This is a genomic window from Pseudomonas sp. GW821-FHT10B02, from assembly GCF_059415665.1.
Map to the genome: position 1 here is coordinate 56,041 of NZ_JBWKNR010000003.1, position 57,216 is coordinate 113,256.

Genomic DNA, 57,216 nt, shown 5'->3' on the forward strand with positions numbered 1-57,216 from the left:
TTGGCATAGGTTGCTTACATGTTCGAAGACCTGTTGCAGTTTCTGGGACTCTCGGCCTTCAGCCTGAAGGGCTTCGGCCCTTTGCTGCTGCAGGGCACCTGGATGACCATCAAGTTATCCTTCATGTCGCTATTGGTCAGCGTTGGCCTGGGCCTGCTCGGCGCCAGCGCCAAGCTCTCGCCGATGCGCCCGCTGCGCCTGATCGCCCAGGCCTACACCACGTTGATTCGTGGGGTACCCGACCTGGTGCTGATGCTGCTGATCTTCTACAGCCTGCAAACCTGGCTGACGACGCTCACCGACTACCTGGAATGGGAATACATCGAGATCGACCCGTTCGCGGCGGGCGTGATCACCCTGGGTTTCATCTACGGCGCCTACTTCACCGAGACCTTCCGCGGCGCGATCCTTGCCGTGCCCCGCGGCCAGGTCGAGGCCGCCACCGCCTATGGCCTCAAGCGTATGCAGCGCTTTCGCTTCGTGGTCTTCCCGCAAATGATGCGCTTCGCCCTGCCCGGCATCGGCAACAACTGGATGGTCATGCTCAAGGCCACCGCCCTGGTCTCGATCATCGGCCTGGCTGACTTGGTCAAGGCCGCCCAGGATGCCGGCAAGAGCAGCTACCAGCTGTTCTACTTCCTGATGGTCGCAGCCTTTATCTACCTGCTGATCACCAGCGCCTCGAACATCGCCCTGCGCTGGCTGGAACGGCGCTACAACGTTGGCACTCGGGAGGCCATCCGATGATCGAATTGCTGCAGCAATACTGGCGCGATTTTCTTTATACCGATGGCACGCACATCACCGGCCTGGCCATGACCATGTGGCTGCTGACCGCCTCGCTGGCAATCGGCTTCGTGGCCTCGATACCGTTGTCCATCGCCCGCGTCTCGCCGCGTTTCTGGATCCGCTGGCCAGTGCAGTTCTACACCTACCTGTTCCGCGGCACACCGCTGTATATCCAGCTGTTGATCTGCTACACCGGGATCTACAGCCTGGCCGCGGTGCGCGAGCAGCCACTGCTCGACAGCTTCTTTCGTGACGCGATGAACTGCACCATCCTCGCCTTCGCCCTCAATACCTGCGCCTACACCACCGAGATCTTCGCCGGCGCGATCCGCAGCATGAACCATGGCGAGGTGGAAGCAGCCAAGGCTTATGGCCTGCGCGGCTGGAAACTTTATGCTTATATCATCATGCCGTCGGCGCTACGCCGCTCGTTGCCCTACTACAGCAACGAAGTGATCCTGATGCTGCACTCCACCACGGTTGCCTTCACCGCGACCGTGCCGGATGTGCTCAAGGTCGCCCGCGACGCCAACTCGGCCACGTTTCTGACCTTCCAGTCGTTCGGTATCGCCGCACTGATCTACCTGTGCGTGACCTTCGCTCTGGTTGGCCTGTTCCGCCTCGCCGAACGGCGCTGGCTGGCTTTTCTAGGACCGACTCACTAGGACTGATATGCATCACTCGACCCACGATATTCTGGCACCGGTTCCAGGGATCGCCCGCCAGATCCACAGCTTCCATTTCGGCCCGCGGGACGCCGGCAAAATCTACATCCAGGCCTCGCTGCACGCCGACGAACTGCCCGGCATGCTGGTGGCCTGGCACCTCAAGAAACGCTTGGGCGAGCTCGAAGCCCAGGGCTTGCTGCGCCGCGAAATCGTACTGGTGCCGATCGCCAACCCGGTCGGCCTGGAACAGGTGCTGATGGATATGCCGCTGGGCCGCTTCGAGCTGCAGAGTGGCGAGAATTTCAATCGTAACTTCGTCGACCTGAGCGACAAGATCGGCGATCAGATCGAAGCGCACCTGAGCCAGGATCCGGCGCACAACGTTGCCCTGATCCGCGAATGCCTGCGCCGTGCCCTGGATGCCCACCCGGTCCATACACCGCTGCAGTCACAGCGCCTGACCCTGCAGCGACTGGCCTGCGATGCCGAAATGGTTCTGGACCTGCATTGCGACTTCGAAGCCGTCGCCCACCTGTACACCACCCCCGAGGCCTGGCCGCAGGTCGAGCCGCTGTCGCGCTACCTCGGCGCCCAGGCCAGCCTGCTGGCCACCGATTCGGGCGGGCAGTCCTTCGACGAGTGTTTCACCCTGGTCTGGTGGCAGCTGCAGCAGCGTTTCGGCAAACAGTTCCCGATCCCGCAAGGCAGTTTCTCGGTCACCGTCGAGTTGCGCGGCCAGGGTGATGTCAGTCACCCGCTGGCGGAGCAGGATTGCGCGGCGATTCTCGATTATCTGACGCAATACGGCGCCATCGAAGGCCAAGCGAGCGCCCTTCCGCCACTGTCGTATCCGGCAACCCCGTTGGCGGGTGTGGAACCGGTGGCCACGCCGTTGGGCGGCTTGCTGGTATTCCACGCCAAGCCGGGCCAGTACCTGGAGGCTGACCAGTTGATCGCCGAAGTCATCGACCCGCTCAGCGACCGGGTGACCGCGGTACGCAACGTCCAGCCCGGCCTCATGTATGCCCGCTCGCTACGGCGCATGGCTACCGCCGGCATGGTCATTGCGCATGTGGCCGGCCGCCAGCCCTACCGCAGCGGTTACCTGTTATCGCCTTGAGCCATAGTCACCTTTGAGAGCCTGCGCATGTACAAACTGACCATCGAAGACCTGCACAAGCGCTACGGCGAACACCATGTGCTCAAGGGTGTCTCGCTGAAGGCGAAGACCGGTGACGTGATCTGCCTGATCGGCGCCAGCGGCTCGGGCAAGAGCACCTTCCTGCGCTGTATCAACTTTCTCGAGCAACCCAACGAGGGCAGCATGACCCTCGATGGCAAACCGGTGCACATGAGCCATGACCACCTCGGTCTGCGGGTCAGCGATCCGGACGAACTGCAGCGCCTGCGCACGCGTCTGGCCATGGTTTTCCAGCACTTCAACCTGTGGAGCCACCTGAGCGTGCTGGACAACATCAGCCTGGCGCCAAGACGGGTTCTGGGCGTCAGCAAGCAGGAAGCCGAAGCCCGCGCCCGGCGTTACCTGGACAAGGTCGGCCTGGCCGCGCGCGTGGCCGAGCAGTACCCGGCGTTTCTCTCCGGGGGGCAGCAACAGCGCGTGGCGATTGCCCGGGCACTGGCCATGGAGCCGGAGGTCATGCTGTTCGATGAGCCAACCTCGGCGCTGGACCCGGAGCTGGTCGGCGAAGTGCTGCGGGTGATCCAGGGCCTGGCCGAAGAAGGCCGGACCATGATCATGGTGACTCACGAAATGGCCTTTGCGCGCAAAGTGGCGACCCAGGTGATGTTCTTGCATCAGGGCCTGGTCGAAGAGCAAGGGCCGCCCGCCGAGGTACTCGGAAATCCGAAAAGCGAACGCCTGCGTCAGTTCTTGAGCGGTAACCTGAAGTAAGCCTCAGGCGACGGGCGCGGGTGGTGGTTCGTCAGGCAAGGTCGGCTCACCCGGTTCCATCGGATGATTTTCGTCAGGTGACGGCTGGTCGGGGGTGTCCGGGTCGGGCTGACCGGGTACCCCGCCTGCATGAGCGAAATGCGGATGCGGATGGGCCAGCAGCGACCAGGCCATCACTCCGACCTGATTAGGCTGTAAAACAGCCAGCTTGGCACTGATGGCCGGATCGAGTTTCATGAGCGGCTCCTCGGCGAAGTCCGCCAGGCCTGCTGCCTGGCGGAACAGTTCATCTCATTAGAGTTTGCCAGCCGCCGGGAATTCCCGCGTTTTTTCGGATCAGGTGCGTGGCAGGGTGACGCCGCGCTGGCCCTGGTATTTACCACCACGGTCCTTGTAGGACACTTCGCACTCTTCATCGGACTCCAGGAAGAGCATCTGCGCCACGCCTTCATTGGCGTAGATTTTCGCCGGCAAGGTAGTGGTGTTGGAGAACTCCAGGGTCACGTGGCCTTCCCACTCAGGTTCCAGCGGGGTGACGTTGACGATGATGCCGCAACGGGCGTAGGTGCTTTTGCCCAGGCAGATGGTCAGCACGTTACGCGGAATCCGGAAGTACTCCACGGTGCGGGCCAGGGCGAAAGAGTTCGGCGGGATGATGCAAACGTCGCTCTTGACGTCGACAAAGCTGCCGGCATCGAAGTTTTTCGGATCGACGGTCGCCGAATTGATGTTGGTAAACACCTTGAACTCGTCGGCGCAGCGTACGTCGTAGCCGTAGCTGGAGACACCGAAGGAGATCAGCCGGTTGTCGCTCTCACCGCGCACCTGGCGCTCGACGAACGGCTCGATCATGCCGTGTTCCTGCGCCATGCGGCGAATCCACTTGTCCGATTTGATGCTCATGGCGGGTGTCCTGAAGTAACGAGGTGAAGAAATTCTGTGGCGCATCTTACCGGGCCCGGCGCCCGGTTCAAAGTTTCATCCACCGCCAAGCGTCGAATCCCCGTGTACCGGGGCCTTCAGGCAGGCTTGCAGGACCGTCAGTCATGATTTGCGCGAAAGCTGAACAAGACCATTGGCACGTTCTGGAAAAAGGGTTATGGTGACGCCACTGTGCTGCACGTGTCACTGAGAATATCTACCTGATGCAAGATTTCGATCAACCCATCTTCATGAATTTTCTGCCTCTTTGCACTCAGTCTCGGCCAGGGCGTTTCCTGAGTCGTAGTTAACTTTGTCCAAGGAGACAGACCATGTCCAATCGCCAAACCGGTACCGTTAAGTGGTTCAACGATGAAAAAGGCTTCGGCTTCATCACCCCACAATCCGGTGACGACCTGTTCGTACACTTCAAAGCCATCAAGGCTGACGGCTTCAAGAGCCTGAAAGAAGGCCAAGCGGTCTCTTTCATCGCTACCCGCGGTCAGAAAGGCATGCAGGCTGAAGAAGTAGAAGTTATCTAACTTCCGCTTTACAGCTTGAAAAAAGCCCCGCCCTCAACAGGCGGGGCTTTTTTTATGCCTGGCGTTCCAATCCAGGGCTGCTTCGCAGCCCATCGCCAGCAAGGCACACTCAATCTTCGCTAATGGTGATATTCGGCATCGCAGGCGCCGCTGCCTCCTGCAGCACGATCCGCGCACCCACCTGACGGGCCAGCTCCTGGTAAACCATGGCAATCTGGCTCTCAGGCTCGGCAATCGCAGTCGGCTTGCCACTGTCGGCCTGCTCGCGAATCAGCATCGACAGCGGCAGCGAGGCCAGCAGTTCGACGCCATACTGGCTGGCCAGCTTCTCACCGCCGCCTTCACCAAACAGATGCTCGGCGTGGCCACAGTTCGAGCAGATATGCACAGCCATGTTCTCGACCACACCCAACACCGGGATATTGACCTTGCGGAACATTTCCACGCCTTTCTTGGCGTCGATCAGGGCCAGATCCTGCGGCGTGGTGACGATCACCGAACCTGCCACCGGGACTTTCTGCGCCAGGGTCAGCTGGATGTCGCCGGTGCCTGGCGGCATGTCGATCACCAGGTAGTCGAGATTGTCCCAGGCAGTCTGGGTCACCAGTTGCAGCAAGGCCCCGGAAACCATCGGCCCGCGCCAGACCATCGGTGTGTTGTCGTCAGTCAGAAAAGCCATGGACATGACTTCGACGCCGTGCGCCTTGAGCGGCACGAACCACTTCTGATCGCGCACCTGCGGACGGGTGCGCTCCGGGATACCAAACATCACGCCCTGGCTCGGGCCATAGATGTCGGCATCGAGAATACCCACGCGCGCGCCTTCACGGGCCAGGGCCAGGGCTAGGTTGGCGGCGGTCGTGGACTTGCCCACGCCGCCTTTGCCCGAGGCCACCGCAATGATGTTCTTGACGTTGGCCAGCCCAGGGATCTGCGCCTGGGACTTGTGCGCAGTGATCACGCAATTGATTTCAACCTGCGCCGAAGCGACACCCTCGATACCTTCAATGGCAGTTTGCAGGACCTGGGCCCAGCCATTCTTGAACAGGCCGGCGGCGTACCCCAGCTGCAACCGGACACTGACCCGCTCGCCCTGGATATCGATGGCCTGGACACAGCCGGCGCTGACCGGGTCCTGGTTCAGGTAAGGGTCGGTATACTGGCGAAGAACGGCTTCGACGGCTGCGCGAGTGACGGCACTCATGGAGACTCCCGTTAAAAAGACTGAGTAAAACAGACCACTATGCTAACCCGCGAAACATCCACAGACGTCCATGGGGTGAAATAAATTTCCCGGCGTTTTATAGTGGCCGATCATTGTTTCATCTCAAGTAGCCGAAAAAAGTAGCCGAGCCCCCATGTCCGAGCCACGTCAGATTCTCGTCACCAGCGCCCTGCCCTATGCCAATGGTTCCATTCACCTTGGCCATATGCTCGAGTACATCCAGACAGACATGTGGGTGCGCTTCCAGAAACATCGCGGCAATCAGTGCGTGTATGTCTGCGCGGACGACGCCCACGGTTCGGCCATCATGCTGCGCGCCGAAAAGGAAGGCATCACCCCCGAGCAACTGATTGCCGCCGTCCAGGCCGAGCACAGTGGCGACTTCGCCGACTTCCTGGTGGACTTCGACAACTTCCACTCGACCCACGCCGAAGAAAACCGCGAGCTGTCGAGCCAGATCTACCTCAAGCTGCGTGACGCCGGGCACATTGCCACCCGTTCGATCACCCAGTATTTCGACCCGGACAAGAAAATGTTCCTGGCCGACCGTTTCATCAAGGGCACCTGCCCCAAGTGTGCCGCCGAAGACCAGTACGGCGACAACTGTGAAAAATGCGGCGCCACCTATGCCCCGACCGAGCTGAAGAATCCCAAGTCGGCGATTTCCGGCGCTACCCCGGTGCTCAAGGACTCCCAGCATTTCTTCTTCAAGCTGCCCGACTTCCAGGCCATGCTCCAGCAGTGGACCCGTAGCGGCACCTTGCAGGACGCCGTAGCCAACAAGATCGCCGAGTGGCTGGATGCCGGCCTGCAGGAATGGGACATCTCCCGTGACGCGCCGTATTTCGGTTTCGAAATCCCCGACGAACCCGGCAAGTACTTCTATGTCTGGCTGGACGCGCCGATCGGCTACATGGCCAGTTTCAAGAACCTCTGCGCCCGTCGTCCCGAGCTGGACTTCGACGCGTTCTGGAACAAGGACTCCAAGGCCGAGCTGTACCACTTCATCGGCAAGGACATCGTCAACTTCCACGCCCTGTTCTGGCCTGCCATGCTCGAAGGCGCCGGCTACCGCAAGCCGACCGGCATCAACGTGCACGGTTACCTGACCGTCAACGGCTCGAAGATGTCCAAGTCGCGCGGCACCTTTATCAAGGCCCGTACCTACCTGGACCACCTGGCGCCGGAATACCTGCGCTACTACTACGCCTCCAAGCTCAGCCGCGGCGTCGATGACCTCGACCTGAACCTGGAAGACTTCGTGCAGAAGGTCAACTCCGACCTGGTCGGCAAGGTGGTCAACATTGCCAGCCGTTGCGCCGGATTCATTCAGAAGGGCAACGACGGCGTGATGGTTGCCGGCGACGCCGCGCCCGAGCTGACCGAAGCCTTCCTGGCCGCTGCGCCAAGCATCGCCGAAGCCTATGAAGCGCGCGACTTCGCTCGTGCCATGCGTGAAATCATGGCCCTGGCCGACCGCGCCAACGCCTGGATCGCCGACAAGGCACCGTGGTCCCTGGCCAAGCAGGAAGGCAAACAGGATGAAGTCCAGGCCATCTGCGCCCAGGGCGTCAACCTGTTCCGCCAGCTGGTGATCTTCCTCAAGCCGGTACTGCCTTTGCTGGCTGCCGACGCCGAGGCGTTCCTCAATGTTGCCCCACTGACCTGGGACGACCACCAGACCCGCCTGAGCAATCACCAACTGAACCCGTTCAAGGCGCTGATGAGCCGCATCGACCCGGCCAAGGTCGAGGCCATGACCGCCGCCAGCAAGGAAGACCTGGCCGCCAGCCAGACTTCCGTAGTCACCGGCAATGGCGAACTGAGCAAAGACCCGCTGTCCGCCGAGATCGACTTCGATACCTTTGCTGCCGTCGACCTGCGCGTGGCCCTGATTCTCAAGGCCGAAGCGGTGGAAGGTGCCGACAAGCTGCTGCGCCTGACCCTCGACATCGGTGACGAGCAGCGCAACGTGTTCTCCGGCATCAAGTCGGCGTACCCGGACCCGGCCAAGCTCGAAGGTCGCCTGACCATGATGATCGCCAACCTCAAGCCGCGCAAAATGCGCTTCGGTATCTCCGAAGGCATGGTCATGGCTGCCGGCCCCGGCGGTGAAGAAATCTACCTGCTCAGCCCTGACAGCGGCGCCAAACCCGGTCAGCGCATCAAGTAAGGCCTCACGCCCCGGACGATTGCGTCCGGGGCGTTCTCATCCTCGCGTCATTGCCGGATAATGGCGAACAGCCCTGGCAATGTGCACCCCCATGAGCGAATTCATCCTGGCCCTGATCAGCGCCGCGCTGGTCAACAACCTGGTCCTGCATCAAGGGCTGGCCATCGACCCGGCCTTGCAACCTTCTGCTGGCCAGGACCGCCGTCGACTGCACGCCCTGGGGCTGGCAACACTGGCGTTACTGGTGCTGGCCGTCACGCTGGGGCAACTGCTGTATCACTACCTCCTGCAACCCTTGCAGCTTGACTACCTACGCCTGTTCGTCCTGCTACCCCTGTGCGTACTGTTGATCGAGCCGCTGCTCGGCCTGTTGTCTCGAGCGATACCAAGCCTGCCCTTCGACGGGCTGATGCCGTTACTGCTGGGCAATGTGGCACTGCTAGGCTTGAGCCTGCAGGTCATTGAAGGCGCCTACGGCCCCCTGCAGACCCTGGCCTGGAGCCTGGGCGGCGGTCTGGGATTCTGGCTGGCTTTGAGCCTGTTCGCCGACCTGCGTCAACGCAGTGACAACGAGGCGATGCCCGAGAGCGTTCGCGGCCTGCCTGCAGAGTTGATCGGCGCGGGAGTGATGGCCTTGGCGTTTCTCGGCTTCAACGGATTATTTACATCATGAGTCTGATTCAACGCATCGACGCCCTGTTGCCGCAGACCCAATGCGGCAAATGTGGTCACCCTGGCTGCAAGCCCTATGCAGAGGGCCTGGCCAAGGGCGAAGCGATCAATAAATGTCCGCCAGGCGGCAACGAAACCATCACCGCCCTGGCCAACCTGCTGCAGGTGCCGATCATAGCCCTGGACCCTGAGCGCGGTAGCGCGCCGCCCCAGGTCGCCTATATCCGCGAAGCCGAATGCATTGGCTGCACCAAATGCATCCAGGCCTGCCCGGTGGATGCCATAGTTGGTGCAGCCAAATTGATGCACACCGTGATCAGTGCTGAATGCACAGGCTGCGACCTGTGCGTGGCGCCCTGCCCGGTAGATTGCATCGACCTGCTGCCACTGAGCGCAACCAGCAACATCATCCCGATTGTCGGTGGCATGGCCCAGGACGCCGAGGCCCTGGCCGCCCGCAGCGCCAAACGCAATCATGCCCGTCGTCGTTTTGAATTGCGCAACAGCCGCCTGCAGCGCGAAGAAGCGCGCAAGCAAGCCGAACGTGCCGCCCGCAGTCAACGCAGCGCCGCCAGTAACACCCCGGAGCATGCCGTAACCAGCGATGACCCGATCAAAGCCGCCATCGAGCGGGTCAAGGCACAGAAAGCCGCCGCGGCCGATGCCGCACTGAAAAAAGCCAAGATTGCCGCCGCCATGAGCCGGGCACAGCTGAACAAAGCCAGAAGCGCCTTCGGTGCGACACCGAACGCTACTCAGCTGGCACAGTTGGCCGAACTGGAACAAGAGGCCGAACAGGCCCAGGCACAACTGCTGGCCTTGCAACCGGCCACCGCCCATGCCGGCCGTTGATAACAGCGAGCGCCTGCGCAGCACCATGCTGCTGGTGCTGCTGGCGTGCCTGCCCGGGGTGCTGACGCTGCTCTGGCAGCATGGCTGGGGGATGCTCTTCAATCTGTTGTTGTGCGCAGGCTCAGCCCTGGCGAGCGAAGGGCTTCTACTGAAGCTGCAGCAACGCCCGGTCCTGCCTTCACTCAATGATGGCAGCGCCCTGGTCAGCGCCACCCTGCTTGCCGCTGCCTTGCCTGCCTACGCCCCCTGGTGGGTACCGGTTATCGCCACGGTCAGTGCCATCGGCCTTGGCAAGCAACTGTATGGCGGCGTCGGCAAGAACCCGTTCAACCCGGCCATGCTCGGCTATGCCGTGGTTTTGCTGGCCTTCCCGCTGCACATGACCCAGTGGCCCGGCGCGCAATTGCTGGATCTGGGCAGCAGCTTGCAACACGTGTTGGCTTTCAGTACCGGCGAGCAACCAGATGCCTGGGCCCAGGCAACCCTTCTGGATGGACTGCGCAACAACCGCAGCCTGACCCTCGACGAGTTGTTCAGCACTCATCCAGGCTTCGGGCATTTCGGCGGCGCAGGCAGCGAAACGGTCAACCTGGCCTTCCTGCTTGGTGGCTTACTGCTGTTGCAACGCAAGGTCTTCAGCTGGCATGCCCCTGTCGGCTTGCTGGCGAGTCTGTTCGTGATCAGCCTGTTGTTCTGGAATGGATCCGGCTCGGATTCCAACGGCTCACCGTTACTGCATCTGTTCAGCGGCTCGACCATGCTGGCCGCATTCTTTATTGCCACAGAACCGGTTTCCGGCCCCAGGTCGCCACAGGCCCGCTTGCTGTTTGGCATAGGCATGGGCTTGTTGATCTACCTGATCCGCACATGGGGCAACTACCCTGATGGCACCGCTTTTGCGGTGCTGCTGATGAACCTGTGCGTACCGGCGCTGGAGCGCTGGGCCGAACGTCGTCAAGCGGTGTCATCATGAACCGCTCATCGATACGCAGCGCCATGCTGCTGTTGCTCATTGCCTTGTTGAGCCTGGGCAGCAGCATGATCTGGCAGCACTTCAGTGCCCGGGATATCTCCCTGGCCGAGCAGAAACTCAAGGCGCAGACCTGGCTCAGCGTCCTGCCAGAAAAAACCTATGACAACCAGCCATTGCAGACACCCCTGGTGCTAAGCGCCCCCACCCTCGCCCACAGCCGGCTGCTGGCAGGCTATCGTGCCACCCTTGCCGGTCGCCCCAGCGCGGTAGTGCTGCACAGTCAGACTCCGGGTTACGCAGGCCAGATCGAGCTGCTGATCGCCATCGACACGCAAGGCCGCCTGATCGCCAGCAAGGTACTACGTCAGCAGGAAACACCTGGCCTGGGGGCCAGGCTAGTCGAACCGGGTAACCAGTGGCTACAAGGCTTCATCGGTATCAGCCGGCAGACCACACCTGATGCCGCCTGGGCTCTGAAGCGTGACAGCGGTCAGTTTGATCAACTGGCAGGCGCCACGGTGACTTCGCGTGCAGTGATCCATGCTGTGCATGACGCCCTGCGCTACTTCGACGAACATCGTCAGCACTTACTTGAGGCAGGCAGTGATGAGTAGGCAATGGCTGGCCGCCGTGAGCCTGGCCCCGTTGCTGGGTATCACCCAGACGCTGCTTGACGCGTGCGCCATCGCCGGTTTCAGCGTGTTACTGATTACCCTGCATCACTTGGCAATGGGTTCTTTGCACCGCTGGCTCGCGGCCCGCGGCAGAATGCTCGCCAGCGTGCTGCTGGCCGCAGCGCTGACCACTTGCCTGGAGTTGAGTCTGCGCGCCTGGGCCCTGCCCCTACATCAGGCGCTGAGCCCCTACCCGACACTGATCGCCGTACAATGCCTGATGTTCGAATACGCTCAAGGCGAGAACCGTCACTGGCGCGACACCGCCCAGTTGCTAGGCGCATTCGCCGCCCTGTGTATCGCCTTGGGGCTTTGCCGCGAGTTGTTGTCTGGCTGGGCAGGACTACGCCTGGCTGCCCTGCTGCCTGGGGCATTTTTTCTGTTGGGCCTGCTGCTGGCCCTGTACAACAGGGTTTGCCTGCGGCGAGCCCCCTCACGTCGTCAAGGAAAGTGTTGACCCCATGAATGCCGCCAAACGCCTGGAGATATTTCGCAGGCTGCACGAAGACAATCCCGAGCCCAAGACAGAACTGGCTTACACCTCCCCCTTCGAGTTGCTGATTTCGGTCATTCTTTCGGCGCAAGCCACCGATGTCAGCGTGAACAAGGCGACCGCCAAGTTGTACCCGGTCGCCAATACTCCCGAAGCCATCTACGCCCTTGGCGTCGATGGACTGTCGCAATACATCAAGACCATCGGCCTGTACAACAGCAAAGCCCGCAACGTAATCGAAACCTGCCGCTTGCTGATCGAACAGCATGGCAGCCAGGTACCGGAAACTCGCGAGGCACTTGAAGCATTGCCTGGTGTGGGTCGCAAGACCGCCAACGTGGTCCTCAACACCGCCTTCCGGCAACTGGCAATGGCGGTGGACACGCATATTTTCAGGGTCAGCAACCGCACCGGAATTGCTCCGGGCAAGACAGTCCTGGAGGTTGAGAAAGCATTGATGAAGTTCGTGCCCAAGGCTTACCTGCTCGACGCCCACCACTGGTTGATCCTGCACGGGCGCTATGTGTGCCTGGCACGTAAACCCCGTTGCGGAAGTTGCCGGATCGAAGACCTGTGTGAATACAAGCACAAAACCTCAGACGATTGAGCAGATAGTGAAAACTGTGCCGGGCCGATTGAAAAAATCTTTTGTACCGGCTCGAAAATTCTCGCTATAAGGTGCGCCAATGGCCCTCTTGGCTTGGAGTGACTTATGAGCACCGATAAAGAAGACCTGGTTGTTGATGACGACATCGCCACTGAAGACGCAGAGGACGATGTTCCGGCCGAAGTGGCAAAGACCAACTTGAGCAAGCGCCGCACCATCGATAACCTGCTGGAAGAACGTCGCCTGCAAAAACAATTGGCCGATTACGATTTCGACCTCTGACGCCTCGACTGCGCAAGCCAGGAACCCCTTGGCTGCTGAGTACCGGCCTCACCAGCAAAGCCTCCCGAGTGGAGGCTTTGTTGCTTCTGGCGATATCAAACCAGGCCGTTGCGCTGGGCCAGCTCGATCAGATCAACCAATGAGCGGGCATTGAGCTTGAGTAGCAGCCGGGTCTTGTAGGTACTGACGGTCTTGTTGCTCAGAAACATACCGTCGGCAATTTCCTTGTTGGTTCTGCCGCGCGCCAGTTGCTGCAGGACCATCATCTCCCGCCCCGACAGACGCTCGACCATGTCGGCCTCGCTGGTGCCGCCCAGGTTGCTACGCACCGAATGCAGTGCTTGATTGGGGAAGTAACTGTAGCCGGACAGCACAGCCTTGATTGCACTGAGCAGTTCCGTGAGGTCCTGCTGCTTGCAGACATAGCCAGCGGCACCTGCCTGCATACAACGCATCGAAAAGTGCCCAGGTGCCTGGGAAGTCAGCACCAGCACCTTGGCACCCGGGCAGGTGGTCGTAAGCCGGGCAATAACTTCAAGACCATCGAGCTTGGGGATGCCGATGTCCAGAATGACGATATCCGGATCATGCTCTCGTGCCAGTTGTAACGCGTCCACGCCATTATCCGTCTCTGCGATGACTTCATAGCCATGCCGCTCCATCAGCATACGTACAGCCAGGCGGATGACCGGGTGATCATCCACGATCAGCACTTTATTCATGGGCAGATCCAATTGTTCGCTGTTCGATTTTTTTTGAGCCCGCACAATAGCCTAGTTACACGACATATTGTATTGCGGCACCCGCGAGCAAAAGCACACAAAGATAAAACCTACACACATAGAGGATCGGTCCTACAAAAAACCTTAACCTGCACATTCTCACACTTACACCAGTATCCTTGAACGAAACAGAGTTAACCTCTAAAACTAAAAATAGCACCAGAACACCTAAACAGCCCAGCCAGCAGTACCTTAATACTTGAAGGAAAAGTCCTATATTCCTGATACACATTTACCGACATCTATAAACTTCGATACAAGATGCGAGGCAATAGCTCCCCGACCAGAAATCCCGCCCGGTGCCAACCCGGCGTGTTATCCAGACTAATAGCCACTCGACCGGGTGAAAGCGAGGACACGGCGATGAGCAACGCAGAGCCGAAAAGCCCATTGACCATCATTGCAATATTCGCCGGAATCATCGAAGCCTCGGCACTGGCTTCGTTGCCATTTCTAAGTGAAGACAGCCAGACCACCTACACATGGTTTCTTGTAGGCTTTCCGTTTTTTCTGACAGTCTTGTTCTTCCTTACACTCAACTTCAACTACAAATCTTTGTACTCACTGCCAGTACAGGAATCCACCGACGCCTCCGCTCCTGCTACTTCAGCGCAACTATCCGCCGCGGTAGAAACGATGATTAGCGACGTAATACAGGCACCCACTGAATTACCGATAAACAATGAAGCTATCAGCCTCGCAGCGGACAACGGCACTGCTCATACGTTTGGTAATCCGCCACAGATTGCACAAGCATCAGTGACCATTACCATAAGCGGAACATGTGCAACTCAATTGCTCGAACACTTTGCCATGCTGGCATTGGACCAGACCCACCCACTGTGCAACACCTGGACGCTAATCAACCTGGAGACAGGCATCCAGACCACCCTGGCAACCCAGTCGATCAACAACTAAAAAAAAACCCCGGACCAGGCCGGGGTTTTCTTTCAAGGCGCCGTTCAGATCAGCGAACGACCCTTGTTTGCAGCAATGCGCATACGCAGGGCGTTGAGCTTGATGAAGCCCGCTGCGTCGGCCTGATTGTACGCACCGCCATCTTCTTCGAAGGTTGCGATGTTGGCGTCGAACAGCGAGTCATCGGACTTACGGCCAGTGACGATCACGTTGCCCTTGTACAGTTTCAGGCGCACTACACCATTCACATTGACCTGGGAGGCGTCGATCATCTGTTGCAGCATCAGACGCTCCGGGCTCCACCAGTAGCCGGTGTAGATCAGGCTGGCGTATTTGACCATCAGCTCGTCTTTCAGGTGAGCGACTTCACGATCCAGGGTGATCGACTCGATCGCCCGGTGAGCGCGCAGCATGATGGTGCCGCCAGGGGTCTCGTAGCAGCCACGGGACTTCATGCCGACATAGCGGTTCTCGACGATGTCCAGACGACCGATGCCGTTCTCGCCGCCAATGCGGTTGAGAGTGGCCAATACGGTGGCCGGCGACATTTCAACGCCGTCCAGGGCGACGATGTCACCGTTACGGTAGGTCAGTTCCAGGTAGGTAGGGACGTCAGGCGCGGTTTCCGGCGACTTGGTCCACTTCCACATGTCTTCTTCGTGTTCGGTCCAGGTATCCTCCAGCACGCCACCTTCATAGGAGATGTGCAGCAGGTTGGCGTCCATCGAATAAGGCGATTTTTTCTTGCCGTGACGCTCGATCGGGATACCGTGCTTCTCGGCATAGTCCATGAGTTTTTCACGGGACAGCAGGTCCCATTCACGCCATGGAGCGATAACCTTGACGCCCGGCTTGAGTGCATAGGCACCCAGTTCGAAGCGCACCTGGTCGTTACCCTTGCCGGTAGCACCATGGGAAATGGCGTCGGCGCCGGTTTCATTGGCGATTTCGATCAGACGCTTGGCGATCAGCGGACGAGCGATGGAAGTACCCAGCAGGTACTCGCCTTCGTAAACGGTGTTGGCGCGGAACATCGGGAAAACGAAGTCGCGCACGAACTCTTCGCGCAGGTCATCGATGTAGATTTCTTTCACGCCCATGGCCTGAGCCTTGGCGCGGGCCGGTTCGACCTCTTCGCCCTGCCCCAGATCGGCAGTGAAAGTCACCACTTCACAGTTGTAGGTATCCTGCAGCCACTTGAGAATCACCGAAGTATCAAGGCCGCCGGAATACGCCAGTACGACCTTTTTTACGTCCGCCATGCCATCACTCCACGGGGTTGTACGGAAAGCCGTCGATTCTACCGGCCTTGCCGCAAAAATTACAGTGGGGCGACAGCTTGTGACGACAAAGCGACAGGAACTGTCGATAGCGCGACGGACGGTCGCACCTCAGGACTTGATCAACGGCTTGCCAGTATCCGTTTGCGCCGCAGGGGCTGCTGGTGTTTCCGGGGCTTTTTCTGACGCCGTTTCAACCGGAGTTACCCGATCGAGCTGAATATTTACCCGGCGATTGCGCGCGCGGTTGGCCGCCGAGTTGTTGGCGGCCAGTGGATAGCGCTCACCGTGGAAACGAACGCGGATCTGATTTTCAGCAATACCATGCGCCTTGAAGTACTCCATCACCGCCAGCGCCCGGCGTCGGGACAGATCACGATTGGTCAGGCGATTGCCACTGTTGTCGGAGTGACCATCAAGCTCGATGCGATTGACCGTAGGATCGGCCTTGAGAAATTCCAGGATCACGTCCAGACGCGCCTTGGCATTGGCGTCCAGTTCAATCCCGCTCCCAGGGAAATCGACCCGTGTCTGGCGCACCTGGTCGTAGTTCATTGGCAACAGCTTCGCGGCGCAGACCTGATAATCGCTATAGGCCTTGCTGAATTTCACCGGCAACAGGCGCACTTCCATCGCTCGCCCGGCTTCGCCGGCATAGTTGCGGACCACCGTACTGCGGCCGTCGAGCAGACCATTGATCAGACGACTGGCCTGCCCTTGGGAGCTGGTAAACAGCACGCCGCCACGCGCCATGCGCACCGAGCCCAGGTTGATATCGCCACGGCCTGGCTGCCAGGGCGCTGCTGCAGCCAGCAGGGTTGCAGAACCTGTACCCAGGACATTGCTGCTCGAACGCAATTGAAACGTCGCCTGTTCACCGGCACGGCGCACGAACTCACCGCTGCCGAAATCGGCAACCGGCTGGACCAGGCGGCATTCGAACTGATCGCCTTCGACCTTCCACTCAATATTCTCCAGACGGGTCTGGAAAGTGAGTGCCGTCGCCGGCAAGCAGGCAAACACGCTGAGTAGGGCTAGATAACGCTGGCGCACGGGCGGCTCCACAGATTTTCACGGTATACCCGCAGGCTATCGGTCAGGCGTGGCAAAACTTGATAGCGAGTGCTCGGACCCGGCTTTTCCGGTAGCATTCACCTTGAGTTCGACCCGCCTGGAATCCCCAATGTCCGACCGCCTGACCCTCCTGCGTCCCGATGACTGGCACATCCATCTTCGTGATGGCGCCGTCTTGCCCCACACCGTTGGCGACGTTGCGCGCACCTTTGCTCGCGCAATCATCATGCCCAACCTGGTACCGCCAGTACGCAATGCCGCCGAAGCCGGCGCCTATCGCGAGCGCATCCTGGCCGCACGTCCGGCCGCTAGCCGCTTCGAGCCGCTGATGGTGCTGTACCTCACTGACCGTACCCAGCCCGAAGAAATCCGCGCAGCCAAGGCTACAGGTTTCGTGCATGCCGCCAAGCTGTATCCGGCTGGCGCGACGACCAACTCCGATTCCGGCGTTACCAGCATCGACAACATTTTCCCGGCACTCGAAGCCATGGCCGAAATCGGCATGCCGCTGCTGGTGCACGGTGAAGTGACCCGTAGCGAGATCGACGTGTTCGACCGCGAGAAGCTGTTCATCGACGAGCACCTGCGCCGTGTCGTCGAACGCTTCCCGACCCTGAAAGTGGTCTTCGAGCACATCACCACCAGCGATGCCGTGCAGTTCGTCAACGAGGCTCCGGCCAACGTCGGCGCGACCATCACCGCCCAGCACCTGCTGTACAACCGCAACCACATGCTGGTTGGCGGTATTCGACCGCACTTCTATTGCCTGCCGATCCTCAAGCGCAACACCCACCAGGTGGCCTTGCTGGACGCCGCCACCAGCGGCAGCAGCAAGTTCTTCCTCGGCACCGACTCGGCCCCTCACGCCCGTCACGCCAAAGAAGCGGCCTGTGGCTGCGCCGGCTGCTACACCGCCTACGCCGCCATCGAGATGTACGCCGAAGCGTTCGAACAGCGCAACGCGCTGGACAAGCTTGAAGGTTTTGCCAGCAAGCACGGCCCGGACTTCTACGGCCTGCCGCGCAACACCGAGACCATTACCCTGGTTCGTGAAGACTGGACCGCCCCAAGCAGCTTGCCGTTCGGCGAGCAGACCGTTATCCCGCTGCGCGCCGGTGAACAACTGCGCTGGCGCCTGCTGGAGGAAACTGCGTGAGTGAAGATCTGTACGACGACCAGGAAGGTCCAAGCGGTGGCCCACGCCACCCGATGGCGGAACGTTTTCGTGGTTACCTGCCGGTTGTAGTGGATGTCGAGACCGGTGGTTTCAACAGCGCTACCGATGCCCTGCTGGAAATCGCTGCCGTCACCATCGGCATGGATGAAAAAGGCTTCCTGTTCCCGGAGCACACCTACTTCTTCCGTGTCGAACCGTTCGAAGGTGCCAACATCGAACAGGCCGCCCTGGAATTCACCGGGATCAAGCTGGACCACCCACTGCGCATGGCCGTCAGCGAAGAGTCGGCCCTGACCGATATCTTCCGTGGCGTGCGCAAGGCGCTGAAGGCCAATGGCTGCAAGCGGGCGATCCTGGTTGGCCACAACAGCAGCTTTGACCTGGGCTTCCTCAACGCGGCGGTGGCGCGCCACGATATGAAACGCAACCCGTTTCATCCGTTCTCCAGCTTCGACACCGCGACCCTGGCCGGTCTTGCCTACGGCCAGACCGTGCTGGCCCGTGCCTGCCAGAGTGCCGACATCGATTTCGACGGTCGTGAGGCCCACTCGGCCCGTTACGACACCGAGAAGACTGCCGAACTGTTCTGCGGCATCGTCAACCGCTGGAAGGAAATGGGCGGCTGGCAGGACTTCAACGACTGAAGCCTTGCTGAACCCATAAAAAAACCGGCCATCAAGGCCGGTTTTTTTTGTCGCTCGCTATTACAGCTTGCCAGCGTTCTCGCTCAGGTAAGCAGCAACGCCTTCAGGCGAAGCGGTCATGCCCTTGTCGCCTTTTTTCCAGTTGGCAGGGCAGACTTCGCCGTGCTCTTCGTGGAATTGCAGGGCGTCGACCAGACGCAGCAGCTCGTCCATGTTGCGGCCCAGTGGCAGGTCGTTGACGATCTGCGAACGGACAACGCCTTTGTCGTCGATCAGGAACGCGCCACGGAAAGCAACGCCGCCTTCGGACTCAACGTCGTAGGCCTTGGCGATTTCGTGCTTCATGTCAGCAGCCATGATGTACTGCACCTGACCGATGCCACCGGCATTGATCGGGGTGTTGCGCCAGGCGTTGTGGGTGAAGTGCGAGTCGATCGACACCGCGATCACTTCAACGTTACGGTCGCGGAACTCAGCCATGCGGTGATCCAGAGCGATCAGCTCGGACGGGCAGACGAAGGTGAAGTCCAGCGGGTAGAAGAACACCAGGCCGTACTTGCCTTTGATGGCCGAGGCCAGGTTGAAGCTGTCGACGATTTCGCCATTGCCCAGTACGGCTGGAACAGTGAAGTCCGGGGCAGTTTTGCCAACGAGTACGCTCATTCGATATCTCCTGATGGTTGAAACAGCTGTGCAGGCTGGCATAAGCCAGCTGACAGAGCAAAGGTCGGCCATGATACACCGCCTGACGCTGCTCGCCGAATTTCAGGCCCTGCACCTTCGAAAGCTGCCGCTGGTCGCTCTGGCCCAAAGTCCGGCACATTGTGCTTTGACAAGCATTCTCATTAACATTAAGCTTCTTCGCATTGAGCCTTTACCAGCGATGGTCTGCCCTATGTATGTGTGTCTTTGTGTTGGTGTAACCGACGGACAGATCCGCGATGCGATCTATGAAGGATGCTGCAGCTACAAGGAAGTCAGAAGCGCCACCAACGTGGCGAGCCAGTGTGGCAAATGTGCCTGCCTGGCCAAGCAGGTTGTGCGTGAAACCCTGACCGAACTGCAGGTCAGCCAGGCTATCTTGCCCTACCCTGTGGAATTTACTGCAGCGTAAAAACAGCCCATTCCAAGAACCGGACCCTGTGTCCGGTTTTTTTATGCCTGTAATTCAACAAGTTAGGGGTATAACGCGGAACACAAACATTCTTATTCCGATTAATTTTCATTTATTATTCAATAACTTAGGTTTGACAGTCGAAGTTACGGGGCTCAAACTCTTACTTATAGGCACACTTATAGGGCAGGACCCCATCATGAAAGGCGACGTTAGCGTCATCCAGCATCTCAACAAGATCCTCGGAAACGAGCTGGTCGCAATCAACCAATACTTCCTGCATGCGCGCATGTATGAAGACTGGGGTCTGGATAAGCTCGGCAAGCACGAGTACAAGGAATCCATCGATGAAATGAAGCACGCTGACAAACTGATCAAGCGTATTCTGTTTCTCGAAGGCATTCCCAACGTCCAGGACCTGGGCAAGCTGCTGATTGGTGAACACACCAAAGAAATGCTCGAATGCGACCTGAAAATCGAGCAGAAAGGTCTGGCCGACCTCAAGGCCGCTATCGCCCACTGTGAAACCGTTGGCGACTTCGGCAGCCGCGAGCTGCTTGAAGACATCCTCGAGTCCGAGGAAGAGCATATCGACTGGCTGGAAACCCAGCTGAGCCTGATCGACAAAGTCGGTCTGGAAAACTACCTGCAGTCGCAGATGGGCGAGTAACTTCGTCATGTGGGAGCTGGCCTTGCCAGCGATGAGGCCCGTAAGAGTGACGACCGCGTTGCGGTCGATCGCCGGCAAGGCCGGCTCCCACAACAGACACAAAAAAGCCCCGCATTGCGGGGCTTTTTTTTGACCAAACCTGTGATCAGGCCTTGGCCGCCTCAGCCTTGGCTGCAGCTTCCTTGATCAGGGTCTGCAGTTCGCCGTTGGCAAACATTTCAGCCATGATGTCGGAACCGCCAACCAGCTCACCGGCAACCCACAGCTGTGGGAAAGTCGGCCAGTTGGCATATTTTGGCAGGTTGGCGCGGATTTCCGGGTTCTGCAGGATATCCACGTAAGCGAATTTCTCGCCACAACCCATCACGGCTTGCGCCGCCTTGGCCGAAAAGCCGCACTGCGGGGCATTCGGCGAGCCTTTCATGTAAAGCAGAATGGTGTTGTTAGCAATCTGCTCTTTGATTGTTTCAATGATATCCATGAAGCACCTCGCGGCTGAACTTTCCGACCTGGTTGTCGGCACGGTGACGCATTGTATCGGAAAGCCGAGCTTGACGCTCGGCCTTGCCGATATCAGGCGGCAACCACCTGCACCGGCACGCCATTGAGCGCTGCATTGCCTGAAACCGCATCCACTTGGCGTTCGTCGGTCAGGTCATTGGCACTGGCGCCTGGCTGACTGCAGGCGATGTCCATGCGCACGCCTGCACGGGCATGACCAAAGCCATGAGGCAGGCTGACCACCCCGGGCATCAGGTCGCTGCAGGACTGTACCTCGACCTCAATGCTGCCGACCCGCGAACTGACCCTGACCCGCTGCCCGTCCTGCAACTGCCGCCCTGCCAGGTCATCCGGGTGCATCAGTAGTTGATGACGCGGTTTACCCTTCACCAGACGGTGATAGTTGTGCATCCAGGAATTGTTACTGCGTACATGTCGGCGACCGATCAACAGCAACTGCTCAGGCTCGGCCGGCTGCTGAGCGGCAAATCGCTGCAAATCGCCAAGAATCTGCGCAGGTGCCGCCTGGATGCGCTGGTTGGCAGTTTTCAGACGGCCAGCGAGGTTCGGTTGCAGCGGCCCCAGATCAATACCGTGAGGGTACTCAGCCAAGGTCTCTATCGATAGATTGAAGGACGAACTCTCGCCATAAGGTCCAAGGCGCAAGCCGCTGTCGATCATCTGCGCCGGAGGTACAGTGGGTTTCAGAGGTTTGTCGCTGAGTGCGGCGTAGGCCTTGGCCAGGCCCACGAAGATCTCCCAGTCATGCAGCGCGCCTTCAGGTTTGGGCAGTATCGCCCGGTTGAAGCGGCTGACATTGCGCACCGCCAACAGGTTGAAGGTGGTGTCGTAGTGATCGTTCTCCAGCGCCGAGGTGGACGGCAGGATCAGGTCGGCGTAACGCGTGGTTTCGTTGATGTAGAGATCGATGCTGAGCATGAACTCAAGCCCGTCCAGCGCACGCTCCAACTGCCGGCCGTTGGGCGTGGACAACACCGGGTTGCCGGCCACGGTCACCAGGGCGCGTACCTGCCCCTCCCCTTCGCACAGCATCTCTTCGGCCAGCGCCACCACCGGCAGCTCACCGCCGTACTCCGGCAAGCCGGAGACCCGGCTCTGCCAGGCGTTGAAATGGCCACCCGCGGTGTTCGCGACCAGATCCACCGCCGGCTGCGTGCACAAGGCACCACCAACCCGGTCAAGGTTGCCGCTGACCAGGTTGATCAGTTGCACCAGCCAATGGCAAAGCGTGCCGAAAGCCTGGGTCGATACCCCCATCCGGCCGTAACACACCGCTTTGTCGGCAGCTGCAAAGTCACGCGCCAGTTGCCGGATGACCAGCGCATCGACGCCGCACAGGGGTGCCATCAACTCGGCAGTGAACGGCGCCATGGCCATACGCACTTCGTCCAGACCATCGACCGGCAATGCCGACGCACGCTCCAGGCCTTCGGCAAACAAGGTGTTGAGCATGGCGCACAGCAACGCGGCATCTGCTCCAGGCCGGATAAACACATGCTGGTCAGCCATGGCTGCGGTTTCACTGCGCCGCGGATCGACGACAACCAGTTTGCCACCCCGGGCCTGGATCGCCTTGAGGCGCTTTTCGACATCCGGCACGGTCATGATGCTGCCGTTGGACGCCAAGGGGTTGCCGCCGAGGATCAGCATGAAATCGGTATGGTCAATATCCGGAATCGGCAGCAACAGGCCATGGCCATACATCAGGTAGCTAGTCAGGTGGTGCGGCAACTGGTCGACCGAGGTGGCGGAAAATCGATTGCGGGTCTTGAGCAGACCGAGGAAGTAGTTGCTGTGGGTCATCAGCCCGTAGTTGTGCACGCTGGGGTTGCCCTGGTAAACCGCCACGGCGTTCTGCCCATGGGCCTGCTGGACGGTCCAGAGCTTTTGCGCGGCCAGCGCGAAGGCTTCGTCCCAGCCAATCGCCTGCCAGCTGTCGCCTGTCCGCTTGTGCGGCGCGCGCAGCCGGTCAGGGTCGTTCTGGATGTCTTGCAGGGCCACGGCTTTGGGGCAGATGTGGCCGCGGCTGAAGCTGTCCAGGGGATCACCCTTGATCGAATTGATGCGTGGCTCTGCACCAGGCTCCTGAGTGATTTCAATGGTCAAGCCACAGATGGCTTCACACAGGTGACAGGCACGGTGATGCAAGGTCTTGTTCATGGCCACCTCTTGCGGGTGTCTGGTAATCCACCAGACTATGAGCCTGAGCGTGCATCGCGACCAGCGAGTTTCGCCGTGTGAATCTACCGGCATCAGGCGCAGCGATTCGCGCGGGTGTTTGCCAAGGCCTCAGCGGGCAGTGTAAAACCCTTGTGTAGCAAACAAAAAAAACGGCCCGCCAATGGGTTACGACACTGCCAGCAATACACACAGTGCACGCCCCACTTGGTATGACGCGACATTTAATTATAGTATTGCGTCTTCCCTTATTTCGTCGCCCCGTGCGGCTTTCGCCGCAGGTCACTTCCGTTGTTTCTGAAAACCGGCATTGTTGATCTGCGGTCTGTTGCAAAAAGGTAGTCAAACATGAGCGCTAGGCACTTTCTCTCCCTGATGGATTTCACACCCGACGAACTGCTCAGTGTGATCCGTCGAGGCATCGAGCTGAAGGACCTGCGTAACCGCGGCGTACTGTTCGAACCCCTGAAAAACCGCGTACTGGGGATGATCTTCGAGAAATCCTCGACCCGTACCCGGCTGTCGTTCGAAGCCGGCATGATCCAGCTCGGCGGCCAGGCCATCTTCCTGTCCCCGCGCGACACCCAACTGGGCCGTGGCGAGCCGATCGGCGACTGCGCCATCGTCATGTCACGCATGCTCGATGCGGTGATGATCCGTACCTTTGCCCACAGCACCCTGACCGAGTTCGCCGCCAATTCCCGCGTGCCGGTAATCAATGGCCTGTCGGACGACCTGCACCCGTGCCAGCTGCTGGCCGACATGCAGACTTTCCTCGAGCATCGCGGCGCAATCCAGGGCAAGACCGTGGCCTGGATCGGCGATGGCAACAACATGTGCAACAGCTATATAGAAGCGGCGATCCAGTTCGACTTCCAGCTGCGCATCGCCTGCCCGGCCGAATACGAGCCCAACCCGGAGTTTCTGGCCAAGGCCGGTGACCGCGTGCAGATCTTCCGTGAACCCAAGGATGCCGTGCAGGGTGCGCACCTGGTGAGCACCGATGTCTGGACTTCCATGGGTCAGGAAGAGGAAACTGCACGGCGTCTGGCCTTGTTCGCGCCTTACCAGGTAACCCGCGAACTGCTCGACCTGGCAGCACCCGATGCCCTGTTCATGCACTGCTTGCCCGCCCACCGTGGCGAGGAAATCAGCCTTGACCTGCTCGACGACCCACGCTCGGTCGCTTGGGATCAGGCTGAAAACCGTCTGCATGCACAGAAGGCGCTTCTCGAATTTCTTGTTGAACCGGCCTATCACCACGCATGAGTCAACCTTTACTGCTTAACCTGCGCAACCTCGCCTGTGGCTATGGCGAGCAACGCATCGTCCAGAACCTCAACCTGCACCTCAACGCTGGCGACATCGGTTGCCTGCTGGGCTCGTCGGGGTGCGGCAAGACCACCACCTTGCGCGCCATCGCCGGCTTCGAGCCGGTGCATGAGGGTGAGATCCAGCTGGCGGGCGAGGTCATCTCCAAGGCCGGCTTTACCCTGGCACCGGAGAAACGCAGGATCGGCATGGTGTTCCAGGACTATGCGCTGTTCCCGCACCTGACGGTCGCCGAGAACATCGCATTCGGCATCGGCAAGCACCCGCAGCAGCAACAGGTCGTGGCCGAAATGCTCGAACTGGTCAAGCTTGGCGGGCTCGGCAAACGCTACCCGCACGAGCTGTCCGGCGGCCAGCAACAGCGTGTGGCCCTGGCCCGCGCACTGGCCCCCGAGCCGCAACTGCTGTTGCTCGACGAGCCATTCTCCAACCTCGACGTGGAGCTGCGCCGGCGCCTCAGCCATGAGGTCCGCGACATTCTCAAGAGCCGTGGCACCAGTGCCATTCTGGTCACACACGACCAGGAAGAGGCCTTTGCCGTCAGCGATCACGTCGGCGTGTTCAAGGAAGGTCGCCTGGAGCAGTGGGACACCCCCTACAATCTCTATCACGAACCCCTCACGCCCTTCGTCGCCAGCTTCATTGGCCAGGGCTACTTCATTCGTGGCCAGCTGACCAGCCCGGAGTCGGTGCAAACCGAACTGGGCGAACTGCGTGGCAACCGTGCCTATACCTTCACCCCTGGCTGCGCCGTTGATGTGCTGCTGCGTCCAGACGACATCATTCATGCCCCGCACAGCGCTCTCAAGGCGCTGATCACCGGCAAGAGCTTCCTCGGCGCCTCGACCCTCTATCGCCTGCAACTGCCGACCGGCAGCCAGCTTGAAGCGATTTTCCCTAGCCATATCGACCATCAGGTCGGGGCCGAGGTAGGCATTGAAGTGGCCGCAGATCACCTGGTGCTGTTTGCCGTACCGGGCAGTGTGGCGGCGCAGCTGCCGGTGCCGGAGAACGGTGTTCGGCGCTATAGCTCGGCGGTCTGATATCCGCAATCGCGGGGCAAGCCCATTCCCACGGTTATGACACCTGTGGGAGCGGGCTTGCCCCGCGATGCTTTTTACAGACTCAAGGTCCCGCTAGCTACCCGCCGGGCATAACCGCCAATTTTCACCCGCTCGCCCTCCAACCGACAGAACAGCTCCCCGCCGCGGCTGGAACACTGAAAGGCGTGCAGTTCAGTCTTACCCAGGCGCTCAGCCCAATAGGGAATCAGACAGCAGTGGGTCGAACCGGTCACCGGATCTTCGGGAATACCAATCCCCGGAGCAAAGTAACGCGACACAAAGTCATACTTCTCGCCCCGCGCCGTGACGATCACGCCCAATCCAGGCAATTGCACCAGCGCCGCCATGTCCGGTGTGCAGTCGCGTACCGCCTGTTCAGACTCAAGTACCACCAGCAATTCCTTGGTCTGCAGCACCTCCAGCACCGGACAGCCTAAAGCCTCGGCAACCGGCAATGGCCGACTTACCGGTTGCGGATCGATACGTGGAAAGTCCAGCAGCAATCGCCCGTGCTCACGGCTCACGCTCAAGGGCCCGGACTGGCTCTGGAACAGCAGGCGCTCGCTCGGTACCTGGTAGACCTCCAGCAGCACATGGGCACTGGCCAGGGTCGCGTGACCACACAAGGGAACTTCAGTGGTAGGGGTAAACCAGCGAATCTGCCACTGCGCGCCATCCGCCACCACAAAGGCGGTTTCGGCAAGGTTGTGTTCAGCGGCGATCTGCTGCATCAGCTCATCGCTGAGCCAATGGTCGAGGCGGTAGACCATGGCCGGATTGCCGGCAAAGGGACGCTCACTGAAGGCGTCGACCTGATGAAATTCCAGCTGCATGCGACGACTCTCTCTGTTCTGGGACACTGAGCATGCCCGTAACCAGGCAGCGGCTAACAGAGACAGAGTCGTCGGATTTTCAGCATACAGTTGTCAGTCGCGGGCAATGGCGGCGAACGCTGCCTGCGTGTGTTCTGCCAGCACCGCCGCCGCCAGCTCCACTTCCAGCCCGCGCCGCCCGGCACTGACAAAAATCGTTTCAAAAGATTGAGCTGACTGATCAATAAAGGTGCGTAGGCGCTTCTTCTGGCCCAGCGGACTGATCCCGCCCAGCAGGTAGCCTGTGGAACGCTGGGCCGCTGCCGGATCGGCCATCTCGCATTTCTTCACCCCGGCCGCGTGGGCAAGTCCCTTCAGATCGAGACTACCGATCACCGGGACCACCGCTACCAGCAATTCACCCTTTTCACTGCTAGCCAGCAAAGTCTTGAACACCCGCACCGGCTCAAGATTGAGCTTCTCCGCGGCTTCGAGCCCGTAGGACGCCGCTTTAGGATCATGTTCATAACTGTGAATGTGGTGTTCGGCGCGAAGCTTTTTCAGCAGATCCAGGGCGGGGGTCATGCGGGACTCCAAACAGAAAGTGAATAGCATTTCGCCGGTTACTTTAGGACAAAACGACCTCCTCGAACCACTAAGCCTCACCCTCAACCAGCCAATCAGGCGCCGGAACGATTCAGCATCAGCACGTTGCCAATAGTCAGTTTGTGAACACCAGTTCACTTTCGACCTTTGACATAAGCGTTTCTTGTCTATATTTTTTCGAATCTGAATATAGCAATGCACCGAACAGGTGCATTTTTTGCCGCCTGCCTGACCGAAATGGGGATTTCTGTCGGGCTTTTGTCGAGCGCTCACTGCGCCTCACAACAACAAAAACCGAGGTAACGAATGACGACAGCTCTGCGACAACCCACCTTATCCAGCCAATGCATGGCCGAATTCCTCGGCACCGCCCTGCTGATTTTTTTCGGCACCGGCTGCGTGGCTGCGCTCAAAGTCGCGGGTGCCAGCTTCGGCCTGTGGGAAATCAGCATCATCTGGGGCGTCGGCGTAAGCATGGCGATCTACCTGACCGCCGGGGTCTCCGGCGCTCACCTCAACCCTGCAGTGAGCATCGCCTTGTGGCTGTTCGCCGGGTTCGAGAAGCACAAACTACCGTTCTACATCGTCGCCCAGATCGCCGGGGCCTTCTGCGGCGCCGCGCTGGTCTATACGCTGTACAGCAACCTGTTCTTCGATTACGAACAAACCCATGCCATGGTTCGTGGCAGCCAGGCCAGCCTTGAGCTGGCTTCAGTGTTTTCCACCTACCCACACCCGGCGCTGTCCACCGGCCAGGCATTTCTGGTCGAGGTGATCATCACTGCCGTACTGATGGCGGTGATCATGGCCCTGGCCGACGACAACAATGGTCTGCCCCGCGGTGCCATGGCACCGTTGTTGATTGGCTTGCTGATTGCCGTGATCGGCAGCGCCATGGGGCCACTGACCGGCTTTGCGATGAACCCGGCCCGTGATCTGGGGCCCAAGCTGATGACATTCCTCGCCGGATGGGGCGAAGTCGCCTTTACTGGCGGTCGCGACATTCCCTATTTCCTGATTCCGATTTTTGCGCCGATCATAGGGGCGAGCCTTGGTGCCGCCCTGTACCGCGGTGTGATCGCCCGCAACCTGCCGGTTGCCGAGAGCGAGAGCGCCCAGACCGACGCCAACCCTCAGGGCAAGACCCAGGCATCCTGATGCCGAACGGGCGAGCCGGGCTCGCCCTGCCCTGACAACCACCCTATTTAAGTGCAAGGCCAACGACATGACAGACACCCAGAACAAGAACTACATCATTGCCCTTGACCAGGGCACGACCAGTTCGCGGGCTATCATTTTCGACCGCGATGCCAACGTGGTAGGCACCTCGCAGCGTGAATTCGCACAACATTACCCGCAAGCAGGCTGGGTCGAACACGACCCCATGGAAATCTTCGCCACCCAGAGCGCGACCATGGTCGAAGCCCTGGCCCAGGCCGGCCTGAGCCATGACCAGGTGGCCGCCATCGGCATCACCAACCAGCGTGAAACCACCGTAGTCTGGGACAAGGAAACCGGCCGCCCGGTGTACAACGCCATCGTCTGGCAATGCCGACGCAGCACCGAGATCTGCGAACAGCTCAAGCGTGATGGCCTGCAGGAGTACATCCGCGAAACCACCGGTCTGGTCACCGACCCGTACTTCTCCGGCACCAAGCTCAAGTGGATCCTCGACAATGTCGAAGGCGCCCGTGAACGCGCCGAGCGCGGCGATCTGCTGTTCGGTACCGTCGACAGCTGGCTGATCTGGAAATTCTCCGGCGGCAAGGTACACGTCACCGACTACACCAACGCCTCGCGGACCATGCTCTTCAACATTCATACCCTGGAGTGGGATGAGAAGATGCTTGAGGTGTTGAACATTCCTCGGCAGATGCTGCCCGAGGTGCGCAGCTCCTCCGAAGTCTACGGCCGCACCAAGAGCGGTATCGCCATCGCCGGTATCGCTGGCGACCAGCAGGCGGCGTTGTTCGGTCAGATGTGCGTGGAACCGGGCCAGGCCAAGAACACCTACGGCACCGGATGCTTCTTGCTGATGAACACCGGCGACAAGGCGGTGAAATCCTCCCACGGCCTGCTCACCACCATCGCCTGCGGCCCTCGTGGCGAAGTGGCCTACGCCCTGGAAGGTGCCGTGTTCAACGGTGGCTCCACCGTACAATGGCTGCGTGACGAACTGAAAATCGTCAATGACGCCCATGACACCGAATACTTCGCCAGCAAGGTCAAGGACAGCAACGGTGTTTACCTGGTGCCGGCCTTCACCGGACTCGGCGCACCGTACTGGGACCCTTACGCCCGTGGCGCACTGTTCGGCCTGACCCGCGGGGTCAAAGTCGATCACATCATCCGCGCCGCGCTGGAATCGATCGCCTACCAGACCCGTGATGTCCTCGATGCCATGCAGCAGGACTGCGGCCAGCGTCTGAGCGAGCTGCGCGTGGACGGAGGTGCGGTGGCCAACAATTTCCTCATGCAGTTCCAGGCCGACATCCTCGGCACCTGTGTAGAGCGCCCGCAAATGCGCGAAACCACCGCCCTCGGCGCCGCCTACCTGGCGGGTCTGGCGTGCGGCTTCTGGAGCGGTCTGGATGAATTGCGCGGCAAGGCGATCATCGAGCGCGAGTTCAGCCCGCAGCTGGATGAAGCAGCCAAAGAAAAGCTGTATGCCGGCTGGTTGAAGGCAGTGGATCGCACGCGGGATTGGGAACCGCACGAAGAGTAAAGATCAGCACGATCTCCTGTAGGAGCGGATTTATCCGCGAGGGGCGGCAACGCCGTCCCATCAACACAGCAGGGGCGCTGACGCACCCCTTCGCGGATAAATCCGCTCCTACAGGTAGGCTGTCGCCCTGCTGGCCGCCAGCCAATTCCTCCGGCATCATGGCGCAATTTGCCTGGCAGCCCAAAAGGACCGCCCATGAATCTGCCCCCTCGCCAACAACAAATCCTCGAACTGGTCCGCGAACGCGGCTATGTCAGTATCGAAGAAATGGCGCAGTTGTTCGTCGTCACCCCACAAACCATCCGCCGAGATATCAACCAGCTCGCCGAAGTCAATTTGCTGCGCCGCTACCACGGTGGTGCCGCCTATGATTCCAGCATCGAAAACACCGCCTACGCCATGCGCGCCGATCAGATGCGCGACGAGAAGCAGCGGATCGCCGAAGCCATCGCCGCACAGATTCCTGACCACGCCTCGTTGTTCATCAACATCGGCACCACCACCGAATCCATCGCCCGCGCCCTGCTCAATCACAACCACCTGAAAATCATCACCAACAACCTGCACGTGGCCTCGATCCTCAGCGCCAAGGATGACTTCGAAGTGCTGCTGGCTGGTGGCAATGTACGCCGAGACGGTGGTGTGGTGGGCCAGGCCAGTGTCGACTTCATCAACCAGTTCAAGGTCGATTTCGCCCTGGTCGGTATCAGCGGCATCGACGAAGACGGCAGTCTGCTGGATTTCGACTACCAGGAAGTACGGGTTTCCCAGGCGATCATTGCCAATGCCCGCCAGGTGATCCTCGCCGCCGACTCCAGCAAGTTCGGGCGCAACGCAATGGTGCGCCTGGGCTCGATCAGCCTGATCGATTGCCTGGTCACTGACCAGGCGCCGGTGCCCGCCCTCACCCAGTTGCTCAACCAGTACAAGATTCGCCTGGAAGTGGTCTGAGTCCGTAACAGCTGCCACCGCAACGGTGGCAGCGCAAATGTTCGTTATTTTTCATTTAATTATCATCCGATCAGTATTTTCTATGGAAAGCGACTGGCAGGTAGCATTCTGTTGCGCTAGTATTTTCGAAAATGAACATCAATGTTCAAATTCGATGTTAGAAAGTCTTTGAGGAAGCCTCCCGTGCCGCAATCCAGCTTGTCATCGCCTGCCCTTGCCGATATCTATGACCTCGCCGTTATCGGCGGTGGCATCAACGGCGTGGGCATTGCCGCCGATGCGGCGGGACGCGGCCTGTCGGTGTTCCTCTGCGAAAAGGACGACCTCGCCAGCCACACCTCGTCGGCCAGCAGCAAGCTGATCCACGGCGGCCTGCGCTACCTGGAGCACTACGAATTCCGCCTGGTGCGCGAAGCCCTGGCCGAGCGTGAAGTCCTGCTGGCCAAGGCCCCGCATATCGTCAAGCCGATGCGTTTCGTCCTCCCGCACCGCCCACACCTGCGTCCGGCCTGGATGATCCGTGCCGGCCTGTTCCTTTACGATCACCTGGGCAAACGCAAACAGCTCGGTGCCTCACGCGGCCTGCGTTTCGGTCCGGGCAACCCGCTCAAACCGGTGATTACCCGCGGTTTCGAATACGCCGATTGCGCCGTGGACGACGCCCGCCTGGTGGTACTCAACGCCATGGCCGCCCGTGAGCACGGGGCAGACATCCGTACCCGTACGCGTTGTGTCAGCGCACAGCGTGTCGATGGCGTATGGAATGTGCTGCTGGAACACGCTGACGGCAGTCAGCAGTCGATCAAAGCCCGTGCCCTGGTCAATGCGGCCGGCCCCTGGGTGGCCAAATTCATCCAGGATGACCTCAAGCTCGACGCGCCATACGGCATTCGCCTGATTCAAGGCAGCCACCTGATCGTGCCGAAACTGTACGACGGCGAACATGCCTACATCCTGCAGAACGAAGACCAGCGGATCGTGTTCGCCATTCCATATCTGGAACGCTTCACCCTGATCGGCACCACTGACCGCGAATACACCGGCGACCCGGCCAAAGTGGCAATCACTGAAGGCGAGACCGATTACCTGCTCAAAGTGGTCAATGAGCACTTCAACCATCAACTCAGCCGCACCGACATCCTCCACACCTACGCCGGTGTGCGCCCGCTGTGCAATGACGAATCCGACAACCCGTCGGCGGTGACCCGCGACTACACCCTGGCACTCTCCTCCAGCACCGGCGAAGCGCCTTTGCTGTCGGTGTTCGGTGGCAAGCTGACCACCTACCGCAAACTGGCCGAATCGGCCATGGCCCAGCTCGCGCCGTTCTTCACCCAGATGCGCGGCAGCTGGACGGCCAGCGCAACATTGCCGGGTGGCGAAGACATGACCACCCCGCAAGCGTTGACCGACGCCATCCTGGCCCGTTGTGGCTGGCTGCCGGCAGAAATCGCCAAGCGCTGGGCCCTCACTTATGGCAGCCGTGTCTGGCGCCTGCTCGAAGGCGTACAAGGCCCGGCAGACCTGGGCGACGCCATTGGCGGCGGCTTGTTCACCCGCGAGGTGGACTATCTGTGCAGCGAAGAGTGGGCCGTCAGCGCCGATGACATCCTCTGGCGCCGCAGCAAGCTGGGCCTGTTCACTACAGCAGCGGAGCAACAGGCTCTGCGGGAATATCTCCAGCGCCTGGAATTGAACCGGGCACGCGTTCAGGCGGCCTGAAGTCCGCGTGACAGGGTCGGGCCGCTGCGGCGGCCCGGCTTATCCCTACTGGATCGGCCAGCGCACATAGGCTTCCCGGGTCAACTCCAGGAACAGCTCCCGCTCAGCTGCGTTGAGTTCATGCATCAAGGCCCTGCTTTGCTCCAGGTAGGCCTGCTCGCTGAGCACTCCAGCCTCAACTTGGACTAAATAATCCGCCAAAGGCACCTGGTATGTATCAACCAGCGCCGTAAAGCGGTTGGGGTAAGTGTTGCGCAGGTGTTGCTGCCAAAATTCACGACCGGTCAAGGCCTCTGCCAGGCTATCGTTGGTCTCAGCCAGCAATACCGCCACCCTGGCGTTATTCAGATCTGCAGCCGTCACGCCACTGTAAGCCTCGTAATGCATGCTGCTCGGCTGCCCTGGCAATCCAAGCGTACGAGCCAGCCTGAGCCGATAGGTGAGGTAGACCTCAATGTCGTCAACTTCACCACCGCCGCTCAGCCCTCCACTGGCCCGCAACTCGCGAATCCGTTGGGCGGCAATCGAGTCAACCTGATCAAGGCGAAACAGCGAGCGCCCCACCTGCATCAATGGCACTACACTCTGCGCCAGGGACAAGCCTGCGGTCTGTTGATGGATAATCACCCGGACCTGCATCTGGCTGAGGATCATCAGTAATTGGTCTTCGCAGGCACGCCCGCCGCCTGCCAGGAGGAACAGTTGATCACGCACCTCACTGTTCTCGTAACAAGCATCCATGACCTGCCACATGCGCATCCTGTAGTAGAGCGGGTGCCGCTGAAAATCAGGGGATTGCGCAAAGTCGCGAAGAAAACGGAAGAACCCCTCCGAGCCTGGCTCCTCTTTCAGGGACAGCCATCGGGCATCTCGCTGTGTTCGCCGAGCACCGGTTGATCCGACTAGCCAGCGCTCCCGCTCGGCTTCCTGCACGAGTTGATGACGGAACGAGAGGTTATGACTGACACCAGGATTCGATGCGCCGGATGAAGTCGACGCCTCGCCGAGAAACTGCTCACTGGCTGCATCCAGCGGATTGTCGTGCAACGACACACGCTCTACCCGCATCCGCAGACCATGAAGCTCCTGATTCAACTGTCGCAACTGGTTGTTGCGCATGTCGGTAAGCCCTCGCCAGGGCAACTGCTGGACCCTTGCCGGAAACTCGCTCAGACCGGTGGCGCGCAGGCTCAGATCCCGCAGGTGCACCAGCGCGCTTACATCGGGTGCCACACCCAGTGGATTGTGCCCAAGGTCAAGCTGCTGCAGGTTGGTCAATGCCCGCAGACGCAGATTTGCCGCATTACTCATGACGATCTGGTTGTTGCTCAGACGCAACCACCTCAATGCACTGAGTTGCTCAATGCCTGCCGGGAGGGTCGAAAGCTGGTTGTCACGCAGATCAAGTGACACCAGCTTTGGAAAACGCGGCAGGAAGTCGGCATCAAGCGCCGAAAGATTCATATTGCGCAGCTTAAGACGGGTCACATGGCCGAAGTCCACATCTTCCGGGAGCGAGGGCAACCGACCGACACGTTCGCCTTCGATTTCCAGCGAATAGCTGCCATCCTCGAGCGTTTCCCCCTTGCGTCGCCAGCAACGACGCAATTTATCGGACACCCGCTGGCGCCTGAGTAAATCCAGAGCACCGCCGTGCTCTTCGCGCCACTGCCGTAGCACTACGCGCAGGCGTGCCAGCTGACTGTGTAGCTGATGAGTGTGCTCCCAAAGGGCGACCTCGCGTTGCTCCAGCGCCAACAGATAATGGTGCAACTGGTAATCGTCGAGCGTCGGGAACACCTGGCGGATGGCACGCCTGATCGCCACACGGCTGCCTGTACCACGACCGCTGAGCGGATAGCCAAGACGTCCGTCGCCAAAACGCAGCGGCGGTCGTACGCCTCCTGCGATCGGCGCCTGGCCGATCAGTCGCGAGGCCAGTTCGCGCTCGCTACTGGCCTGCTTCACCAGTGCATCGCTCAAGCTTTCTTTGCCAAGCAGCGGGCCGCCGAGCGCCACCTTCTGCCCTTCGTCCAGGCTCAGCAACAGAGCTTGTGCCAGGCTGTCTGTCTCCGCTGCCATAGGCAGCAGCCGTCCTGATGCGTCATGGATGCCGTAGCCCTTGTCGCCCCTGACAACGCACATGAGCTGCTCAGCCTCTTGCGTACCTGCTTGCGCCTGCAATGCGCCAGCGGGATGGTCAACGCGCACTTCGATCCTCACCGAATCGGGCCAGGGTGCCAGGTGGTCGATTAGCCCCAACGCCAGCTTTTCAGTGTCGGCATTGGCCGCTTGGGGTTGGCGCAAACCAGCACAGGCGCGGTCAAGGCGACTGTCGCGTATGTACCAGCGTGCTCTTTCGGCCAGGGCCAACGGAACCCGTCTGGTGCTGAGCATCTGCTCGACCTGATGACTATCGATTTGCTCGACGATTTCCTCTGCGCCGCGTATCGACAGGCCCGCAAAGTCACGCCGTAGTACGGCAACTGAGGCCTGCTCCAGCATCTGCCGGGATGCCACCAGCGTTTCAAATGCCTCGCCCCGTACCTCAGGAAACTGTTTATGCAACCGGTAACGCTCCAGCGCGTCCTGCAAACGCGCAGGCGCAGGTGCATTCTCCAGATGCAGACGGCGCAATCGAGCCTCGTCGAAGCCGGTGCTTTCCAGCACGGTCTGGGCCTCATCGTCCGTCATATCAGCCAGGCTTGAGCCCAGCCGTTGCAACAGATGGGTGGCTCCAGCCCATTCCTGTGGCAGTTCCAGCACATGTCGCCAGCCACCAGCACCGTTATGCTCAAGCAAGGGACCAGACACATCGCGGTGCTGTGGATGGCGAATTCGTAGTGTCCCACTGAGCTCACTGCCCTGTACCTGGTACGTCCCTTCATGCAGGCGTAAATGCTGTTGACCTTTACGCTGCGTGTGCTGGCCGACTTTCAACCCGATATTCTTGACCTGATAGGTCGCCATCTCACCCGTACTGAGTTTCAAGTGGCCGGCATCGGTGTAAAGCGGTGAAAGGCCGTCGACGAAGGCCACCCGCTCAAGCAGCTTGCCCGCAGCAGAGGCGCCCGCCCCTACCGCAGCGCCGAGCACCACATTTTCGGCAACACCGAACATATGCGCCAATGCCGCCTGGCGATCCCCCAGCTGCCAATCCTGATAGCCCTCATACACTTCATTGGCGACCTGCAGGACCGCGACTCCGAGCATCACCTCTCCCAACCCCGGGACCAGCAACCCCGCCAGGTTCAATAAGGTCAGGCCAAGATTCTCGTACCCTTCCAGCCTTTTACGCCGCGACTCGGCGTCTTCATCGCCGGTTGGCACGGCCATTATGCGAGCGTCGTCGAGGATCTTTTCTATTCGCAATCGGCGCAGATAGGCAAACAAGGGTTCTTCGATGGCGAAATCACGCCCATCGAGTTCAAGCGGCAATTTGCCGTCGCTGGAATCAAGCAACCCGTTCAACGTGGTGGAAAAGGCAACGCGATCCCGCTCGCTGATGAAGCGGGCGAAAAAAGCCGCATAGTCCGGGGTACGAAGACGTAGGCCCAACACCTGGTAGAAGGTCCGCCATGATGCGTGTTCCTGCAGCGGTTGCTGCGGATCGTCCGGGATCCACACGATGAGACCTTGCAGAGGCGCATCACCGGTCGGTTCGCGAATCTCCACCACAACAACGCCGTTGATGCGCACGCCCAATAAAAACAACTGGCGATACGCCAATACTGCGGAATCGGCCGGAACCACAGGTTTGGGAGCAATGACCGGCAGCATCTGCAGGTAGCTGCGGGAGCCGATATGCCCTTTTAGCGCAGCCAGCCGAACCGTGACTTCCAGCTGCGCATGTTGCGCTTCTTCCAACAGGTCCTCGATGCGTCGTCGGGCCTGACCGGGCACGCTACCGGGTAAGTCCGCCGGCAACAGATGCTCACGCAAGACTGCCTGGTATTTGCCACCTACATCCAGTTGCCGGCACAGCCGGGCAAAATCTTCGAACGCAATGGATAACGGCGTTCCTGAAGCGTCGAGCAGCGTCGCTTGAGTGAACGCCCGGGGCCGGGTTTCCTCATCCGTATAATTGTGCAATGCCGCAGCCAGCACCCGCTGCGACGATATACGGGCGTATTTTGGCGCAGGTGTACTGATGACAACCGGAGGCAGGAACACCTCTTGCGTCACCCGCACTCGGCTGGTGCGCACATCGGTGCTCAGCCGATGGCTACTGCGCAGGGCCGCTTCCAGCAGTGGCGCGGCAAAGTCGTCCAGCGCCGGAATAGAGCCAAGCAGCTGGTGCAGTTGTTGCTCACTGGCTTGCTGCTTGCCCAAGGCACGATGAAGGGCATGCAACTGATCGCTCGTGGCGCTGCTCAGCCAGGCAGGCAGGCGCTTGGCGATCAGGGCATCAATGGAATCTGCAGGGATCAGCTTTGAGGTCATGGCGTGTGCTCATTATTGAGAAAGCGCCAGAACACCACGCCGAACCCCACCCGAAGTGGTAATTACGTCAATCCCTGAAGACACCTGTCGAGTAGCCGGGTTCCCGAACGCAAAACATCCGTTCATTCGGATTTCCGTACGCACCTGTCGCAACTGCAAGCGTCAAAAAAGTTTAATCCCCAGTCTTTTCACGGCGTTATGATCAAAGTCAGGGCTTGGCACGACTCATGCTCTACACTCAGTACCCGAATGCGCAACGCTTCATTGCAGTGTTCGCTGAACGAAAGAGCCCGCCAACGGCTCCATAAAAAAAACAACGTCGAGGAAATTTTGATGCGTATCGTTCCCCACCTGTTGGGCGCAGCCATCACGGCCGCTTTGATCAGCATGCCAGTCACTGCCGCAGAGCTGACCGGCACTCTGAAGAAAATCAACGACTCGGGCACCATTACTCTGGGGCACCGCGACGCTTCTATCCCGTTCTCCTACATCGCCGACGCTTCGGGTAAACCCGTCGGTTATTCCCATGACATCCAGCTGGCCATCGTCGAGTCCCTGAAAAAGGACCTGAACAAGCCGGACCTGAACGTCAAATACAACCTGGTCACCTCACAGACCCGTATTCCGCTGGTACAGAACGGCACCGTTGACGTCGAATGCGGTTCGACCACCAACAACGTCGAGCGCCAGCAGCAAGTGGCCTTCTCGGTCGGTATCTTTGAAGTCGGCACCCGTCTGCTGACCAAAGCACAAGACGGCAAGCCTGAAAACGCCAAGTACAAGGACTTCCCTGACCTGGCAGGCAAGAACGTGGTAACCACCGCCGGTACCACCTCCGAGCGCATCCTCAAGTCGATGAACGCCGACAAGCAGATGAAGATGAACGTCATCTCGGCCAAGGACCACGGCGAATCCTTCCAGATGCTCGAGTCCGGTCGCGCCGTGGCCTTCATGATGGACGACGCGCTGCTCGCCGGCGAAATGGCCAAGGCCAAGGATCCGAAAGGCTGGGCAATCGTCGGCACGCCGCAGTCCTATGAAATCTACGGCTGCATGGTCCGTAAAGATGACCCTGCATTCAAGGCAGCAGTCGACAAGGCCATCGTTGACCTCTACAAATCGGGCCAGATCAACAAGATCTACGACAAGTGGTTCAATCAGCCAGTCCCGCCTAAGGGCCTGAACCTGAACTTCCCGATGAGCGACGAGCTCAAGGCGCTGATCGCCAATCCTACCGACAAAGCTGCAGACGAAAAGAAGTCCTGATCCCCAGCTAGTTAGTGTCTAACCTTTCATCCGAGGGTGCCTTGCGCCCTCGGATGCTCGAAGGTGCCCGTGAAATAACTGATCTGAGGGGAGATCCCGATGAATTACAACTGGGACTGGGGCGTATTCTTCAAGTCCACTGGCGTGGGCAGCGAAACCTATCTGGACTGGTACGTCACCGGTCTGGGCTGGACCATCGCCATTGCTATCGCCGCCTGGATCATCGCGTTGCTGCTGGGTTCGGTACTCGGCGTCATGCGTACTGTCCCGAACCGTCTGGTATCGGGTATCGCCACGTGCTACGTGGAATTGTTTCGTAATGTGCCGCTGCTGGTGCAGCTGTTCATCTGGTACTTCCTGGTGCCCGACCTGCTGCCTGAGGGCCTGCAGGAATGGTTCAAACAGGACCTGAATCCAACCACCTCGGCGCTGATCAGTGTGGTCATCTGCCTGGGTCTGTTCACCGCTGCGCGTGTCTGCGAACAAGTGCGCACCGGCATCCAGGCGCTGCCGCGCGGCCAGGAAGCCGCCGCTCGCGCCATGGGCTTCAGCCTGCCGCAGATCTACTGGAACGTGCTGCTGCCGCAAGCCTACCGGATCATCATTCCGCCCCTTACCTCGGAATTTTTGAACGTGTTCAAGAACTCCTCGGTGGCCTCGCTGATCGGCCTGATGGAACTGCTGGCGCAAACCAAGCAGACCGCCGAATTTTCGGCCAACCTGTTTGAAGCCTTCACCCTGGCGACGCTGATCTACTTCACCTTGAACATGGGCCTGATGTTGCTGATGCGTATGGTCGAGAAGAAAGTCGCCGTTCCCGGCCTGATCTCCGTGGGGGGCAAATAATGGACTTCAGTGGAATCATTCCCGCCCTGCCGGGCCTGTGGAACGGCATGCTGATGACCCTGCAACTGATGGTCATGGGGGTTGTCGGCGGTATCGTGCTGGGCACCATCCTGGCCTTGATGCGGCTGTCGTCGAACAAGTTGCTGGCAAACATCGCCGGTATTTACGTCAACTACTTCCGCTCCATCCCGCTGCTGCTGGTAATCACCTGGTTCTACCTGGCGGTACCGTTCGTGCTGCGCTGGATCACCGGCGAAGATACCCCGATCGGGGCCTTCACCTCCTGCGTCGTGGCCTTCATGATGTTCGAGGCGGCCTACTTCTGCGAAATCGTCCGTGCTGGCGTGCAGTCGATCTCCAAGGGCCAGATGGGTGCTGCCCAGGCGCTGGGCATGACCTACGGTCAGACCATGCGCCTGATCATCCTGCCCCAGGCGTTTCGCAAGATGACCCCGCTGCTGCTGCAGCAGAGCATCATCCTGTTCCAGGACACCTCGCTGGTGTACACCGTCGGCCTGGTCGACTTCCTCAACTCGGCACGTGCCAGTGGCGACATCATCGGACGCTCCAACGAGTTCCTGGTGTTCGCTGGTGCTGTGTACTTCGTCGTCAGCTTCTCCGCTTCGTGGCTGGTCAAGCGTCTGCAGAAAAGGATAACCGTATGATTTCCATCAAGAACGTCAACAAGTGGTACGGCGACTTCCAGGTTCTGACCGACTGCAACACCGAGGTCAAGAAAGGCGAAGTGGTTGTCGTCTGCGGCCCGTCCGGGTCGGGCAAGTCGACCCTGATCAAATGCGTCAACGCCCTGGAGCCGTTCCAGAAAGGTGACATCGTCGTTGATGGCACTTCGATCGCCGATCCGAAAACCAACCTGCCCAAGCTGCGTTCGCGGGTCGGCATGGTGTTCCAGCACTTCGAGCTGTTCCCGCACCTGACCATCACCGAGAACCTGACCATTGCCCAGCGCAAGGTACTCGGTCGCAGCGAAGCCGAAGCCACCAAGAAGGGCCTGGCCCTGCTCGACCGCGTAGGCCTCAGCGCCCACGCCAAGAAGCACCCGGGACAGCTCTCCGGCGGCCAGCAGCAGCGTGTAGCCATCGCCCGCGCCCTGTCGATGGACCCGATCGTCATGCTGTTCGACGAACCGACCTCGGCACTCGACCCGGAGATGGTCAACGAAGTACTGGATGTAATGGTCGAATTGGCTCACGAAGGCATGACCATGATGTGCGTAACCCACGAAATGGGTTTTGCCCGCAAAGTCGCCAACCGGGTCATTTTCATGGACCAGGGCAAGATCATCGAGGACTGCCAGAAGGAAGCCTTCTTCGGCGACCCGAGCGCGCGCCATGAGCGCACCCAGCACTTCCTCAGCAAAATCCTGCAACACTGAGGTGATGATCAGCACCCTCTGTCCTGCATACGCCGGGCAGAGGATGCTGGTCGTACCAAGGCCACTGTGATGAAATGCGATCCCACGCTCTTTCGCCCAGCCAAGCCTGCCCTTGCCGTGAAACCCCGTTTGATCCGCCAACTGCTGATGCCACCCTTGATCATCCTGCTGATGATCGGCCTGGGTGTGGCCGGCTTCATGATCAGCGAGCACAACGGCATCCGCACCTTGAGCGAATCCGGCGAGCGCCAGCTTGAGCTGCACGCGCGTGGCGTCGAAAGTGAAATCAGCAAGTACACCTACCTGCCCAGCCTGCTGGAACTGGAAAACAGTGTCTCCAGCCTGCTGACCGAACCCGATGGCGAACATCGCCAGACGGTCAACGAGTACCTTGAAGGCCTGAACCGGCGCAGCCGCAGCCGGGCGATCTTTGTCCTCGATACCACTGGCCGGGTCCAGGCCACCAGCAACTGGCGCGATGTCGACAGTTTCCTCGGTGAAGACCTGTCGTTCCGTGCCTATTTCCAGCACGCCGTACGCGGCCAGCCGGGTCGCTTCTATGGTATCGGCAGCACCACCGGCGAGCCGGGCTACTACCTGGCCCATGGCCTGGAAGAACACGGCAAGATCATTGGCGTGGCAGTGATCAAGGTGCGCCTGGAAAACATGGAGGAACGCTGGCAACGGGCACGCCTGGAAGCCTTCGTCAGCGACGAGAATGGCATCATCATCCTCTCCAGCGATCCGGCGCGGCGTCTCAAGTCGGTGCGCCCGCTGACCCCGGAAATCAAGGAACGCCTGGCCCGCAGCCTGCAGTACTACTGGTGGCCGCTCAACGAGCTGCAGCCCTTGTCGCGGGAAAAACTCGCCGACGGCGTCGAAAAACTCAGTTTCCCGGCCAATGCCGAACTGGGCGACGGTCGCCGCGAGGTCGCCTACCTGGCCCAGACCCGGCGCCTGAGCGACACGCCTTGGCATTTCACCCTGCTCACGCCACTGCAGGACCTGCGCCGCGAGTCGATCATCCAGGGCGTGCTGGTCGCCGTAGCCTTCGCCCTGCTGACCATTGTGCTGATCGCCTGGAACGAGCGGCGCAAGGTCATCGCCACGCGCCTGGCCGCCCGTGAGGCACTCGAAGAAGCCAACAGTCAGCTGGAGCGCAAGATCACCGAGCGCACCGCCGATTTGCGTGCCAGCAACGATCGCCTCAAGGGTCAGATCCGTGAACGCCGGCAAGCCGAGCAAACCCTGCGCCACGCCCAGGACGAACTGGTTCAGGCCGGAAAACTTGCGGCCATCGGTCAGATGTCCACCAGCATTGCCCATGAACTGAACCAACCGCTGGCGGCGTTGCGTACGCTGTCGGGTAATACCGTGCGCTTTCTCGAGCGCGGTGCCCTGGAAACCGCCAGCACCAACCTGCGCACCATGAACGACCTGATCGACCGCATGGGCCGGATCACCGCGAGCTTGCGCTCCTTTGCCCGACGCGGTGACGACAGCGGCCAGGCCTCGCTGGCCAAAGCGGTGGATGCCAGCCTGCAAGTACTGAGCAACCGTATCGCCGGCTGCCACCTGAAACTCAACAACCAGTTCGACGACCAGCAACTGGCGATCGATCAGACCCGCCTGGAACAGATCCTGGTCAACCTGATCGGCAACGCCCTCGACGCCATGGCCGCACAACCACTGCCCGAGCTGTGGCTCGAAGGCGAGCGGCAAGGCGACAAGTATCGCCTGCGGGTGCGCGACAATGGCCATGGCATCGATGATGAAGCCCGCAAACACCTGTTCGAACCGTTTTTCACCACCAAGCCGGGAGAGCATGGCCTGGGCCTGGGCCTGACCCTGTCCGCCAGCCTCGCCGCCGCTGCCAAGGGCAGCCTGAGTGTTGAACACCCTGCCAGTGGCGGCACGGCGTTCGTCCTCGCCCTGCCCCTGGCCAATGCCCCTACAGAATCCGAGTCCCTATGAACCAAGCGCCCCTTACCGTCCTGATCGTCGAAGACGACCCGCATGTGCTGCTCGGCTGCCAGCAGGCCCTGGCGCTGGAAGACATCGCCTGTGAAGGTGTTGGCAGCGCCGAAGAAGCCTTGCAACGCATCGGTGATGATTTCGCCGGGATCGTGGTCAGCGACATTCGCCTGCCCGGCATTGATGGCCTGGAGCTGCTGAGCCGGCTCAAGGCCCGCGACAGCAGCCTGCCAGTGGTGCTGATCACCGGCCACGGCGATATCGACATGGCGGTCGGCGCCATGCGCAACGGCGCCTACGACTTCATGGAAAAACCCTTCGCCCCGGAACGCCTGGTCGAAGTGGTGCGCCGCGCCCTGGAACAACGCGGGCTGTCGCGAGAGGTGTTCGCCTTGCGCCGGCAACTGGCCGAGCAAAGCACCCTGGAGGGCCGGATCATCGGGCGCTCGCCAGCCATGCAGAACCTGCGTGAATTGATCGCCAACGTCGCCGACACCTCGGCCAACGTCCTGATCGAAGGCGAGACCGGCACCGGCAAAGAGCTGGTCGCCCGCTGCCTGCACGATTTCAGCCGGCGCCAGAGCCAACCCTTTGTCGCCCTGAACTGCGGCGGCCTGCCTGAAAACCTGTTCGAAAGCGAAATTTTCGGCCACGAAGCCAATGCCTTCACCGGCGCCGGCAAGCGCCGCATCGGCAAGATCGAGCACGCCAATGGCGGCACGTTGTTTCTCGACGAAGTCGAAAGCATGCCGATCAACCTGCAGATCAAACTGCTGCGCGTGTTGCAGGAACGTACCCTCGAGCGCCTCGGCTCGAACCAGAGCATCGCCGTGGACTGCCGGGTGATCGCCGCGACCAAATCCGACCTCGACGCCCTCGGCCAGAGCGGGCAGTTCCGTAGCGACCTGTACTACCGCCTCAACGTGGTCACCCTGGAACTGCCGCCGCTGCGCGAACGTCGTGAAGACATCCTGCAACTGTTCGAACACTTCCTCCAGCTGTCGTCCTTGCGCTTCGACCGCGAAGTCCCGCAACTGGACAGCCAGACCCTGTCACGCCTGATGGCTCACGACTGGCCGGGCAACGTGCGTGAACTGCGTAACGTTGCCGAACGCTACGCCCTGGGCCTGCCAGCCTTCAAGAAGGCCGGCGCCAGCGCCAGCCAGGGCCTGGGTTTTGCCGAGGCGGTCGAGGCCTTCGAGCGCAACCTGCTCAGCGATGCCCTGCAACGCACCGGCGGTAACCTCAGCCAGGCCAGCCAGGAGCTGGGCATGGCCAAGACCACCCTGTTCGACAAAGTGAAGAAGTATGGCCTGGGTTGACCGGCCAATAACGCGAGAAGGCCCGTGGACCTGATACTCAAAGCCTGCCTGGGGGCGGCTGTGGTGGTGATCCTTGCCGCCTTGGCGAAAACCCGTAACTACTACATCGCCGGGTTGGTCCCGCTGTTTCCAACCTTCGCCCTGATTGCCCACTACATCGTCGGTAAAGGCCGATCACTGGAGGACCTGAAGACCACCATCCTGTTCGGCATGTGGTCGATCATTCCCTACTTCGTCTACCTGGCGGCGCTGTATGTACTGGTGGATCGCCTGCGTCTGGAGCTGTCGCTGGCGCTGGCGGCAGTGGCCTGGCTGGTGGCGGCGACGGTGCTGGTCAGTGTCTGGGTGAAGCTGCACTGAAGGATCAGTACGCCGCCAAATGAACATCGGTCAGCCGTTGCGTTGCCAGATAAGGCAGCACGGCCGCCAGCAAAGGCACCTTGAACTGCTCCTGAAAACGATGGGCCAGACCCGGAATCAACTTCAACTGGCTACCCTGGATGTGCGCTGCCAGGTGTACACCATGCATCACCGGCAACAGCGGATCAGCCGTGCCATGCACCACCAGCGTCGGCAGGCGCAGGCTGTTGAGCAGCTCGACCCGGCTCGGCTCGGCGAGAATGGCCATGATCTGGCGCTCGACCCCTTCCGGGTTGAAGGCCCGGTCGTAGGATTGCGCAGCCTGCTGCAACAGTGCCTGACGATCATCCTCGACCTGCGGACTCCCTAAAGCAGCCAGCAGGTCAGCCTGCTGCTCCAACGCCGCTTCGCGGTTCGGGGCCTCGCGCCGTGCCAGCAATTGCACCAACGCCGGGCTAGGTGTCGGCAGGCCTTGGGCGCCGGAGCTGGACATGATCAAGGTCAGGCTCTCGACCCGTTCCGGCGCCACTGCCGCCATATGCTGGGCAATCATGCCGCCCATGCTCACCCCGAGGACATGGAAGCGTTCGACGTGCAGGGTATCCATCAGCCCCAGGCCATCTTCAGCCATGTCGTTGAGGCTATAGGGTGCGGCCACCGACAGGCCGAGTTTGTAACGCAGCACCTGGTAGGTCAGGTTGGCGCTGGCCGGTGCCTGGCGCCAACGGCTCAGGCCGACGTCGCGGTTGTCATAGCGAATCACCCGAAAACCTTGTTGGCACAAGGCAACCAGCACTTCATCGGGCCAGTGGATCAACTGGCCACCGAGGCCCATGACCAATAACAAAGCTGGATCCGAGTCACGCCCGATGCTCTGGTAAGCCAGATTCAGTTGCGCAACCTCGACGTGTTCGGTGGGCACGTTGACGTCGCAGCGCGACGCCGCAAAAACAGGTAAAGCGCTGATCAGCGCCAGAAAAAACAAAAACGCCCGCATGAAAGAAACACCAGAATGAAAATCCCCAGTAGAACGGGAGTCTGATGACTTTCATGCGAGCGCGCTGCCACAAAACCGTGACCGTTTGATGACACTCGCTGAGCGGTAAGAAACATTTTCGCGGGGCAAGCCCGCTCCCACAGGGGCTCTGTGACTACCTGTGGGAGCGGGCTTGCCCCGCGATTTTCAAGCCAGTTCGCTACGCAACTGTCGAGCGGCGGCCACCATGTTCACCAGTGCAGCTTCCGTCTCCGGCCAGGCGCGGGTTTTAAGGCCGCAGTCTGGGTTGACCCACAGGCGCTCGGCCGGGATCCGCTTGACCGCCTTGCTCATCAACTTGACCATTTCCGCAGTGTCCGGCACTCGTGGCGAGTGGATGTCATATACACCCGGGCCGATATCGTTGGGGTAGTCGAAAGCTTCGAAGGCCTCCAGCAGCTCCATGTCCGAACGCGAAGTCTCGATGGTGATGACGTCGGCATCCATTGCCGCGATGGCTTCGATCACGTCGTTGAACTCGCTGTAGCACATGTGCGTATGAATCTGGGTTTCATCACGTACGCCACTGGAACACAGACGGAACGCTTCTACCGCCCAGTTCAGGTACTCCTGCCATTGCGCCCGACGCAGGGGCAGCCCTTCGCGGAACGCCGCTTCGTCGATCTGCACAATCTTGATGCCGGCCGCTTCCAGGTCCTGTACCTCGTCGCGAATGGCCAAGGCCAGTTGCTCGGCCTGGACCTTGCGCGACACGTCTTCACGGGGGAACGACCACATCAGCATGGTCACCGGGCCGGTCAGCATGCCTTTCATGACCTTGCTGGTCAGGCGCTGGGCATATTCGATCCAGGCCACGGTCATCGGCTGCGGACGGCTCAGGTCACCGTAAATGATTGCCGGTTTGACGCAACGCGAACCATAACTCTGCACCCAGCCGAACCGGGTGAAGCTGTAGCCATCCAGCTGTTCGGCAAAGTACTCGACCATGTCGTTGCGCTCGGCCTCGCCGTGCACCAGCACGTCCAGGCCCAGACGCTCCTGAACTTGTACGGCGTGGCGGATCTCGCTGTGCATCGCATCGGTGTAGTCGTTGGCCGATAGCTTGCCTTGCTTGTAAGCCTGACGTGCCAGACGGATCGCCGAGGTCTGCGGGAACGAGCCAATGGTCGTGGTCGGGAAAGCCGGCAACTGCAAGCGCTGGCGCTGGGCTTCGATACGTTGGGCAAAAGCCGACTGACGCTGGCTATCGGCGGCGGTAACCGCTGCCAGACGCGCCTGCACTTCAGGCTTGTGGATACGCGGCGACTGGCTGCGGCTGAGCTGTACAGCGCGGCTGTTGGCCAGCGCGTTCTGCACGCCAGGCAGGTGAGGTACCTCCAGGGCTTTGCTCAGCACGGCAATTTCTTCGCACTTCTGCACGGCGAACGCCAGCCAGCTTTTCAGTTCAGCATCGAGCTTGTCTTCCCGCGCCAGGTCCACCGGGCTGTGCAGCAGCGAGCAGGAACCGGCAACCCAGAGGTTGGCGCCGAAACGTTGCTTGGCTTGTTGCAACTGCTCCAGCGCCTGGTCCAGATCACAGCGCCAGACGTTGCGGCCGTTGACCACGCCCAGGGACAGCACTTTGTAACTGGGTAGACGGTCGAGCACCGTCGGCAACTGCTCCGGCGCCCGTACCAGATCGATGTGCAGACCGTCCACCGGCAGGCCGACGGCCAGGCCGAGATTGTCTTCCAGGGCACTGAAGTAGGTCGCCACCAGCTTCTTCAACGGCGAGTACTGAAGAATGTGGTAGGCGCGTTCGAAAGCGTTCTTCCAGTCTTGTGGCAAATCCAGACCAAGGATTGGCTCATCGATCTGCACCCACTCCACGCCCTGGCGGGCCAGGCGGCTGAGGATTTCGCCGTAGACCGGCAGCAGACGTTCCAGCAGGTCGAGTTTGTCGAAATCGCCGCCTTTGGCCTTGCCCAGCCACAGGTAGGTCAACGGCCCGATCAATACCGGCTTTACCGCGTGACCGAGAGCCTGTGCTTCGGCGACTTCGTCGAACAGCTGTTCCCAACTGAGCAAAAAGCGCTGGTCGGCGCTGAACTCCGGCACCAGGTAGTGATAGTTGGTGTCGAACCATTTGGTCAGCTCCTGGGCATATTGCGCCTGGCCGTGCTCGCCACCGCAGCAGTGGTTGGTAGCGCCGCGGGCCATGGCAAACAAGGTGTCGAGCGTCGGCAAGCCATTGCTGCCCAGGGTCTTGGCGAAGCGCTCGGGAATCGCACCGAAGGCCAGCGAGTGGCTCAGGACCTGGTCGTACCAGGCAAAGTCACCGACCGGCAGCAATTCGATGCCGGCATCCTTTTGCAGTTGCCAGTGACGAGCACGCAGCTCACGCCCCACCGCCTGCAGACCGGCCTGGTCAATATCGCCCTTCCAGTAGGCTTCTTGCGCTTTCTTCAGCTCGCGGTCGGCGCCAATGCGCGGAAAACCAAGGTTGTGGGCCAATGCCATGACAATCGTGCTCCCTGTAAAAGATGGCGCTATTGTCGACAGACAGGGCAACATGAGACAAACTCAATAAATTCGTGTTGATCTCAAAATTTACTCATGGAGCACCCGGTGCTGGAAATTCGCCACCTGAAAACCCTGCACGCCCTGCGCGAAGCCGACAGCCTGGTTGAAGCTGCCGAACGGCTGCACCTGACCCAGTCGGCCCTGTCTCATCAGTTCAAGGAACTGGAAGAACGCCTGGGGATGCAGCTGTTCATGCGCAAGACCAAGCCGATCCGCTTCACCAGCGCCGGCCTGCGTTTGCTGCAACTGGCCGATGCCACCCTGCCCTTGCTGCGCGGCGCCGAACGCGACATCGCGCGCCTGGCCGGTGGTACCGCCGGACGCCTGCACATGGCCATCGAATGCCACAGCTGCTTCCAGTGGCTGATGCCGACCATCGACCAGTTCCGCGACGCCTGGCCGGAGGTCGAACTGGACCTGGCCTCAGGCTTCGCCTTTGCCCCGCTGCCGGCCCTGGCCCGCGGTGACCTGGACCTGGTGGTGACCTCCGACCCGCTGGAGCTGGCAGGCCTGACCTACGTACCGCTGTTCACCTACGAAGCCATGCTCGCGGTGGCCAATCAGCACCCGCTGGCCAGCAAGCCCTACATCGTGCCGGAAGATATCGCCAGCGAGACGCTGATCACCTACCCGGTGGAACGCGATCGCCTGGATATCTTCACCCGTTTCCTCGAACCCGCCGATGTGGAACCGGCGCAGGTACGCACGGCGGAGCTGACGGTGATGATGATGCAGTTGGTGGCCAGCGGCCGCGGGGTTTGCGGCATGCCGCACTGGGCCCTGCATGAGTACAGTTCACGCGGTTATGTGAAGGGTAAACGTCTGGGGGAGAAAGGCCTGTTTGCCACGTTGTATGCGGCAGTGCGCACCGATATGCTCGATGCGCCGTACATGCGCGACTTCCTGCTGACCGCCAAGGACACATCGTTCTCCACCCTTGACGGTGTCAGCGCAGTGCGCTGAGCCTCAGGCCAGCTTGCGCTGCTCCTGCACCAGGCGCAGCGCAAGACCGGCCAGGACGAAGCCCATCACATAACGCTGCACCATCAGCCACAGCGGGTAGCGAACGAACCAGGCCGACAGCCCGGCGGCGAACAAGGCGATGAGCAGGTTCACCGAAAAGCTCACGCAGATCTGGGTCAGCCCCAGCATCAGGCTCTGGGCCAGCAGCGAGCCATGCTCCGGAGAGATGAACTGCGGCAGGATCGACAGGTAGAACATCGCTACCTTGGGATTCAGCACACTGGTCAGAAAGCCCATCATCACCAGTTTCGCCGGGGAGTCCGGGCTCAACTCACGGGCTTCGAACGGCGAGCGCGCTCCGGGTTTGACTGCTTGCCAGGCCATCCACAGCAGATACGCGGCGCCTGCCCACTTGAGCAGGTCATAGCCCAGCGGCACGGCCATGAACAAGGCGGTCAAGCCCACCGCCGCGGCCGTCATGTGCACCAGAAAACCGCCGACCACACCCACCAGCGAGGTGATCCCGGCCATGCGGCCCTGACAGATCGAACGTGAAATCAGATAGATCATGTTGGGCCCCGGGGTCAGGACCATCAACAAAGCGGCACCGGTGAACAGCAGCCATTCGTGAGTGGGGATCATTGGCATTCCTTTGCAAATGGAAGATCAGGCGGGTTGGCTATTCAATCGCCGGAACAGGGGCAGAATCAAGTCCCGGGTCAGCGGTGCCAGCTCAAGTGTCAGTTGCTTGCGGGCCGAGACCCAGACCACCTCTTCGATCTCTGCGCCAGGCTCGACGGGCATCGACGTGTGTACCTGAAACAGCTCGGCCTGAACCTCATAACCCGGCTCGTTGGCTGCCGGGGCGCTGAACTGGCCGAGGTAGTCGGCGTCTTGCGGATCGATCTGCAGGCCAAGCTCTTCGAACAGCTCACGGGCCAGGGCGCTGACCGGTTGCTCATCGGCCTCGATCTTGCCGCCAGGCTGCATGAAGGCCTGGGTGCCGCGTTTGCGTACCAGCAGGGTGCGGCCTTGCGGATCGAGCAGGAGCGCGGCGGCGATGCGGATGGTTTTGCTCATGGGAGACTCGTCGCTGAGAAAGCGCACTAGGATCACATGTTGAGAATGGCCAGACAACCCGGTGGGAGCGGGCTTGCCCCGCGATTGCATGTTGCCAGTCAAATTGCATCGCGGGGCAAGCCCGCTCCCACCGCCTGACGAATGTACCTTGCAAGCCGCTGCCGTTAGCCGCATAAACAGCCCATGAACCTACCTGCCCTGAACCACCCGGAACTGGCGGCTTTCCACCCTGCGGTGCGTACCTGGTTCCAGCGTCGCTTCCCGACCGTGACCGCCGCTCAGGCGCAAGCCTGGCCGCTGATCCGCCGCGGCCAGTCGCTGCTGGTGGCGGCCCCCACAGGTTCAGGCAAGACCCTCACCGCCTTTCTGGCAATCCTCGATGAACTGTTCGAACAGGGCCTGACCAGCGGCCAATTGCCCGACCAGACCCAGGTGGTCTACGTCTCGCCCCTCAAGGCACTGTCCAACGATATCCAGATCAACCTGCAGGCACCGCTGGCGGGTATCAATGAAGCATTGGTTGAACAGGGTCATGAACCGCTGGCGATACGCACGGCTGTGCGCAGCGGCGATACCCCGCAAAAGGAACGCAACGCCATGCGCCGTCAGGCGCCGCATATTCTGGTGACCACGCCCGAATCACTGTATGTGCTGCTCGGCTCCGACTCCGGACGCCAGGGCCTGGCCAGTGTGCGCACGGTGATCGTTGACGAGATCCATGCCCTGGCCGGCAACAAGCGCGGCAGCCATCTGACCCTCAGTCTTGAACGTTTGCAGGCCCTGTGTGGCCGACCGTTGCGCCGTATTGGCCTGTCGGCCACCCAGCGCCCGGTCGAACGGGTGGCCGAGTTTCTGGTCGGCAAGGGCCGGGACTGTGCGATTGTCGACATCGGCCATGCCCGCACCCGCGACCTGGCCCTGGAAGTGCCGCCCGTGCCACTGGACGCAGTCATGGCAACCGATGTCTGGGGCCTGGTGTATGACCGTCTGGCCATGCTGGCCCGCGAGCACCGCACCACCCTGATATTCGTCAATACCCGCCGTCTGGCCGAGCGCCTGACCCGGTACCTGAGCGAACGTCTGGGCGCGCAGGCTGTAGCCGCGCATCACGGCAGCCTGGCCAAGGAACACCGTCTGGATGCCGAGCAGCGCCTCAAGCGTGGCGAGCTACAGGTACTGGTGGCCACGGCTTCGCTGGAACTGGGGATCGATATCGGCGAAGTCGAACTGGTCTGCCAGATCGGCTCGCCCGGCTCCATCGCCGCCTTCCTGCAACGGGTCGGGCGTGCCGGGCATCAGGTCGAGGGCACGCCCAAAGGCCGCCTGTTTCCACTGTCTCGGGATGATCTGATCGAATGCGCGGCGCTGCTCGACTGTGTGCGCCGTGGCGAGCTGGATCTGCTGCAGATTCCCCGCGCGCCACTGGATGTCCTGGCCCAGCAGATCGTTGCCGAAGTCAGCTGCCAATCCTGGCAGGAGCAGGCGCTGTACGACTGCCTGCGTCAGGCCATGCCCTATGCCGAACTGGACCAGACGCATTACCAGGCCCTGCTGCGCATGCTCGCCGAAGGCTTCAATGGTCGCCAGGGTGTGCGTAGTGCCTACCTGCACCGCGATGCCGTCAATAGCAGCCTGCGCGGACGCCGCGGGAGTCAGCTGACCGCGCTGACCAGCGGCGGCACCATCCCGGACAACGCCGACTATGCAGTGCTGCTTGAACCCCAGGGGTTGAACATCGGCAGCGTCAATGAAGATTTTGCCGTGGAGAGCATTGCCGGCGACATCTTTCAGTTGGGTAACACCTCATACCGCATTCTGCGGGTGGAAAGCGGCAAGGTGCGCGTCGAGGATGCCAAAGGCTTGCCACCGAGCATCCCGTTCTGGCTGGGTGAAGCACCGGGGCGCAGTGATGAACTGTCGTTCGCGGTCGCCCGCCTGCAAGGCGAGATCGACCGACGCCTGAGCGAATCTGCCGGTCAATTGCAGGACGCTCTCAGCTGGCTGCAGAAAGAGCTCGGCCTTGACCCGGACAGCGCTGAACAACTGCTCGACTATCTGGCCCGAACCCGCCAGGTACTGGGGGCCCTGCCCTCACAACAAACCCTGATCATGGAACGTTTCTTCGACGCCTCCGGCGGCACCCAGCTGATCATCCACAGCCCCTTTGGCAGCCGCATCAATCGCGCCTGGGGCCTGGCCCTGCGCAAGCGCTTTTGCCGCACCTTCAATTTCGAACTGCAGGCCGCCGCCAGCGAAGATGCCATCGTCCTGTCGCTGTCCACCAGCCACAGTTTTGTGCTGGAGGAAGTATGGCGCTATCTGTCGAGCAACAACGCCGAATCGGTATTGATCCAGGCCTTGCTCGATGCGCCATTGTTCGGCGTGCGCTGGCGCTGGAATGCAGGTGTGGCGCTGGCCTTGCCGCGCTTTGTCGGCGGGCGCAAGGTGGCGCCGCAGATCCTGCGGATGAAAAGCGAGGACCTGATTGCCGCAGTGTTCCCCGACCAGATCGCCTGCCTGGAAAACATCGTCGGCGAACGGCAGATCCCGGATCACCCGCTGGTCGAGCAGACCCTCGACGACTGCCTGCACCAAGCCATGGACTGTGAAGGCTGGCTGGCCTTGCTGCGGCGTATCGAACAAGGGCAGATCAGCCTGATCAGCCGTGACCTGCCGGCGCCATCGCCGCTGGCCGCGGCGATTCTCAACGCCCGTCCCTACACCTTTCTCGATGATGCACCGCTGGAAGAACGACGTACCCAGGCGGTACAGAGTCGACGCTGGAGCGATGCGCAAAACAGCGATGACCTCGGCGCCCTGGATAGTGAGGCCATTCGCGCAGTGCAAGCCGAAGCCTGGCCAACGCCTGCCCGCGGCGATGAAATGCACGAGGCACTGATGAGCCTGGCCTGTATCAGCCAGGCTGAAGTGACAGCCAACCCTGGCTGGCTGGCGTGGCTTGAGGAACTTCGGGCAGCAGGTCGGGCCTGCTGCCTGCAACTCGCCACAGAACAGTCCCTGTGGCTGGCCCGCGAGCGCCAGGTGCTCCTGCGCGCACTCTATCCCGCAGCACAGATGACACCGGACCTTGCGGCGCTTGCCGGGTTCGACCAGCCGATCGAGCGCGAGGCCGCGCTGGTGGAAGTGCTGCGCGCGCGCCTGAGCGGTTTCGGTCCACTGACACTGGAGCAGATCGCCGGGCCTTTGCACTTGTCCGCTGGTGATCTCGAACAAGCGCTGGTACGGCTTGAGGCAGAAGGCTACGTGATGCGCGGCTACTTCTGTCCGGGCCAACAGAGCCTGCAATGGTGCGAGCGCCACCTGCTGGCGCGCATCCATCGCTACACGGTCAAACGCCTGCGGCGCGAAATCGAGCCGGTCAGCCTGCAGGATTTCATGCGTTTTCTGTTCGACTGGCAGCACCTCGCACCGGACACTCACCTGCAAGGTCCGGCAGCGCTGAGCGAAGTGCTGGGCAAGTTCGAGGGCTATCCGGCAGCGGCCACCGCCTGGGAGAGCGATCTGCTGCCCAGCCGGATCAGCGACTACAGCCCGCGCTGGCTGGATGAGAGCTGTCGCGCCGGCAAACATGTGTGGGCACGCCTGGCCCCCGGCGCAGCCAGCACCACCCTGCGCAGCACACCGCTGGTGCTGCTGCCACGCGCGCAACTGAACCTGTGGCGTACATTCGGCCCGGCCCTGGACAGCAGCGAACTGAGCCTGCGCGCGCAACGAGTGCACACGGCGCTGAGCGAACACGGTGCATTGTTTTTCGATGAACTGCTCAGCGATGCCCACCTGCTCCCCACTGAACTGGAAAACGCCTTGCAGGAGCTGGTGGCCGCAGGCCTGGTCAGCGCCGACAGCTTCGCTGGCTTGCGCGCGCTGATCACCCCGGCGAGCAAGCGGCAGAACCGTAGCCATCGTCGTGGCCGCGGCGCCCTGTTCGGTGGCATGGACGATGCCGGGCGCTGGGCGCTGCTGCACAAAAATCCGGCGGCCGATAGCCGTGATGCCAGCCTGGAACACGTCGCCCGCACCCTGTTGCGTCGTTACGGTGTGATCTGCTGGCGGCTGCTGGAACGCGAGGCCGACTGGCTGCCGAGCTGGCGCGAACTGCTGCGTTGCTACCATCGCCTGGAAGCCCGCGGCGAAATCCGTGGCGGGCGGTTCATCAACGGCCTGGCAGGTGAACAGTTCGCCCTGCCCGAAGCCGTGGCGCTGTTGCGCGAAGTTCGCAGGCGCCCCGTGGACGGCGGCCTGGTCGCCATCAGCGCCAGCGATCCGTTGAACCTGATCGGCACCCTGCTACCGGGCAACAAGGTGCCAGCGCTGAGCGGCAATCGGTTGCTGTTTCGGGATGGCCTGCCGGTCGCCACGCTGATTGCCGGCAACGTGCAGCTACTCATTGAGGTGGAACTGGCGCAGCAAGGCGAACTGCGCGAGCGCCTGATACGCGAGCCAGGACGCCAGCGCTGACCACGCTTGCGCGAATGATTTTCACTCCAGCAGGCAAGGGGCAAACCTTCATGTTTGCAGGCTGGCGCTAGCGCGGCCAACCGGGCTAAGGTCGAAGTTTGTCCAGGCCCTGAGCCTGACCGTGCCATCGCAAGGAACCCGTATGAGCCTGTCACTACTCAGCCGCTACGCCTTTTTCGCCGCTTGCGTCCTGTTCACTTTGGTGAGCCTGCCTTTCCTGCACCATGAATGGCTCTGGCCGTTCACCCTGACCACCGCCGTGCTCAGCCTGATCGGCGTGTTCGATCTGCTGCAAAGCCGCCACGCGGTGCGACGCAACTACCCGATTCTGGGCAACATCCGCTACCTGGTCGAAGGCATTCGTCCGGAAATCCGCCAGTACCTGCTCGAAGCCGACAGCGATGCCCTGCCCTTCTCCCGCGCCCAGCGTTCGCTGGTTTACGCCCGGGCCAAGAACGAAGCGTCCGACAAACCCTTCGGCACCTTGATCGATGTCTACCAGTCCGGCTTCGAATTCATCGGCCATTCCATGCGCCCGGCGCCCTTGAGCGACCCGGCGAGCTTTCGGGTGATCGTGGGTGGCCCGCAATGCACCCAGCCTTACTCGGCCTCGGTGTTCAATATTTCGGCAATGAGCTTCGGCTCACTCAGCGCCAATGCCATCCGCGCCCTGAACCAGGGCGCCAAGCTGGGTAATTTCGCCCATGACACCGGCGAAGGCAGCATCAGCCCTTACCACCGCGAACACGGCGGCGACCTGACCTGGGAACTGGGTAGCGGTTACTTCGGCTGTCGCACTGCAGACGGGCGCTTCGACCCCGAGCGCTTCGCAGAGCAGGCGCGCAGCCCGCAAGTGCGGATGATCGAGATCAAAATGAGCCAGGGTGCCAAACCCGGTCACGGCGGCATCCTGCCCAAGCACAAGGTGACCCGCGAGATCGCCGAGACCCGTGGGGTAATGATGGGCGAAGACTGCATTTCGCCTTCACGCCACAGCGCCTTTTCCACGCCGATCGAATTGATGCAGTTCATTGCCCGGCTGCGCGAGCTGTCCGGTGGCAAGCCGGTGGGTTTCAAGTTCTGCCTGGGTCATCCGTGGGAATTCATGGGGATTGCCAAGGCCATGCTGGAAACCGGAATCCTGCCGGACTTCATCGTCGTCGACGGCAAGGAAGGCGGTACCGGCGCAGCACCAGTGGAGTTCACCGACCATATCGGCGTGCCGCTGCGAGAAGGCCTGCTGTTCGTGCACAACACCCTGGTCGGGCTGAACCTGCGCGACAAGATCAAACTGGGGGCCAGTGGCAAGATCGTCAGCGCCTTCGACATTGCCAGCGTGCTGGCCATCGGCGCCGACTGGGCCAACTCGGCACGTGGTTTCATGTTTGCCATCGGCTGCATCCAGTCGCAGAGCTGCCATACCAACAAATGCCCTACCGGCGTCGCCACCCAGGACGCCCTGCGCCAGCGGGCTCTGGTGGTGCCGGACAAGGCCCAGCGGGTGTTCAACTTCCACCACAGCACCCTCAAGGCCCTGGCCGAAATGCTCGCGGCGGCAGGTCTCGATCATCCGTCGCAACTGGAGGCCAAACATCTGGTACGCCGGGTTTCGGCCACCGAGATCAAACTATTCTCGCAGATGCATGTGTTCCTCAAGCCGGGCGAACTGCTCAGCGGCGAAATCAGTGGCGAGTTCTATTCGCGGATGTGGCAGATGGCCCGGGCGGACAGCTTTGAACCCCAGGACCTGGCAGTCGCCTGAGGATCAGCGCGGTATTGAGACATCAAGTAATACGCAACTTTTGCAATTGCTTGCCAATACCGCCACCCTGCCCCCCGCCCGACGTGTGGCACAAGAGAATTCCTACGTCGGCCTGTCACTATTAAATCAACTGTTCAAGAGCCCGCTGCCATGTTTAACGGACGCGACCCGCGCATCGATTTCTTTCGGGGCCTGGCGCTGATCTTCATCTTCTGGGATCACATCCCGCACAACCCTCTGGGCCAGATCACCCTGCGCAACATCGGTTTCAGCGATGCTGCGGAGGTTTTCGTCTTCCTTGCCGGCTACGCGGCAGTACTGGCCTACGGCAAAGTCCTGCAACGCGACGGCTACCTGATTGCCTGTGTGAAGATTCTCAGACGTACCTGGGTGCTGTATGTGGTGCATATCTTCCTGTTGGCGATGCTGATGGGCATCGTCTTCTACGCCAACAGCCATGTGCAAACCCGCGACCTGGTCGAGGAAATGGGCCTGACGCATTTCATCACCAACCCCCAGCAAGCACTGACCGATGAACTGCTGTTGCGCTTCAAGCCCAACCTGATGGATCCGCTGCCGCTGTACATCGTGCTGTTGGCCGGGCTGGCCATAGCCCTGCCACTGTTGTTGCGCCATACCTGGGCGGTGGTCGGCATATCGATGGCGGTGTACCTGATGGCGCCGAAACTAGGCTGGAATCTGGCGAATTTTTCCGACGGTGTCTGGTACTTCAACCCGGTCACCTGGCAGTTTCTGTTCGTGCTCGGTGGCGCGGCGGCGATACACGGGCAACGGCCACGTGCGCCGCAAACCCGACCGCTGCTTCGCCAACCGCTGTTTCTGGCGGCGGCCGTCTATTCGCTGCTGGCGGGGCTGATCACGGTTTCCTGGCGCTGGCCGGAGATTCACGATGCACTGATGCCGGCAGCAATCAGCGAGCTGCTGTACCCCATCAGCAAGACAGACCTGTCACCGCCGCGCTTGCTGCACTTCCTGGCGCTGGCCTACGTTACCGCCAAACTGCTGCCAGACAGGCGCTGGACGCAAAACTGGCTGGCCGGGCAAACCTGTCGCATGGGGCGCTATTCGCTGGAAGTGTTTTGCTTGGGCGTATTGCTCGCGCCCTTGGCGGACATGGTCAATGCCCTGGCGGATGAGCACTGGTCAATGCAGGTGCTGACCGCGCTGGTGGGAGTGGGATTGATGGCGCTACTGGCGGCCTGGCTTGATCTGAACAAGCGCTTGGGTCGGCCGGTGCAAATGACGGCGGCCTGAGGTCTCATCGCGGGGCAAATCGAGTCGTCTCGGCTTGCCCCGCGATGTTTCTACATCACGACGCGGAACGCGCCAGCTGCACGTTGTCAGCTTTAGGCGACAGCTTGAACACGTAATACAGCAGCGTCAGCATCACC

Annotated in this window: 51 protein-coding genes and 1 pseudogene (1 of these 52 only partly in view); 35 read left to right on the forward strand and 17 right to left on the reverse strand. The window is 60.7% G+C overall.

Translation table 11 applies throughout. The annotated features are described in order from the left end of the window. Positions 1 to 18 precede the first annotated feature (18 nt). The 4 genes from AC07OF_RS05965 to AC07OF_RS05980 are packed head-to-tail and all read left to right on the forward strand — an operon-like array spanning position 19 to position 3,369. Positions 19 to 747 carry an ABC transporter permease gene (locus AC07OF_RS05965; protein ID WP_157191416.1) on the forward strand — a complete coding sequence of 243 codons (729 nt, stop codon included), beginning with the start codon at positions 19 to 21 and terminating at the stop codon, positions 745 to 747. Beyond that, on the forward strand, positions 744 to 1,454 hold the full coding sequence (locus AC07OF_RS05970; RefSeq protein ID WP_157191415.1) for an ABC transporter permease: 711 nt from the start codon (positions 744 to 746) through the stop codon (positions 1,452 to 1,454). Before AC07OF_RS05965 ends, AC07OF_RS05970 begins: the two co-directional genes overlap by 4 nt. A gap of 7 nt (positions 1,455 to 1,461) precedes the next feature. After that, complete coding sequence (locus AC07OF_RS05975; protein ID WP_476446644.1) at positions 1,462 to 2,577, forward strand: succinylglutamate desuccinylase/aspartoacylase family protein; 1,116 nt, start codon at positions 1,462 to 1,464, stop codon at positions 2,575 to 2,577. 27 nt (positions 2,578 to 2,604) lie between these two features. After that, on the forward strand, positions 2,605 to 3,369 hold the full coding sequence (locus AC07OF_RS05980) for an ABC transporter ATP-binding protein (protein ID WP_038607818.1): 765 nt from the start codon (positions 2,605 to 2,607) through the stop codon (positions 3,367 to 3,369). Between the two features lie 3 nt (positions 3,370 to 3,372). Here AC07OF_RS05980 and AC07OF_RS05985 read toward each other — a convergent pair whose 3' ends face one another. Together AC07OF_RS05985 and dcd are read right to left on the reverse strand one after the other, a co-directional pair. Continuing rightward, complete coding sequence (locus AC07OF_RS05985; protein ID WP_038607815.1) at positions 3,373 to 3,606, reverse strand: hypothetical protein; 234 nt, start codon at positions 3,604 to 3,606, stop codon at positions 3,373 to 3,375. A gap of 99 nt (positions 3,607 to 3,705) precedes the next feature. After that, on the reverse strand, positions 3,706 to 4,272 hold the full coding sequence (gene dcd, locus AC07OF_RS05990; protein ID WP_028943496.1) for a dCTP deaminase: 567 nt from the start codon (positions 4,270 to 4,272) through the stop codon (positions 3,706 to 3,708). A gap of 350 nt (positions 4,273 to 4,622) precedes the next feature. Between dcd and AC07OF_RS05995 the strand changes: the two genes are divergently transcribed. Continuing rightward, a complete protein-coding gene (locus tag AC07OF_RS05995; protein ID WP_010221054.1) occupies positions 4,623 to 4,832 on the forward strand; it encodes a cold-shock protein in 210 nt (69 codons plus the stop codon). A 109-nt stretch (positions 4,833 to 4,941) separates the two neighbouring features. Here AC07OF_RS05995 and apbC read toward each other — a convergent pair whose 3' ends face one another. Continuing rightward, complete coding sequence (apbC, locus tag AC07OF_RS06000; RefSeq protein ID WP_157191413.1) at positions 4,942 to 6,036, reverse strand: iron-sulfur cluster carrier protein ApbC; 1,095 nt, start codon at positions 6,034 to 6,036, stop codon at positions 4,942 to 4,944. Between the two features lie 154 nt (positions 6,037 to 6,190). On the opposite strand from apbC, the gene metG reads away from it, so the two are divergent. The 8 genes and pseudogenes from metG to AC07OF_RS06040 all read left to right on the forward strand — a co-directional run bounded on the left by metG (position 6,191) and on the right by AC07OF_RS06040 (position 12,783). Further along, positions 6,191 to 8,230, forward strand: coding sequence for a methionine--tRNA ligase (metG, locus tag AC07OF_RS06005; protein ID WP_157191412.1), 2,040 nt, complete (start codon positions 6,191 to 6,193; stop codon positions 8,228 to 8,230). Positions 8,231 to 8,321: 91 nt separating this feature from the next. Continuing rightward, positions 8,322 to 8,903, forward strand: coding sequence for an Rnf-Nqr domain containing protein (locus AC07OF_RS06010; RefSeq protein ID WP_495072666.1), 582 nt, complete (start codon positions 8,322 to 8,324; stop codon positions 8,901 to 8,903). Continuing rightward, a pseudogene (gene rsxB / locus AC07OF_RS06015) lies at positions 8,900 to 9,745 on the forward strand (electron transport complex subunit RsxB); the annotation flags it as partial. The gene AC07OF_RS06010 and the pseudogene rsxB, both read left to right, overlap by 4 nt. Then, positions 9,741 to 10,727 carry an RnfABCDGE type electron transport complex subunit D gene (locus AC07OF_RS06020; RefSeq protein ID WP_495072667.1) on the forward strand — a complete coding sequence of 329 codons (987 nt, stop codon included), beginning with the start codon at positions 9,741 to 9,743 and terminating at the stop codon, positions 10,725 to 10,727. The pseudogene rsxB and the gene AC07OF_RS06020, both read left to right, overlap by 5 nt. Next, entirely contained in the window at positions 10,724 to 11,341 is a 618-nt protein-coding gene (locus AC07OF_RS06025; protein WP_495072668.1) for an RnfABCDGE type electron transport complex subunit G, read from the forward strand. Before AC07OF_RS06020 ends, AC07OF_RS06025 begins: the two co-directional genes overlap by 4 nt. Continuing rightward, complete coding sequence (locus tag AC07OF_RS06030) at positions 11,334 to 11,858, forward strand: Rnf-Nqr domain containing protein (RefSeq protein ID WP_495072669.1); 525 nt, start codon at positions 11,334 to 11,336, stop codon at positions 11,856 to 11,858. The genes AC07OF_RS06025 and AC07OF_RS06030 overlap by 8 nt, the downstream gene beginning before the upstream one ends. A 4-nt stretch (positions 11,859 to 11,862) precedes the next feature. Next, positions 11,863 to 12,501, forward strand: coding sequence for an endonuclease III (gene nth, locus AC07OF_RS06035; protein WP_038607795.1), 639 nt, complete (start codon positions 11,863 to 11,865; stop codon positions 12,499 to 12,501). Between the two features lie 105 nt (positions 12,502 to 12,606). After that, the gene (locus tag AC07OF_RS06040) at positions 12,607 to 12,783 is read left to right on the forward strand and encodes a PA3496 family putative envelope integrity protein (RefSeq protein WP_198325401.1); all 177 of its coding nucleotides are present in this window, start codon (positions 12,607 to 12,609) and stop codon (positions 12,781 to 12,783) included. Between the two features lie 95 nt (positions 12,784 to 12,878). Here the strand turns inward: AC07OF_RS06040 and AC07OF_RS06045 are convergent, their stop codons facing one another. Next, positions 12,879 to 13,505, reverse strand: coding sequence for a response regulator transcription factor (locus AC07OF_RS06045; protein ID WP_157191405.1), 627 nt, complete (start codon positions 13,503 to 13,505; stop codon positions 12,879 to 12,881). Positions 13,506 to 13,928: 423 nt separating this feature from the next. Between AC07OF_RS06045 and AC07OF_RS06050 the strand changes: the two genes are divergently transcribed. Continuing rightward, a complete protein-coding gene (locus AC07OF_RS06050) occupies positions 13,929 to 14,483 on the forward strand; it encodes a hypothetical protein (protein ID WP_408635391.1) in 555 nt (184 codons plus the stop codon). A gap of 44 nt (positions 14,484 to 14,527) precedes the next feature. Here AC07OF_RS06050 and AC07OF_RS06055 read toward each other — a convergent pair whose 3' ends face one another. Together AC07OF_RS06055 and AC07OF_RS06060 are read right to left on the reverse strand one after the other, a co-directional pair. Continuing rightward, positions 14,528 to 15,745: an argininosuccinate synthase gene (locus tag AC07OF_RS06055; protein WP_045185748.1), complete on the reverse strand. Its 1,218-nt coding sequence runs from the start codon at positions 15,743 to 15,745 to the stop codon at positions 14,528 to 14,530. 129 nt (positions 15,746 to 15,874) lie between these two features. Continuing rightward, positions 15,875 to 16,816, reverse strand: a complete 942-nt coding sequence (locus tag AC07OF_RS06060; protein ID WP_157191404.1) for a flagellar protein MotY — start codon at positions 16,814 to 16,816, stop codon at positions 15,875 to 15,877. Between the two features lie 130 nt (positions 16,817 to 16,946). Here AC07OF_RS06060 and pyrC point away from each other — a divergent pair, with 130 nt between their 5' ends. After that, entirely contained in the window at positions 16,947 to 17,993 is a 1,047-nt protein-coding gene (pyrC, locus tag AC07OF_RS06065; protein ID WP_157191403.1) for a dihydroorotase, read from the forward strand. Continuing rightward, complete coding sequence (gene rnt, locus AC07OF_RS06070) at positions 17,990 to 18,658, forward strand: ribonuclease T (protein WP_038607778.1); 669 nt, start codon at positions 17,990 to 17,992, stop codon at positions 18,656 to 18,658. The genes pyrC and rnt overlap by 4 nt, the downstream gene beginning before the upstream one ends. Before the next feature lie 60 nt (positions 18,659 to 18,718). On the opposite strand, the gene AC07OF_RS06075 is transcribed toward rnt, so the two are convergent. Beyond that, positions 18,719 to 19,321, reverse strand: coding sequence for a peroxiredoxin (locus tag AC07OF_RS06075; RefSeq protein ID WP_038607775.1), 603 nt, complete (start codon positions 19,319 to 19,321; stop codon positions 18,719 to 18,721). Between the two features lie 232 nt (positions 19,322 to 19,553). On the opposite strand from AC07OF_RS06075, the gene AC07OF_RS06080 reads away from it, so the two are divergent. Further along, the gene (locus AC07OF_RS06080) at positions 19,554 to 19,772 is read left to right on the forward strand and encodes a bacterioferritin-associated ferredoxin (RefSeq protein ID WP_157194694.1); all 219 of its coding nucleotides are present in this window, start codon (positions 19,554 to 19,556) and stop codon (positions 19,770 to 19,772) included. Positions 19,773 to 19,971: 199 nt separating this feature from the next. Continuing rightward, positions 19,972 to 20,442, forward strand: a complete 471-nt coding sequence (gene bfr, locus AC07OF_RS06085) for a bacterioferritin (protein ID WP_157191402.1) — start codon at positions 19,972 to 19,974, stop codon at positions 20,440 to 20,442. 145 nt (positions 20,443 to 20,587) lie between these two features. On the opposite strand, the gene grxD is transcribed toward bfr, so the two are convergent. Both grxD and AC07OF_RS06095 read right to left on the reverse strand, forming a co-directional pair. Continuing rightward, a complete protein-coding gene (gene grxD, locus AC07OF_RS06090; RefSeq protein ID WP_028943477.1) occupies positions 20,588 to 20,923 on the reverse strand; it encodes a Grx4 family monothiol glutaredoxin in 336 nt (111 codons plus the stop codon). A 92-nt stretch (positions 20,924 to 21,015) separates the two neighbouring features. Then, positions 21,016 to 23,124: a molybdopterin oxidoreductase family protein gene (locus tag AC07OF_RS06095; RefSeq protein WP_157191401.1), complete on the reverse strand. Its 2,109-nt coding sequence runs from the start codon at positions 23,122 to 23,124 to the stop codon at positions 21,016 to 21,018. A 366-nt stretch (positions 23,125 to 23,490) separates the two neighbouring features. On the opposite strand from AC07OF_RS06095, the gene argF reads away from it, so the two are divergent. Together argF and AC07OF_RS06105 are read left to right on the forward strand one after the other, a co-directional pair. Continuing rightward, on the forward strand, positions 23,491 to 24,411 hold the full coding sequence (gene argF / locus AC07OF_RS06100) for an ornithine carbamoyltransferase (RefSeq protein ID WP_038607764.1): 921 nt from the start codon (positions 23,491 to 23,493) through the stop codon (positions 24,409 to 24,411). Next, on the forward strand, positions 24,408 to 25,517 hold the full coding sequence (locus AC07OF_RS06105) for an ABC transporter ATP-binding protein (protein WP_157191400.1): 1,110 nt from the start codon (positions 24,408 to 24,410) through the stop codon (positions 25,515 to 25,517). The genes argF and AC07OF_RS06105 overlap by 4 nt, the downstream gene beginning before the upstream one ends. 74 nt (positions 25,518 to 25,591) lie before the next feature. On the opposite strand, the gene AC07OF_RS06110 is transcribed toward AC07OF_RS06105, so the two are convergent. Continuing rightward, the gene (locus AC07OF_RS06110; protein WP_157191399.1) at positions 25,592 to 26,371 is read right to left on the reverse strand and encodes a PhzF family phenazine biosynthesis protein; all 780 of its coding nucleotides are present in this window, start codon (positions 26,369 to 26,371) and stop codon (positions 25,592 to 25,594) included. Positions 26,372 to 26,464: 93 nt separating this feature from the next. Further along, a complete protein-coding gene (gene ybaK, locus AC07OF_RS06115; RefSeq protein ID WP_157191398.1) occupies positions 26,465 to 26,935 on the reverse strand; it encodes a Cys-tRNA(Pro) deacylase in 471 nt (156 codons plus the stop codon). Between the two features lie 327 nt (positions 26,936 to 27,262). Between ybaK and AC07OF_RS06120 the strand changes: the two genes are divergently transcribed. The 4 genes from AC07OF_RS06120 (at position 27,263) to glpD (ending at position 32,354) form a co-directional block, all read left to right on the forward strand. After that, positions 27,263 to 28,114 carry an MIP/aquaporin family protein gene (locus tag AC07OF_RS06120; protein WP_157191397.1) on the forward strand — a complete coding sequence of 284 codons (852 nt, stop codon included), beginning with the start codon at positions 27,263 to 27,265 and terminating at the stop codon, positions 28,112 to 28,114. Positions 28,115 to 28,181: 67 nt separating this feature from the next. After that, positions 28,182 to 29,681: a glycerol kinase GlpK gene (glpK, locus tag AC07OF_RS06125; protein ID WP_157191396.1), complete on the forward strand. Its 1,500-nt coding sequence runs from the start codon at positions 28,182 to 28,184 to the stop codon at positions 29,679 to 29,681. Between the two features lie 195 nt (positions 29,682 to 29,876). After that, positions 29,877 to 30,632: a DeoR/GlpR family transcriptional regulator gene (locus tag AC07OF_RS06130; protein ID WP_010221027.1), complete on the forward strand. Its 756-nt coding sequence runs from the start codon at positions 29,877 to 29,879 to the stop codon at positions 30,630 to 30,632. A 141-nt stretch (positions 30,633 to 30,773) separates the two neighbouring features. Beyond that, positions 30,774 to 32,354 (forward strand): glycerol-3-phosphate dehydrogenase, encoded by a 1,581-nt coding sequence (glpD, locus tag AC07OF_RS06135; RefSeq protein WP_408635390.1) that lies wholly within the window; start codon positions 30,774 to 30,776, stop codon positions 32,352 to 32,354. A 45-nt stretch (positions 32,355 to 32,399) separates the two neighbouring features. On the opposite strand, the gene AC07OF_RS06140 is transcribed toward glpD, so the two are convergent. Then, the gene (locus AC07OF_RS06140) at positions 32,400 to 36,797 is read right to left on the reverse strand and encodes an NEL-type E3 ubiquitin ligase domain-containing protein (protein WP_495072670.1); all 4,398 of its coding nucleotides are present in this window, start codon (positions 36,795 to 36,797) and stop codon (positions 32,400 to 32,402) included. 333 nt (positions 36,798 to 37,130) lie between these two features. Between AC07OF_RS06140 and AC07OF_RS06145 the strand changes: the two genes are divergently transcribed. From AC07OF_RS06145 to AC07OF_RS06175, 7 genes are all read left to right on the forward strand, one after another. Further along, entirely contained in the window at positions 37,131 to 38,063 is a 933-nt protein-coding gene (locus AC07OF_RS06145; RefSeq protein ID WP_038607740.1) for a glutamate/aspartate ABC transporter substrate-binding protein, read from the forward strand. Between the two features lie 99 nt (positions 38,064 to 38,162). Next, complete coding sequence (locus tag AC07OF_RS06150; protein ID WP_157191393.1) at positions 38,163 to 38,909, forward strand: amino acid ABC transporter permease; 747 nt, start codon at positions 38,163 to 38,165, stop codon at positions 38,907 to 38,909. Continuing rightward, complete coding sequence (locus tag AC07OF_RS06155; RefSeq protein WP_191831154.1) at positions 38,906 to 39,574, forward strand: amino acid ABC transporter permease; 669 nt, start codon at positions 38,906 to 38,908, stop codon at positions 39,572 to 39,574. The genes AC07OF_RS06150 and AC07OF_RS06155 overlap by 4 nt, the downstream gene beginning before the upstream one ends. Then, positions 39,571 to 40,305, forward strand: a complete 735-nt coding sequence (locus AC07OF_RS06160) for an amino acid ABC transporter ATP-binding protein (RefSeq protein WP_038607733.1) — start codon at positions 39,571 to 39,573, stop codon at positions 40,303 to 40,305. Before AC07OF_RS06155 ends, AC07OF_RS06160 begins: the two co-directional genes overlap by 4 nt. 69 nt (positions 40,306 to 40,374) lie before the next feature. After that, the gene (gene aauS, locus AC07OF_RS06165; protein ID WP_157191391.1) at positions 40,375 to 42,279 is read left to right on the forward strand and encodes a two-component sensor histidine kinase AauS; all 1,905 of its coding nucleotides are present in this window, start codon (positions 40,375 to 40,377) and stop codon (positions 42,277 to 42,279) included. Continuing rightward, positions 42,276 to 43,601 carry a two-component response regulator AauR gene (gene aauR / locus AC07OF_RS06170; protein WP_157191390.1) on the forward strand — a complete coding sequence of 442 codons (1,326 nt, stop codon included), beginning with the start codon at positions 42,276 to 42,278 and terminating at the stop codon, positions 43,599 to 43,601. The genes aauS and aauR overlap by 4 nt, the downstream gene beginning before the upstream one ends. A 33-nt stretch (positions 43,602 to 43,634) precedes the next feature. Continuing rightward, a complete protein-coding gene (locus tag AC07OF_RS06175) occupies positions 43,635 to 43,961 on the forward strand; it encodes a GlpM family protein (protein ID WP_198325424.1) in 327 nt (108 codons plus the stop codon). Positions 43,962 to 43,965: 4 nt separating this feature from the next. Here the strand turns inward: AC07OF_RS06175 and AC07OF_RS06180 are convergent, their stop codons facing one another. After that, complete coding sequence (locus AC07OF_RS06180) at positions 43,966 to 44,958, reverse strand: alpha/beta fold hydrolase (RefSeq protein ID WP_157191388.1); 993 nt, start codon at positions 44,956 to 44,958, stop codon at positions 43,966 to 43,968. A 186-nt stretch (positions 44,959 to 45,144) separates the two neighbouring features. Then, positions 45,145 to 47,457 (reverse strand): 5-methyltetrahydropteroyltriglutamate--homocysteine S-methyltransferase, encoded by a 2,313-nt coding sequence (gene metE, locus AC07OF_RS06185; protein WP_476446631.1) that lies wholly within the window; start codon positions 47,455 to 47,457, stop codon positions 45,145 to 45,147. A 108-nt stretch (positions 47,458 to 47,565) separates the two neighbouring features. On the opposite strand from metE, the gene metR reads away from it, so the two are divergent. Beyond that, entirely contained in the window at positions 47,566 to 48,483 is a 918-nt protein-coding gene (gene metR / locus AC07OF_RS06190) for a transcriptional regulator MetR (protein WP_157191386.1), read from the forward strand. A gap of 3 nt (positions 48,484 to 48,486) precedes the next feature. Here metR and AC07OF_RS06195 read toward each other — a convergent pair whose 3' ends face one another. Continuing rightward, positions 48,487 to 49,125, reverse strand: coding sequence for a LysE family translocator (locus AC07OF_RS06195; protein ID WP_157191385.1), 639 nt, complete (start codon positions 49,123 to 49,125; stop codon positions 48,487 to 48,489). Positions 49,126 to 49,149: 24 nt separating this feature from the next. Beyond that, positions 49,150 to 49,563 carry an NUDIX hydrolase gene (locus AC07OF_RS06200; RefSeq protein ID WP_157191384.1) on the reverse strand — a complete coding sequence of 138 codons (414 nt, stop codon included), beginning with the start codon at positions 49,561 to 49,563 and terminating at the stop codon, positions 49,150 to 49,152. 183 nt (positions 49,564 to 49,746) lie between these two features. Between AC07OF_RS06200 and AC07OF_RS06205 the strand changes: the two genes are divergently transcribed. From AC07OF_RS06205 to AC07OF_RS06215, 3 genes are all read left to right on the forward strand, one after another. Then, the gene (locus AC07OF_RS06205; protein ID WP_495072671.1) at positions 49,747 to 54,042 is read left to right on the forward strand and encodes a DEAD/DEAH box helicase; all 4,296 of its coding nucleotides are present in this window, start codon (positions 49,747 to 49,749) and stop codon (positions 54,040 to 54,042) included. Between the two features lie 142 nt (positions 54,043 to 54,184). Next, positions 54,185 to 55,804 carry an FMN-binding glutamate synthase family protein gene (locus tag AC07OF_RS06210; RefSeq protein WP_157191382.1) on the forward strand — a complete coding sequence of 540 codons (1,620 nt, stop codon included), beginning with the start codon at positions 54,185 to 54,187 and terminating at the stop codon, positions 55,802 to 55,804. Between the two features lie 150 nt (positions 55,805 to 55,954). After that, a complete protein-coding gene (locus AC07OF_RS06215) occupies positions 55,955 to 57,079 on the forward strand; it encodes an OpgC family protein (RefSeq protein ID WP_157191381.1) in 1,125 nt (374 codons plus the stop codon). A 55-nt stretch (positions 57,080 to 57,134) separates the two neighbouring features. Here AC07OF_RS06215 and AC07OF_RS06220 read toward each other — a convergent pair whose 3' ends face one another. Beyond that, positions 57,135 to 57,216, reverse strand: partial view of an amino acid permease gene (locus AC07OF_RS06220; RefSeq protein ID WP_157191380.1) — the end only. The gene runs 1,340 nt beyond the window's last position; the window shows 82 of its 1,422 coding nt (coding positions 1,341-1,422); its start codon lies beyond the right edge, outside the window; it ends in the stop codon at positions 57,135 to 57,137.

Bases quoted from the DNA above. Each gene is read 5' to 3' on its own strand.
- AC07OF_RS06180 (WP_157191388.1), bottom strand. From the start codon at position 44,958: ATGCGGGCGTTTTTGTTTTTTCTGGCGCTGATCAGCGCTTTACCTGTT.
- apbC (WP_157191413.1), bottom strand. From the start codon at position 6,036: ATGAGTGCCGTCACTCGCGCAGCCGTCGAAGCCGTTCTTCGCCAGTAT.
- AC07OF_RS06040 (WP_198325401.1), top strand. From the start codon at position 12,607: ATGAGCACCGATAAAGAAGACCTGGTTGTTGATGACGACATCGCCACT.
- AC07OF_RS06145 (WP_038607740.1), top strand. From the start codon at position 37,131: ATGCGTATCGTTCCCCACCTGTTGGGCGCAGCCATCACGGCCGCTTTG.
- pyrC (WP_157191403.1), top strand. From the start codon at position 16,947: ATGTCCGACCGCCTGACCCTCCTGCGTCCCGATGACTGGCACATCCAT.
- AC07OF_RS05970 (WP_157191415.1), top strand. From the start codon at position 744: ATGATCGAATTGCTGCAGCAATACTGGCGCGATTTTCTTTATACCGAT.
- AC07OF_RS06205 (WP_495072671.1), top strand. From the start codon at position 49,747: ATGAACCTACCTGCCCTGAACCACCCGGAACTGGCGGCTTTCCACCCT.
- aauS (WP_157191391.1), top strand. From the start codon at position 40,375: ATGAAATGCGATCCCACGCTCTTTCGCCCAGCCAAGCCTGCCCTTGCC.
- grxD (WP_028943477.1), bottom strand. From the start codon at position 20,923: ATGGATATCATTGAAACAATCAAAGAGCAGATTGCTAACAACACCATT.
- AC07OF_RS05965 (WP_157191416.1), top strand. From the start codon at position 19: ATGTTCGAAGACCTGTTGCAGTTTCTGGGACTCTCGGCCTTCAGCCTG.
- metE (WP_476446631.1), bottom strand. From the start codon at position 47,457: ATGGCATTGGCCCACAACCTTGGTTTTCCGCGCATTGGCGCCGACCGC.
- AC07OF_RS06150 (WP_157191393.1), top strand. From the start codon at position 38,163: ATGAATTACAACTGGGACTGGGGCGTATTCTTCAAGTCCACTGGCGTG.
- AC07OF_RS06210 (WP_157191382.1), top strand. From the start codon at position 54,185: ATGAGCCTGTCACTACTCAGCCGCTACGCCTTTTTCGCCGCTTGCGTC.
- bfr (WP_157191402.1), top strand. From the start codon at position 19,972: ATGAAAGGCGACGTTAGCGTCATCCAGCATCTCAACAAGATCCTCGGA.
- AC07OF_RS06010 (WP_495072666.1), top strand. From the start codon at position 8,322: ATGAGCGAATTCATCCTGGCCCTGATCAGCGCCGCGCTGGTCAACAAC.
- AC07OF_RS06200 (WP_157191384.1), bottom strand. From the start codon at position 49,563: ATGAGCAAAACCATCCGCATCGCCGCCGCGCTCCTGCTCGATCCGCAA.
- AC07OF_RS06030 (WP_495072669.1), top strand. From the start codon at position 11,334: ATGAGTAGGCAATGGCTGGCCGCCGTGAGCCTGGCCCCGTTGCTGGGT.
- glpK (WP_157191396.1), top strand. From the start codon at position 28,182: ATGACAGACACCCAGAACAAGAACTACATCATTGCCCTTGACCAGGGC.
- dcd (WP_028943496.1), bottom strand. From the start codon at position 4,272: ATGAGCATCAAATCGGACAAGTGGATTCGCCGCATGGCGCAGGAACAC.
- AC07OF_RS06160 (WP_038607733.1), top strand. From the start codon at position 39,571: ATGATTTCCATCAAGAACGTCAACAAGTGGTACGGCGACTTCCAGGTT.
- AC07OF_RS06195 (WP_157191385.1), bottom strand. From the start codon at position 49,125: ATGATCCCCACTCACGAATGGCTGCTGTTCACCGGTGCCGCTTTGTTG.
- AC07OF_RS05975 (WP_476446644.1), top strand. From the start codon at position 1,462: ATGCATCACTCGACCCACGATATTCTGGCACCGGTTCCAGGGATCGCC.
- AC07OF_RS06020 (WP_495072667.1), top strand. From the start codon at position 9,741: ATGCCGGCCGTTGATAACAGCGAGCGCCTGCGCAGCACCATGCTGCTG.
- AC07OF_RS06095 (WP_157191401.1), bottom strand. From the start codon at position 23,124: ATGAACAAGACCTTGCATCACCGTGCCTGTCACCTGTGTGAAGCCATC.
- AC07OF_RS05980 (WP_038607818.1), top strand. From the start codon at position 2,605: ATGTACAAACTGACCATCGAAGACCTGCACAAGCGCTACGGCGAACAC.
- aauR (WP_157191390.1), top strand. From the start codon at position 42,276: ATGAACCAAGCGCCCCTTACCGTCCTGATCGTCGAAGACGACCCGCAT.
- AC07OF_RS06055 (WP_045185748.1), bottom strand. From the start codon at position 15,745: ATGGCGGACGTAAAAAAGGTCGTACTGGCGTATTCCGGCGGCCTTGAT.
- ybaK (WP_157191398.1), bottom strand. From the start codon at position 26,935: ATGACCCCCGCCCTGGATCTGCTGAAAAAGCTTCGCGCCGAACACCAC.
- AC07OF_RS06075 (WP_038607775.1), bottom strand. From the start codon at position 19,321: ATGAGCGTACTCGTTGGCAAAACTGCCCCGGACTTCACTGTTCCAGCC.
- glpD (WP_408635390.1), top strand. From the start codon at position 30,774: ATGTTCAAATTCGATGTTAGAAAGTCTTTGAGGAAGCCTCCCGTGCCG.
- AC07OF_RS06105 (WP_157191400.1), top strand. From the start codon at position 24,408: ATGAGTCAACCTTTACTGCTTAACCTGCGCAACCTCGCCTGTGGCTAT.
- AC07OF_RS06130 (WP_010221027.1), top strand. From the start codon at position 29,877: ATGAATCTGCCCCCTCGCCAACAACAAATCCTCGAACTGGTCCGCGAA.
- AC07OF_RS06110 (WP_157191399.1), bottom strand. From the start codon at position 26,371: ATGCAGCTGGAATTTCATCAGGTCGACGCCTTCAGTGAGCGTCCCTTT.
- AC07OF_RS06025 (WP_495072668.1), top strand. From the start codon at position 10,724: ATGAACCGCTCATCGATACGCAGCGCCATGCTGCTGTTGCTCATTGCC.
- AC07OF_RS06120 (WP_157191397.1), top strand. From the start codon at position 27,263: ATGACGACAGCTCTGCGACAACCCACCTTATCCAGCCAATGCATGGCC.
- AC07OF_RS06140 (WP_495072670.1), bottom strand. From the start codon at position 36,797: ATGACCTCAAAGCTGATCCCTGCAGATTCCATTGATGCCCTGATCGCC.
- AC07OF_RS05995 (WP_010221054.1), top strand. From the start codon at position 4,623: ATGTCCAATCGCCAAACCGGTACCGTTAAGTGGTTCAACGATGAAAAA.
- AC07OF_RS05985 (WP_038607815.1), bottom strand. From the start codon at position 3,606: ATGAAACTCGATCCGGCCATCAGTGCCAAGCTGGCTGTTTTACAGCCT.
- metG (WP_157191412.1), top strand. From the start codon at position 6,191: ATGTCCGAGCCACGTCAGATTCTCGTCACCAGCGCCCTGCCCTATGCC.
- argF (WP_038607764.1), top strand. From the start codon at position 23,491: ATGAGCGCTAGGCACTTTCTCTCCCTGATGGATTTCACACCCGACGAA.
- AC07OF_RS06045 (WP_157191405.1), bottom strand. From the start codon at position 13,505: ATGAATAAAGTGCTGATCGTGGATGATCACCCGGTCATCCGCCTGGCT.
- AC07OF_RS06080 (WP_157194694.1), top strand. From the start codon at position 19,554: ATGTATGTGTGTCTTTGTGTTGGTGTAACCGACGGACAGATCCGCGAT.
- nth (WP_038607795.1), top strand. From the start codon at position 11,863: ATGAATGCCGCCAAACGCCTGGAGATATTTCGCAGGCTGCACGAAGAC.
- AC07OF_RS06050 (WP_408635391.1), top strand. From the start codon at position 13,929: ATGAGCAACGCAGAGCCGAAAAGCCCATTGACCATCATTGCAATATTC.
- AC07OF_RS06215 (WP_157191381.1), top strand. From the start codon at position 55,955: ATGTTTAACGGACGCGACCCGCGCATCGATTTCTTTCGGGGCCTGGCG.